This window comes from Sphaerospermopsis sp. LEGE 08334 (assembly GCF_015207205.1).
Classification (GTDB): domain Bacteria; phylum Cyanobacteriota; class Cyanobacteriia; order Cyanobacteriales; family Nostocaceae; genus Sphaerospermopsis.
Window position 1 is genome coordinate 1 of record NZ_JADEXH010000044.1, and the last position, 45,764, is coordinate 45,764.

Annotated in this window: 60 protein-coding genes and 3 pseudogenes; 28 read left to right on the forward strand and 35 right to left on the reverse strand. The window is 37.5% G+C overall.

Annotation, left to right across the window (positions count from 1 at the left end; all coding sequences use genetic code 11):
- Positions 1–121 (forward strand): annotated as a pseudogene (locus tag IQ237_RS20725) (photosystem II q(b) protein); the annotation flags it as partial.
- Positions 122–512: 391 nt separating this feature from the next.
- Here IQ237_RS20725 and IQ237_RS20730 read toward each other — a convergent pair.
- Positions 513–854 carry a hypothetical protein gene (locus tag IQ237_RS20730; RefSeq protein ID WP_194058621.1) on the reverse strand — a complete coding sequence of 114 codons (342 nt, stop codon included), beginning with the start codon at positions 852–854 and terminating at the stop codon, positions 513–515.
- A 138-nt stretch (positions 855–992) separates the two neighbouring features.
- On the opposite strand from IQ237_RS20730, the gene IQ237_RS20735 reads away from it, so the two are divergent.
- From IQ237_RS20735 to IQ237_RS20765, 7 genes are all read left to right on the forward strand, one after another.
- On the forward strand, positions 993–1,454 hold the full coding sequence (locus tag IQ237_RS20735; protein WP_194058623.1) for a hypothetical protein: 462 nt from the start codon (positions 993–995) through the stop codon (positions 1,452–1,454).
- Between the two features lie 21 nt (positions 1,455–1,475).
- Positions 1,476–1,616, forward strand: coding sequence for a type II toxin-antitoxin system HicB family antitoxin (locus IQ237_RS20740; protein WP_228020542.1), 141 nt, complete (start codon positions 1,476–1,478; stop codon positions 1,614–1,616).
- A 23-nt stretch (positions 1,617–1,639) separates the two neighbouring features.
- Positions 1,640–2,023, forward strand: a complete 384-nt coding sequence (locus IQ237_RS20745) for a transposase family protein (protein ID WP_228020543.1) — start codon at positions 1,640–1,642, stop codon at positions 2,021–2,023.
- A gap of 219 nt (positions 2,024–2,242) precedes the next feature.
- Positions 2,243–2,461, forward strand: coding sequence for a type II toxin-antitoxin system HicB family antitoxin (locus IQ237_RS20750; RefSeq protein WP_194058625.1), 219 nt, complete (start codon positions 2,243–2,245; stop codon positions 2,459–2,461).
- Positions 2,458–2,679, forward strand: coding sequence for a type II toxin-antitoxin system HicA family toxin (locus IQ237_RS20755; RefSeq protein ID WP_194058627.1), 222 nt, complete (start codon positions 2,458–2,460; stop codon positions 2,677–2,679). Before IQ237_RS20750 ends, IQ237_RS20755 begins: the two co-directional genes overlap by 4 nt.
- Positions 2,680–2,753: 74 nt before the next feature.
- Positions 2,754–3,842 (forward strand): chorismate synthase, encoded by a 1,089-nt coding sequence (aroC, locus tag IQ237_RS20760; protein ID WP_194058636.1) that lies wholly within the window; start codon positions 2,754–2,756, stop codon positions 3,840–3,842.
- A 158-nt stretch (positions 3,843–4,000) separates the two neighbouring features.
- The gene (locus IQ237_RS20765) at positions 4,001–4,903 is read left to right on the forward strand and encodes an LD-carboxypeptidase (protein ID WP_194058637.1); all 903 of its coding nucleotides are present in this window, start codon (positions 4,001–4,003) and stop codon (positions 4,901–4,903) included.
- 13 nt (positions 4,904–4,916) lie between these two features.
- Here IQ237_RS20765 and IQ237_RS20770 read toward each other — a convergent pair whose 3' ends face one another.
- On the reverse strand, positions 4,917–5,660 hold the full coding sequence (locus IQ237_RS20770; RefSeq protein ID WP_194058639.1) for a bifunctional 2-polyprenyl-6-hydroxyphenol methylase/3-demethylubiquinol 3-O-methyltransferase UbiG: 744 nt from the start codon (positions 5,658–5,660) through the stop codon (positions 4,917–4,919).
- Between the two features lie 134 nt (positions 5,661–5,794).
- Between IQ237_RS20770 and IQ237_RS20775 the strand changes: the two genes are divergently transcribed.
- The 6 genes from IQ237_RS20775 to IQ237_RS20800 all read left to right on the forward strand — a co-directional run bounded on the left by IQ237_RS20775 (position 5,795) and on the right by IQ237_RS20800 (position 12,014).
- Positions 5,795–6,598: an FkbM family methyltransferase gene (locus tag IQ237_RS20775; protein WP_194058641.1), complete on the forward strand. Its 804-nt coding sequence runs from the start codon at positions 5,795–5,797 to the stop codon at positions 6,596–6,598.
- Between the two features lie 75 nt (positions 6,599–6,673).
- Positions 6,674–7,324 (forward strand): glycosyltransferase family A protein, encoded by a 651-nt coding sequence (locus tag IQ237_RS20780; protein ID WP_194058643.1) that lies wholly within the window; start codon positions 6,674–6,676, stop codon positions 7,322–7,324.
- An 88-nt stretch (positions 7,325–7,412) separates the two neighbouring features.
- Complete coding sequence (locus IQ237_RS20785) at positions 7,413–8,600, forward strand: glycosyltransferase (protein ID WP_194058645.1); 1,188 nt, start codon at positions 7,413–7,415, stop codon at positions 8,598–8,600.
- Positions 8,601–8,672: 72 nt separating this feature from the next.
- Positions 8,673–9,980 (forward strand): ABC transporter substrate-binding protein, encoded by a 1,308-nt coding sequence (locus IQ237_RS20790; RefSeq protein ID WP_194058647.1) that lies wholly within the window; start codon positions 8,673–8,675, stop codon positions 9,978–9,980.
- Between the two features lie 512 nt (positions 9,981–10,492).
- Positions 10,493–11,545: a uroporphyrinogen decarboxylase gene (gene hemE, locus IQ237_RS20795; RefSeq protein WP_194058649.1), complete on the forward strand. Its 1,053-nt coding sequence runs from the start codon at positions 10,493–10,495 to the stop codon at positions 11,543–11,545.
- A gap of 112 nt (positions 11,546–11,657) precedes the next feature.
- Positions 11,658–12,014, forward strand: coding sequence for a hypothetical protein (locus tag IQ237_RS20800; RefSeq protein WP_194058651.1), 357 nt, complete (start codon positions 11,658–11,660; stop codon positions 12,012–12,014).
- Between the two features lie 40 nt (positions 12,015–12,054).
- Here IQ237_RS20800 and IQ237_RS20805 read toward each other — a convergent pair whose 3' ends face one another.
- Together IQ237_RS20805 and IQ237_RS20810 are read right to left on the reverse strand one after the other, a co-directional pair.
- Positions 12,055–12,270: a hypothetical protein gene (locus IQ237_RS20805; RefSeq protein ID WP_193942532.1), complete on the reverse strand. Its 216-nt coding sequence runs from the start codon at positions 12,268–12,270 to the stop codon at positions 12,055–12,057.
- A 398-nt stretch (positions 12,271–12,668) separates the two neighbouring features.
- Positions 12,669–14,087, reverse strand: a pseudogene (locus IQ237_RS20810) (GUN4 domain-containing protein).
- A 168-nt stretch (positions 14,088–14,255) separates the two neighbouring features.
- On the opposite strand from IQ237_RS20810, the gene IQ237_RS20815 reads away from it, so the two are divergent.
- Positions 14,256–15,212 carry an NAD(P)-dependent oxidoreductase gene (locus IQ237_RS20815; RefSeq protein WP_194058653.1) on the forward strand — a complete coding sequence of 319 codons (957 nt, stop codon included), beginning with the start codon at positions 14,256–14,258 and terminating at the stop codon, positions 15,210–15,212.
- A gap of 232 nt (positions 15,213–15,444) precedes the next feature.
- On the opposite strand, the gene IQ237_RS20820 is transcribed toward IQ237_RS20815, so the two are convergent.
- The 7 genes from IQ237_RS20820 to IQ237_RS20850 form a co-directional block, all read right to left on the reverse strand.
- Positions 15,445–15,951, reverse strand: coding sequence for a DUF177 domain-containing protein (locus IQ237_RS20820; RefSeq protein WP_194058655.1), 507 nt, complete (start codon positions 15,949–15,951; stop codon positions 15,445–15,447).
- 249 nt (positions 15,952–16,200) lie between these two features.
- A complete protein-coding gene (locus IQ237_RS20825) occupies positions 16,201–16,734 on the reverse strand; it encodes a R3H domain-containing nucleic acid-binding protein (RefSeq protein WP_194058657.1) in 534 nt (177 codons plus the stop codon).
- A 2-nt stretch (positions 16,735–16,736) separates the two neighbouring features.
- Positions 16,737–17,888: a membrane protein insertase YidC gene (gene yidC / locus IQ237_RS20830; protein WP_194058659.1), complete on the reverse strand. Its 1,152-nt coding sequence runs from the start codon at positions 17,886–17,888 to the stop codon at positions 16,737–16,739.
- Positions 17,889–18,264: 376 nt separating this feature from the next.
- Positions 18,265–18,654 (reverse strand): PH domain-containing protein, encoded by a 390-nt coding sequence (locus tag IQ237_RS20835; protein ID WP_194058661.1) that lies wholly within the window; start codon positions 18,652–18,654, stop codon positions 18,265–18,267.
- On the reverse strand, positions 18,641–19,063 hold the full coding sequence (gene rnpA, locus IQ237_RS20840) for a ribonuclease P protein component (protein WP_194058663.1): 423 nt from the start codon (positions 19,061–19,063) through the stop codon (positions 18,641–18,643). The genes IQ237_RS20835 and rnpA overlap by 14 nt, the downstream gene beginning before the upstream one ends.
- Positions 19,064–19,085: 22 nt before the next feature.
- Positions 19,086–19,220 carry a 50S ribosomal protein L34 gene (gene rpmH, locus IQ237_RS20845; RefSeq protein WP_096569209.1) on the reverse strand — a complete coding sequence of 45 codons (135 nt, stop codon included), beginning with the start codon at positions 19,218–19,220 and terminating at the stop codon, positions 19,086–19,088.
- Positions 19,221–19,398: 178 nt separating this feature from the next.
- On the reverse strand, positions 19,399–19,905 hold the full coding sequence (locus tag IQ237_RS20850) for a DUF2808 domain-containing protein (RefSeq protein WP_194058665.1): 507 nt from the start codon (positions 19,903–19,905) through the stop codon (positions 19,399–19,401).
- 681 nt (positions 19,906–20,586) lie between these two features.
- On the opposite strand from IQ237_RS20850, the gene IQ237_RS20855 reads away from it, so the two are divergent.
- From IQ237_RS20855 to IQ237_RS20865, 3 genes are all read left to right on the forward strand, one after another.
- Positions 20,587–21,741, forward strand: coding sequence for a Re/Si-specific NAD(P)(+) transhydrogenase subunit alpha (locus IQ237_RS20855; protein WP_194058667.1), 1,155 nt, complete (start codon positions 20,587–20,589; stop codon positions 21,739–21,741).
- Between the two features lie 148 nt (positions 21,742–21,889).
- Complete coding sequence (locus IQ237_RS20860; RefSeq protein WP_096569218.1) at positions 21,890–22,183, forward strand: NAD(P) transhydrogenase subunit alpha; 294 nt, start codon at positions 21,890–21,892, stop codon at positions 22,181–22,183.
- Positions 22,180–23,583, forward strand: coding sequence for an NAD(P)(+) transhydrogenase (Re/Si-specific) subunit beta (locus IQ237_RS20865; protein ID WP_194058669.1), 1,404 nt, complete (start codon positions 22,180–22,182; stop codon positions 23,581–23,583). Before IQ237_RS20860 ends, IQ237_RS20865 begins: the two co-directional genes overlap by 4 nt.
- Before the next feature lie 109 nt (positions 23,584–23,692).
- Here the strand turns inward: IQ237_RS20865 and IQ237_RS20870 are convergent, their stop codons facing one another.
- Positions 23,693–24,700, reverse strand: a complete 1,008-nt coding sequence (locus IQ237_RS20870) for an HNH endonuclease (protein WP_194058671.1) — start codon at positions 24,698–24,700, stop codon at positions 23,693–23,695.
- A gap of 470 nt (positions 24,701–25,170) precedes the next feature.
- Between IQ237_RS20870 and IQ237_RS20875 the strand changes: the two genes are divergently transcribed.
- Both IQ237_RS20875 and IQ237_RS26745 read left to right on the forward strand, forming a co-directional pair.
- Positions 25,171–25,314 (forward strand): hypothetical protein, encoded by a 144-nt coding sequence (locus IQ237_RS20875; protein WP_194058673.1) that lies wholly within the window; start codon positions 25,171–25,173, stop codon positions 25,312–25,314.
- Between the two features lie 33 nt (positions 25,315–25,347).
- A complete protein-coding gene (locus IQ237_RS26745) occupies positions 25,348–25,482 on the forward strand; it encodes a hypothetical protein (protein ID WP_255512695.1) in 135 nt (44 codons plus the stop codon).
- A 119-nt stretch (positions 25,483–25,601) separates the two neighbouring features.
- Here IQ237_RS26745 and IQ237_RS20880 read toward each other — a convergent pair whose 3' ends face one another.
- The 3 genes from IQ237_RS20880 to IQ237_RS20890 form a co-directional block, all read right to left on the reverse strand.
- A complete protein-coding gene (locus IQ237_RS20880; RefSeq protein WP_194058675.1) occupies positions 25,602–26,411 on the reverse strand; it encodes a DUF3800 domain-containing protein in 810 nt (269 codons plus the stop codon).
- A 267-nt stretch (positions 26,412–26,678) separates the two neighbouring features.
- Complete coding sequence (locus tag IQ237_RS20885; RefSeq protein ID WP_194058685.1) at positions 26,679–27,119, reverse strand: PIN domain-containing protein; 441 nt, start codon at positions 27,117–27,119, stop codon at positions 26,679–26,681.
- Positions 27,116–27,406, reverse strand: coding sequence for a hypothetical protein (locus IQ237_RS20890; RefSeq protein WP_194058687.1), 291 nt, complete (start codon positions 27,404–27,406; stop codon positions 27,116–27,118). Before IQ237_RS20890 ends, IQ237_RS20885 begins: the two co-directional genes overlap by 4 nt.
- 402 nt (positions 27,407–27,808) lie before the next feature.
- Here IQ237_RS20890 and IQ237_RS20895 point away from each other — a divergent pair, with 402 nt between their 5' ends.
- Both IQ237_RS20895 and IQ237_RS20900 read left to right on the forward strand, forming a co-directional pair.
- Complete coding sequence (locus tag IQ237_RS20895; RefSeq protein WP_194058688.1) at positions 27,809–28,225, forward strand: XisH family protein; 417 nt, start codon at positions 27,809–27,811, stop codon at positions 28,223–28,225.
- Positions 28,213–28,554 (forward strand): XisI protein, encoded by a 342-nt coding sequence (locus IQ237_RS20900; RefSeq protein WP_194058690.1) that lies wholly within the window; start codon positions 28,213–28,215, stop codon positions 28,552–28,554. Before IQ237_RS20895 ends, IQ237_RS20900 begins: the two co-directional genes overlap by 13 nt.
- 143 nt (positions 28,555–28,697) lie before the next feature.
- Here IQ237_RS20900 and IQ237_RS20905 read toward each other — a convergent pair whose 3' ends face one another.
- The 5 genes from IQ237_RS20905 to IQ237_RS20925 form a co-directional block, all read right to left on the reverse strand.
- Positions 28,698–29,084: a type II toxin-antitoxin system VapC family toxin gene (locus IQ237_RS20905; protein WP_194058692.1), complete on the reverse strand. Its 387-nt coding sequence runs from the start codon at positions 29,082–29,084 to the stop codon at positions 28,698–28,700.
- Positions 29,085–29,090: 6 nt separating this feature from the next.
- Positions 29,091–29,414, reverse strand: coding sequence for a hypothetical protein (locus IQ237_RS20910; RefSeq protein WP_194058694.1), 324 nt, complete (start codon positions 29,412–29,414; stop codon positions 29,091–29,093).
- A 147-nt stretch (positions 29,415–29,561) separates the two neighbouring features.
- On the reverse strand, positions 29,562–29,912 hold the full coding sequence (locus IQ237_RS20915) for a type II toxin-antitoxin system PemK/MazF family toxin (RefSeq protein ID WP_194058696.1): 351 nt from the start codon (positions 29,910–29,912) through the stop codon (positions 29,562–29,564).
- Between the two features lie 17 nt (positions 29,913–29,929).
- Positions 29,930–30,172 carry a hypothetical protein gene (locus IQ237_RS20920; RefSeq protein ID WP_194058698.1) on the reverse strand — a complete coding sequence of 81 codons (243 nt, stop codon included), beginning with the start codon at positions 30,170–30,172 and terminating at the stop codon, positions 29,930–29,932.
- Positions 30,173–30,220: 48 nt separating this feature from the next.
- On the reverse strand, positions 30,221–30,409 hold the full coding sequence (locus IQ237_RS20925) for a type II toxin-antitoxin system HicB family antitoxin (RefSeq protein WP_194058700.1): 189 nt from the start codon (positions 30,407–30,409) through the stop codon (positions 30,221–30,223).
- A gap of 197 nt (positions 30,410–30,606) precedes the next feature.
- Here IQ237_RS20925 and IQ237_RS26415 point away from each other — a divergent pair, with 197 nt between their 5' ends.
- Both IQ237_RS26415 and IQ237_RS26930 read left to right on the forward strand, forming a co-directional pair.
- Positions 30,607–30,849: a type II toxin-antitoxin system Phd/YefM family antitoxin gene (locus IQ237_RS26415; RefSeq protein ID WP_228020544.1), complete on the forward strand. Its 243-nt coding sequence runs from the start codon at positions 30,607–30,609 to the stop codon at positions 30,847–30,849.
- Positions 30,842–31,012: pseudogene (locus tag IQ237_RS26930) on the forward strand (type II toxin-antitoxin system RelE/ParE family toxin); the annotation flags it as partial. The gene IQ237_RS26415 and the pseudogene IQ237_RS26930, both read left to right, overlap by 8 nt.
- A gap of 37 nt (positions 31,013–31,049) precedes the next feature.
- Here IQ237_RS26930 and IQ237_RS20935 read toward each other — a convergent pair.
- The 12 genes from IQ237_RS20935 to IQ237_RS20985 all read right to left on the reverse strand — a co-directional run bounded on the left by IQ237_RS20935 (position 31,050) and on the right by IQ237_RS20985 (position 39,793).
- Positions 31,050–31,454, reverse strand: coding sequence for a type II toxin-antitoxin system VapC family toxin (locus tag IQ237_RS20935; RefSeq protein ID WP_194058702.1), 405 nt, complete (start codon positions 31,452–31,454; stop codon positions 31,050–31,052).
- A 12-nt stretch (positions 31,455–31,466) separates the two neighbouring features.
- Positions 31,467–31,787 carry a hypothetical protein gene (locus IQ237_RS20940; RefSeq protein WP_194058704.1) on the reverse strand — a complete coding sequence of 107 codons (321 nt, stop codon included), beginning with the start codon at positions 31,785–31,787 and terminating at the stop codon, positions 31,467–31,469.
- Between the two features lie 350 nt (positions 31,788–32,137).
- Positions 32,138–32,593 carry a DUF29 domain-containing protein gene (locus IQ237_RS20945; protein WP_194058706.1) on the reverse strand — a complete coding sequence of 152 codons (456 nt, stop codon included), beginning with the start codon at positions 32,591–32,593 and terminating at the stop codon, positions 32,138–32,140.
- A gap of 112 nt (positions 32,594–32,705) precedes the next feature.
- Entirely contained in the window at positions 32,706–33,404 is a 699-nt protein-coding gene (gene urtE / locus IQ237_RS20950) for an urea ABC transporter ATP-binding subunit UrtE (RefSeq protein ID WP_096569244.1), read from the reverse strand.
- A 277-nt stretch (positions 33,405–33,681) separates the two neighbouring features.
- Positions 33,682–34,428, reverse strand: coding sequence for an urea ABC transporter ATP-binding protein UrtD (urtD, locus tag IQ237_RS20955; protein ID WP_194058708.1), 747 nt, complete (start codon positions 34,426–34,428; stop codon positions 33,682–33,684).
- A complete protein-coding gene (urtC, locus tag IQ237_RS20960; RefSeq protein WP_194058710.1) occupies positions 34,403–35,524 on the reverse strand; it encodes an urea ABC transporter permease subunit UrtC in 1,122 nt (373 codons plus the stop codon). Before urtC ends, urtD begins: the two co-directional genes overlap by 26 nt.
- A gap of 19 nt (positions 35,525–35,543) precedes the next feature.
- On the reverse strand, positions 35,544–36,698 hold the full coding sequence (locus IQ237_RS20965) for a branched-chain amino acid ABC transporter permease (RefSeq protein ID WP_194058711.1): 1,155 nt from the start codon (positions 36,696–36,698) through the stop codon (positions 35,544–35,546).
- A gap of 56 nt (positions 36,699–36,754) precedes the next feature.
- Positions 36,755–38,041: an urea ABC transporter substrate-binding protein gene (urtA, locus tag IQ237_RS20970; RefSeq protein WP_194058713.1), complete on the reverse strand. Its 1,287-nt coding sequence runs from the start codon at positions 38,039–38,041 to the stop codon at positions 36,755–36,757.
- Between the two features lie 46 nt (positions 38,042–38,087).
- The gene (locus IQ237_RS26425; RefSeq protein WP_228020545.1) at positions 38,088–38,207 is read right to left on the reverse strand and encodes a DUF29 domain-containing protein; all 120 of its coding nucleotides are present in this window, start codon (positions 38,205–38,207) and stop codon (positions 38,088–38,090) included.
- 26 nt (positions 38,208–38,233) lie between these two features.
- Positions 38,234–38,593, reverse strand: a complete 360-nt coding sequence (locus IQ237_RS20975) for a type II toxin-antitoxin system PemK/MazF family toxin (RefSeq protein ID WP_194058715.1) — start codon at positions 38,591–38,593, stop codon at positions 38,234–38,236.
- On the reverse strand, positions 38,580–38,810 hold the full coding sequence (locus tag IQ237_RS20980) for a CopG family transcriptional regulator (RefSeq protein WP_194058717.1): 231 nt from the start codon (positions 38,808–38,810) through the stop codon (positions 38,580–38,582). The genes IQ237_RS20975 and IQ237_RS20980 overlap by 14 nt, the downstream gene beginning before the upstream one ends.
- Before the next feature lie 668 nt (positions 38,811–39,478).
- On the reverse strand, positions 39,479–39,793 hold the full coding sequence (locus IQ237_RS20985) for a YkvA family protein (RefSeq protein ID WP_194058719.1): 315 nt from the start codon (positions 39,791–39,793) through the stop codon (positions 39,479–39,481).
- Positions 39,794–40,019: 226 nt separating this feature from the next.
- Between IQ237_RS20985 and IQ237_RS20990 the strand changes: the two genes are divergently transcribed.
- The 3 genes from IQ237_RS20990 to IQ237_RS21000 all read left to right on the forward strand — a co-directional run bounded on the left by IQ237_RS20990 (position 40,020) and on the right by IQ237_RS21000 (position 42,397).
- On the forward strand, positions 40,020–40,826 hold the full coding sequence (locus IQ237_RS20990; RefSeq protein ID WP_194058721.1) for a MotA/TolQ/ExbB proton channel family protein: 807 nt from the start codon (positions 40,020–40,022) through the stop codon (positions 40,824–40,826).
- Positions 40,816–41,478, forward strand: coding sequence for a biopolymer transporter ExbD (locus tag IQ237_RS20995; RefSeq protein WP_194058722.1), 663 nt, complete (start codon positions 40,816–40,818; stop codon positions 41,476–41,478). Before IQ237_RS20990 ends, IQ237_RS20995 begins: the two co-directional genes overlap by 11 nt.
- Positions 41,479–42,034: 556 nt before the next feature.
- On the forward strand, positions 42,035–42,397 hold the full coding sequence (locus IQ237_RS21000; RefSeq protein ID WP_194058724.1) for a phage holin family protein: 363 nt from the start codon (positions 42,035–42,037) through the stop codon (positions 42,395–42,397).
- A gap of 285 nt (positions 42,398–42,682) precedes the next feature.
- Here the strand turns inward: IQ237_RS21000 and psb29 are convergent, their stop codons facing one another.
- The 3 genes from psb29 to hemF all read right to left on the reverse strand — a co-directional run bounded on the left by psb29 (position 42,683) and on the right by hemF (position 45,356).
- Positions 42,683–43,387, reverse strand: coding sequence for a photosystem II biogenesis protein Psp29 (gene psb29, locus IQ237_RS21005; RefSeq protein ID WP_194058726.1), 705 nt, complete (start codon positions 43,385–43,387; stop codon positions 42,683–42,685).
- A 135-nt stretch (positions 43,388–43,522) separates the two neighbouring features.
- Entirely contained in the window at positions 43,523–43,897 is a 375-nt protein-coding gene (locus IQ237_RS21010; protein WP_194058728.1) for an STAS domain-containing protein, read from the reverse strand.
- A 412-nt stretch (positions 43,898–44,309) separates the two neighbouring features.
- Positions 44,310–45,356 carry an oxygen-dependent coproporphyrinogen oxidase gene (gene hemF, locus IQ237_RS21015; RefSeq protein ID WP_194058731.1) on the reverse strand — a complete coding sequence of 349 codons (1,047 nt, stop codon included), beginning with the start codon at positions 45,354–45,356 and terminating at the stop codon, positions 44,310–44,312.
- 245 nt (positions 45,357–45,601) lie between these two features.
- On the opposite strand from hemF, the gene IQ237_RS21020 reads away from it, so the two are divergent.
- Positions 45,602–45,764: helix-turn-helix domain-containing protein (locus tag IQ237_RS21020; protein WP_194058733.1), on the forward strand; the 163-nt coding region annotated here is incomplete at its 3' end.

Genomic DNA, 45,764 nt, shown 5'->3' on the forward strand with positions numbered 1-45,764 from the left:
CAACCGCGCTAACTTAGGTATGGAAGTAATGCACGAGCGTAACGCTCACAACTTCCCCTTAGACTTAGCTGCTGGTGAAGTTGCTCCCGTTGCTTTGACTGCTCCTGCAATCAACGGTTAATTTGAATAAAACTCTGGGCTAGATAAAGAAACGCTCTCCAGAAATGGGGGGCGTTTTTTTTGTGTTTAATTTGTCAGAATCAGGATATCCAGGATTTAAGGATTTACAGGATGATGATATTTGTGATGGTTTACAACGATTTTCAGGTAAATAAACCATATTTTTAAATCTCACGCCAAGACGCAATCTCCGTCAGGAGATCCCGCAGGGTAGACGCAAAGGAAGAAAAGAAGAAAACAAGAAGGGTGTGGTACAAATACATAAAAACTGCTGTAGGTAAAATCTCTCAAACTTCTTGCCTTTGTGTCCTTTGCGTACTTTGCGGTTAGGTAAAAAAATTGAGATACTCTAACGATGAAATAGAAGTAATTTATTTTTGGGTAATATTTTGTTATACAGGTAAACGTCCGGTGATGAACATTTTATAACCTCCTGACATGAGAATTAATGATAGAAAAAATTGCCAGAGGCTTGTAGGATTAAGGATAGCTCGACTACTCATAAATACAAGAATAATTCCAGTAACTATGGGTATCCAGCCGAGATTTTTCATACTTCTGGGGAAGAATATTAAAATCATTACTCCTATCGTGAGTGCAAGTACGGAAGTATCTGCTGCTATTCCCCGCCACCAGTATGGATAAGCGTTTGTCGTAAAAATGATGTTTTGCCCAACTAGGTAGATACCTAATATCAGCAAACCAAAGCCGATAATTCTGAGTAAAAAGCCCATGATTATTTTAGTTAGCAAGTGTGGTTATAATTTAGCACACAGTATATTGATATATTCAGTATTGTTACATTAGTACAACAAGTTGTTTTGTCTGAATCAGGATTTCCAGGATTTCAGGATGTACAGGATGGGGATTTTATGAATAACAATGTAATTATTGATAGTAATTCAAGTTCTGAGATAGATTGGAAGTATCTGGAAGCATCCCAACAGTTGCAACTAGATAAACAAAATTATGGTGCTGATTATATTCATCTTTATATTGATGATATAGAAGGTGATTGGCTGGAAAATTGGGATTGGGAAGATGATTTAGCAGATTATATTGATGCTTTTTATCATCATTGTGAACAGGGAAATTATCAATTTGCTTTTGATACTTTAAATGCTTGTGATGATTTATTGAATCAGCCGGTAAATTATGAACAGGGTTTAGAGGTTTATGGTTATTTGGTGGAAAGGTTAGAGTTAGAATGTGCAAAACAGGCTGATATAAATAATCAAGAGATTTTTAAAGAAGCAAAAAAGCGTATTTTCATATTACAAAATAATGGACAAGGTGAAAATATGCCAGATTATGATATAATATCCAATTATTAGTAAACAAGGAAAAGTTATTTTATGTCCTATAAAGTTAGTATTGTGATTGAAAAAGATGAAGATGGATATTATGCTTATTGTCCTGAACTTCCTGGGTGTCAATCTGAAGGTGATTCATTAGACATATCCGAAAAAGAATCAAATTATGGTATAACAGGATAAAATCGTGTACCTACCCTGAGATTATGAGCAACATAGTTGAGTACATTCATAACAATCCTGAAGAATCACAACGGTTATTAGGGCTGCATTATGAACAGCTAAAACAACTGATAGAGAAAGCAATAGAGCTACATAATAATAAAAAAGAATTAGCAGAATCTAAAAAAGTCAGACTCATTCTGGGAGGAGGTGGACGCAAGCCAAAATTAACCCCAGAGTCGCAAATAATTTTAACATTAACATATTTACGTCATTTGACAACATTTCAGTTACTAGGTATTCAATTTGGCGTAAGTGAGACAACGGCAAATGACACATTTAACTATTGGTTTCCACTACTGGGAGAATTATTACCACCAAGTTTAATATCACAGGTAAAAAAAACTCCAACGACCACGAAATTGTGAAAGAACTGTTAACGGAGTTTGAGTTAATCGTGGATAGCTATTTTATATCACGGTTTGTAATTTGCATAATCAACATAGCCTTAACAATGCCAATCTCAATTTAAAATACATTTGGCAACCTGACAACTAATGTTATATTATATAAATGATTTACAACCATAAAATATATTAAAATATGTCTGTCATTGTATGTCATTCCATCAAGAAACTACTTGAACTATGGTAAAAATGAAATCTCAAAGAAAAGTGCTGTTATCTCATGGTGAAGATGGGTATTTTGTTGTCGAAGTACCCAGTTTACCCGGTTGTATTAGTCAGGGTAAAACTCGTGAGGAAGCTTTAGCTAATATTGAAGAAGCAATATCTCTCTATATTGAAGTTTTGCAAGATAGAGGTGAACCTGTTCCAGAAGATACGGTTGAGGTAGTATTAGTGTGAGTAAATTACCTATTATCTCAGGTTTAGAATGTGTGAAAGCATTACAAAAAATCGGCTTTGTTGTAGATAGACAAAGAGGAAGTCACATTATATTGGTTCGTGAAGAACCGAGAACTACAATATCTGTACCAGATCATAAAGAATTAGATAGGGGTACTTTGCGGGGAATTATTCGACAAGCGGGTTTAAGTGTAGATGAATTTATTGAATTATTGTGACACAGCAACAAAGGCATGATCTCTGGTGCAACTCCATGTAAAATACATAATTCAGACTGTATTTCCTCAACAACATGGGTAGCACATTTGGTCATCTTTTCCGAATCACGACATTTGGCGAATCTCACGGCGGCGGTGTGGGTGTTATCATTGATGGTTGTCCCCCACGACTGGAAATTTCCCCCGAAGAAATTCAATTTGAACTAGACAGAAGACGGCCAGGACAAAGTAAAATCACTACACCCCGCAAAGAAGCGGACACCTGTGAGATATTATCAGGAGTCTTTGAAGGTAAAACCCTGGGAACACCTATTTCTATCTTAGTCAGAAATAAAGATACCCGTTCCCAAGATTACGATGAAATGGCGCAAAAATACCGTCCTTCCCATGCAGATGCTACTTATGATGCAAAATATGGGTTTAGAAATTGGCAAGGTGGCGGCAGATCCTCAGCACGTGAGACAATAGGTAGGGTAGCTGCTGGTGCGATCGCCAAAAAAATTCTCCGTCAAGTTGCAGGTGTGGAAATTATCGCTTACGTTAAACGCATCAAAGACTTAGAAGGAACTGTTGATACAAACACTGTAACTTTAGAAGATGTAGAAAGTAACATCGTCCGTTGTCCCGATGGGGAAATTGCCAACCAAATGATAGAATTAATCGAAAAAACTGGTAGAGATGGTAACTCTATTGGTGGTATAGTTGAATGTGTAGTGAGAAACGTTCCCAAAGGATTAGGAGAACCGGTTTTTGATAAATTAGAAGCAGACTTAGCAAAAGCAGTCATGTCACTTCCTGCAAGTAAAGGTTTTGAAATAGGTTCAGGTTTTGACGGAACTTTGTTAACAGGTTTTGAACATAACGACGAATTTTATATTGATGAAAACGGAGAAATTAGAACAGTAACCAACCGTTCTGGAGGTATTCAAGGGGGAATTTCTAACGGCGAAAATATTATTATCAGAGTTGCTTTCAAACCAACTGCAACTATTAGAAAAGAACAAAAAACCGTCACCAAAGAAGGAGAAGAAACCTTATTAGCAGGAAAGGGAAGACATGATCCTTGTGTTTTACCCCGCGCTGTTCCTATGGTTGATGCGATGGTAGCTTTGGTTTTATGCGATCATCTATTAAGAAATCATGGACAGTGTAAATTATTATAAAATTTGAACGCAGATGAACGCGGATTAACGCTGATAAAATTGTCTATTTGTAGACTAAAAAATCCTACATATCTATTACTTATTATCCTGATTTATCTGCGTTTATCTGCGTTTATCTGCGTTTAATATTTACTGGAAAAATTTTCTATTAATAATTTATGCCCCACACTATCTTACCTCCTCCTTTAAAACCAGGTGATTTATTGCGCGTTATTGCTCCTAGTGGTGCGTTACGGGAGTTTGCAGCTTTTGAACAAAGTTTGGAAATTTGGCGATCGCATGGCTACAATATCCAAGTGAGCGACAATATAGAAAGTAGACATGGTTATCTTGCTGGTACTGATGATCACCGTCGTCAACAGTTAGCCACAGCATGGCATGATCCAGACTGTCGCGGTATTATCTGTGCTAGGGGTGGTTTTGGGAGTACCCGCATTTTGGAAAATTGGTCTTGGGAACAAAAAACAGCAGATCCGAAATGGTTGATCGGTTTTTCTGATATCACAGCCCTGCTTTGGAGTCTCTATAAGGCTGGTATTTCCGGTTTACATGGTCCCGTACTCACTACCTTGGTAAATGAGCCAGAATGGTCAATAAAACGACTATTTGATATTTTAGCAGGTGGGGCGATCGCACCTTTAAAGGGTAAGGGTTGGGGTGGTGGTACGGTGACGGGTGTGTTACTTCCTGGTAATCTGACAGTAGCTACCCATCTTTTGGGTACACCGCTTTTACCTAACCTTGATGGTGTAATTTTGGCGTTGGAGGATGTGACAGAACCACCCTATCGTATTGATAGGATGTTAACTCAATGGCGGTTAAGTGGTATGCTGTCTAAGGTTCGGGGTATTGCTTTGGGAGGGTTTACCAAGTGTGAAGCACCACCTAATATACCTAGTTTGACTATAGAGGAAGTTTTGCGCGATCGCCTCTCAAGCCTAAATATACCCATTGTTTCCGACTTACCCTTTGGTCATGATAGCCCTAATGCAGCTTTACCCGTTGGGGTACAAGCAACATTAGATGGAGAACAAGGAATATTAGATATTCATCTTAACTAACAAAAAATTTCCTTTATATCCACTTACGATAACAACGAGCCGTGGTATAGTAAGGATGGAAAACTTCCAAAAACTTACTCTGAATTGTTTTGAAAAAAGATTCTACTACTTGTGGATCATCCAAATGAAAAGGATATTCTTGATTAAAGCCTTTGAAAAAATGCCAATTAAGAATCGTCTTACCTTCAGGTTTCAAAACTCGATAAAATGAAAGTAATTGTTCGCAGGGATCTGACAAATGCTCTAAAACATCAAAAGAAATAATGGTATCAAAAGTCTCGTTTGACGGCATTTTTGAACAAAAAGATATTTTGTGACTCAGCCCCAACTGTTCGGCTCGATGACTAACAAAATCAAGGTTTATCGGGTTAATATCACAATATATCACTTGCTCAACTTGAGGACAAAGAGCCGCACAAATTGTATGAGTGCCAATACCACCACCAAAATCTAACAATCGTCCTTTGGCATTATCTGCAATTAGAAACAAGGTATTTTCAATATTTAGAGAACATTCTAAATGCCAAGCTCCCAATTCAAATAAATACATCTCTCCTACTTTGTCACGATAGAAATTAGTTGCTGTTTCCCAATCAAAATCTCTATGTCCTAACTCAGCTAATTTCTGCTGACCTGCGCTTAAATTTTTCTCAAGCGTTTCTGAATCTAAATGCAAAAATTCCTGTAAATGCTGTTTTAAGTTAAATGAATTCTGGTAATAATCACTTAAAAAATCAGGGAGTGCAACCTTAACCATAATTTAATATCTGACAGAGAATTAATTTGGATTGTAAGCACTTAACTGATATCATAATTTAGGCTAAAATGTAAAGTGAAAATAATGATAGATTCTTCATTCTATTTATATTTGATTCAAGGATTAAACAAATTATGGATAGTAACTTAATAATTGATGTTGGTGTTCACACAGGTCAGGATACAGAGTTTTACTTAAAAAAAGGCTTTCGAGTTATTGGTATTGAGGCTCATCCAGAAATTTATGAAACTGCAAAAAACCGACTCAAGTCATATATAGAAAGTGGTCAACTTACTCTTTTAAATATTGCCATATCACCCAAGGATGAGCCTATTACTTTTTATGCTAACTTAGACAGAAGTTTTTGGGGTACGATTTCACCTGATAGAGTTAAGGAGAGCGATCGCTCTTTTGGTACTCGTTCAGTGGAGATGACAGTCACAGGACGCAGATTTGAAAGCATTTTAGCAGAGTTTGGAGTTCCCTACTATTTGAAAATAGACATCGAAGGTTCTGATTTATTATGCGTCAAAGCATTACAGCAATTTGACACTAAACCACAGTTTATATCTATAGAATCCACCAAAGCTTCTTGGAGTGCTTTACTGGAAGAAATAGAGTTATTGAAGGAACTTGGTTATCAGAAATTTAAAGCTGTCAACCAAGCAAAAGTAACTCAACAAGTTGCTCCCTCACCACCACGAGAAGGTAAATATATTCCATATCAATTTGAATATGGTGCTAGTGGACTTTTTGGAGAAGAAACACCTGGTAATTGGCTATCAGAAAGTGAAGTAATCAAAGCATATAAAGGCATTTTTAGGAACTATAAAATATTTGGAGTTAATGGTATAATTTACCAATTTTATGCAGGCAAAATGCTTTTAGAATCACTAAACATCAAAGAACCTTGGTATGATACTCATGCTAGTTTGTAACTTTAGTGATTACCCTAATTACCTGATTTTCAATTGTTGAATTTATTGAATTTACCAAGCAAATATTAGTTTCCTATGACTCCTATCAACTTTGACCCTATTCCTGAAGTCTCTGTCGTCATCTGTACATACAATAGAGATACATATTTAGAAAATACTATTAATAGCGTGATCAATCAAACCTTCAAAGATTGGGAACTGATTATAGCTGATGATGGCAGTCAAGACCATACCTTTGATGTGGTTAATCATTATGTACAGAAATTTAATAATATTCGTTACTTAAAACATCAAAATAAAAAACAAAGTTATGCTAAAAATGCCGGAATTCAGGCATCATTTGGCAAATACATCACATTGTTAGATAGCGACGATTCCTATAAACCTAACCATTTAGAATCTCGCTTTGAATATATGAAAGCAAATCCAGAAATTGATTTAATTGAAGGTGGTTTTTTCAGTGAAGAGGAAATTATTGTTGCTGACTATTACCAACCAGGTAAATTAATTAATCTTAGAGAATGTGTGTTAGGTCCGACATTTTTTGGTAAAAGAAAAGTCTTTTTTGAACTGGGTGGTTTCAAGCATATTTCCTATGGTGAAGATACAGATTTTTGGGAAAGAGCAGAAAAAATATTTAAAACTCAAAAAATCACTAAACCAGAAACTTATGTTTACACACGAGCAGAAATCAGTGTGACTAAAAGTTTTTTAGCGACTCAGTAATGCTCCAGATTGATTGAGTTCAAATTAATTAATTAATTATTTTTACACTATCCAATCTTCCAGTGTTTACCCTAAATACCCCAGTAAAATGGTGAAATCTAATCAGCATATTTGTCATCTAGTTTTAAGTAATATTGGTGGAGTGCCTAGAACTGCAAATTCTCTAATTGATACTCAGTCTCAAGCTGGTTATAAAGTCTCGACAATAGTATTGACTGATTTAGATTCACAATGGATAGTTGATTTTAAAGCTGCTGAAAAAATCATAATTATGAAAGTTGCCGGCAGTTTATTTTATATTGGTGGAGCAATACATCAAATATGGATAGCTATAAAATTAAGTCAAGTAATTGCTGAATTAAAACCAGATATTATTGTTTGCCATACGGCATTTATCACCAAACTTTTTTATCTTTCTCAACTGATTCCAGGCAGTGTAAAAACTCCCTATATCAGCTATCTTCATACTGATTTTATCTCTGAATTACAGGCTGAAAGCAAAAACAAATCACTGATAGGAATATTGCAAAACTTATCTATACGTGTTGATAATTGGATTAGTTTGAGTAGTCTTCAACAAGCGAGTGGATTAGTATTTGTTTGTAAAAGTCTCTATGAAAGATTCTTGCATCTGGGATTAAATCCTCGTCACATGGCAATATGCTATAATCCCGCTATGCCCGATTCAAATAATCAGCCATTAAATTCTACCGCTGAGTCATGGTTAAAAAACCATAAATTAATTACTTTTGTATCTGCTGCTCGATTTCATCATCAAAAAGATCATCCAACTTTACTCAAAGCATTTGCTCAAGCTAGTCAGCATCATTCCAACATCCGATTAATTTTACTAGGAGATGGTAGTTTAGAAACAGAAATGCAAGAATTGGCAAATTATTTAAACATTAGTGATATTGTTCTGTTTGCAGGGACTGTTACTAATCCTAGAGCTTACTTTTTATTATGTAGAGCAGTAATCCTTGCTTCTCATTATGAAGGATTTGGTATGGTGCTTGTAGAAGCTGTAGCTAGTGGAGTAACCTTTATTGCTAGTGATTGTCCAGTTGGACCACGTGAAATTTCTGAAGTATTGAAATGTGGAACTTTAGTACCTCCAAATGATGTGGATGCTCTAGCAAAAGCAATTATTAATCATGTGGAAACTCCTAAAGAGATAATAGACCGTTCTGAGCAAATAGAAAGACTATTTAGTGAGTCTAGTTGTGCCAATAATTTAGAGATGTTAATCCAGAAAGCTTTTCAGAAAAAAATCTGATATAATCCTAAATATCTAGACATTACAATGCAATCTTAGTCCTATTTTGTAGTCAAAAAATGAATAAACAAAATGAAAAATAGATTATTATTTTTGGCAGTTAATTTTCTGCGAGATATTAATAAATTTGCGTTTTTAGGAATTATAATATTTTTTTGCCTGATTTGCTTATCGAGTTGTCAACCACTAGAAACTCAAAAAAATCAAGTCATTCACCTAACCCTATGGCAGTCAATAAATCCTCCTCAAAACCGGGAGTTATTTCAAAAACTTGTTAATAAATTTAATCAAACGCATCCAAATATTTACGTTGAATCCATCTTTCAACCTGAACCTCAATTACCGAAAATATTAACAGCATTTGTTGGTAATGCTTTGCCTGATATTTTATTTTTTTACCCAGAATATACAGGACAATTTGTAGAATTGGGAGCAATTAAACCTTTAGATGATTGGTTGGATAAATTTTCAATTAAGTCAGACATTAAGCCGAATCTAATCAAAGGAATGGAGATAAATGGTCATATTTGGTCTGTGCCAATGCACACCAGTAATATTGGGATTTTTTACAGACCCAAATTATTTGAATCTGCGGGAATTACAGAAATACCTAAAACTTGGGAAGAGTTAAGAGAAATTGCTAAAAAATTGACGATAGATAAAAATGGAGATCATCGTCCAGAACAGTATGGAATTTTACTTCCTTTAGGTAAAGGAGGATGGACGGTTTTTAGTTGGTTGCCGTTTTTGTTTGCTGCCCAAGGAGAAATTGTCACGGATAATTATCCAAGTTTAACTCATCCAGGTGCGATCGCTGCTTTAAAATTTTGGCAAGATATGATCGCAGATGGTTCAGTTATGCTTTCTGCTCCCGAACGAGGTTATGAAGAAGATGCTTTTCTTCAGGGTCGGGTAGCCATGCAAATTACTGGACCTTGGACATTAATCATGAAGTCTCAAGTAGATCATCAAGTCTTTCCTGTACCTGCTGGAATCATACCTGCAACAGTCACAGGTACTGCTAGTTTGTTTGTGATGAAAACTGCACCAGAAAGGGAAAAAGCCGCACTCACATTTTTAGAGTATGTCTTAAGTGAAGAATTCCAAACAGAATGGACTATAAAAACGGGTTTTTTACCAGTTACTTTTTCTGCTGCTCGTAGTCAAACTTACCAGCAATTTATTAATAAAAACCCATTACTGAAAGTATTTTTTGAACAGTTATCTGTAGCGCAGTCTGTACCTTCTATAGCTGGTTATAGTCGCATTGCTGATAGTTTAGGTAGAGCAATTGAAGCAACATTATTAGGAAAATCCTCCCCTGAAGTTGCTTTAAAACAAGCTCAGGAACGTTTAGAAGTAATTTGGGGTGAAAAATAGGTGCCTGGTGATTGGTGACTGGTGACTGGTGACTGGGGTGTTATCTGCTATATAAAACCTAGACAAAGCTAGACTTTACTTTCTACTTCAACGGGAGCATGGGAGCGGTTATCCCTCTGTAGACCTTCACGCTGTAGCCCAACGCGATTGTGTTCCAATTAAGTTTCTGAAAAAGACTACCACCATCATTGCTTGGTTTTCGCGTCGGCAATAGTCTCAATTCAATACTTGATATCACCGTATTATATATCAAGTAGTTGATTTTTTCCGGAAAATATATTGATTTTTGTCAATATAAGTATAGTTTTGTCTATGAAATTGTCAACTTAGGACAAGCTCCCCTACTTCCCCTACTTCGTCCTGAACTTCTGACTCCTGAACTCCTAAATTTTAACGTTTTATTAAGTTAAGTAAAGCAACTGTTAGACCTTTTAGGGTACGAGACTCAACCGCAATCCAGTGATGATAAGCTAAACAGTGAAATATAAAAGTGACTTAGGATGTAGTGTTAAATGGGTGTTTCCTCAACAGTTCCTCTCCTCCTTCGGGCTGCACGCGGTGAAAAAGTAGATCGTCCCCCTGTATGGATGATGCGACAAGCGGGGCGCTATATGAAAGCGTATCGGGACTTGCGGGAGAAATATCCTTCTTTTCGGGAACGCTCAGAAATTCCTGAAGTTGCGATCGAAGTTTCCCTGCAACCTTGGAAAGCTTTTCAACCCGATGGAGTAATTTTGTTTTCCGATATTGTCACCCCCTTACCTGGTATGGGGATCGACATGGATATTGCGGAAGGGAAGGGACCGATTATTTTTTCGCCCATTCGCACTCAAGCACAAATCGAAAAACTGCGTCCCCTAGATCCTGAAGCTGCTTTACCGTTTATTAAGACGATTTTGGGATCGTTACGCCAAGAAGTCGGCGATAAGTCAACGGTTTTGGGTTTTGTGGGCGCTCCTTGGACTTTGGCGGCCTATGCGGTGGAAGGTAAGGGTTCTAAAACCTATTCCATCATTAAAAACATGGCTTTCTCAGATCCCAAAATTCTGCATCAGCTATTAACTAAGTTAGCTGAATCCATTGCTGAATATGTGCGCTATCAAATTAATTGTGGCGCTCAAGTGGTGCAGATGTTTGATTCTTGGGCGGGACAGTTAAGCCCCCAAGATTATGATACCTTTGCTTTACCTTACCAAAAAATGGTGTTTGATTTGGTGAAAAAGACTCATCCTGACACACCGTTAATTTTGTTAGTGACAGGTAGTGCTGGACTTTTAGAAAGAATGGCTACCTCTGGTGCAGATATCCTCACCATTGACTGGACTGTGGATATGGCAGATGCACGCAGAAGACTGGGTAAGGACGTGAAAGTACAGGGTAATCTTGATCCGGGTGTGTTGTTTGGTTCTAAGGAATTTATCCGCGATCGCATTTTGGACACTGTTCGCAAAGCCGGCGACTGGGGACATATTCTTAATTTGGGACATGGTGTATTACCAGAAACACCAGAAGAAAATGTCGCTCATTTCTTTGAAACTGCCAAAAATCTCAACGCTTTGGTTTAGTTTCTGGTTTATTGGGTGGGTTTTTTACCCACCTAATTTTTAGGGAACGCAGATTAACGCGGATGAACGCGGATGAGGAAATTCAACAACAGTTAAATTTAAAGGAAAAGCTATGCAAGTTACTTTAGATATTCCTGAAGAGTTAGCCAATAAATTACAATTATTTGAAAATCAATTACCCCAGATTTTAGAATTAGGAATTAGAGAATTAAATGCTGCTTCTCAACCAGGTTTTTCAGGTATGGCAGAAGTATTAGAATTTTTGGCACAGTTACCAACATCCTCAGAAATTATTGCTTTACGTCCTTCGGAAGAATTACAAAACCAAATTACTAATTTATTAGAAAAAAATCGGAATCAAGGTTTAACTGCTGCTGAAGAAATGATTTGGGAACAATATCAATATTTAGAGCATTTAGTTAGGATAGCAAAAGCCAAAGCTTTATTGAAATTACAAGCAGGGGAATAAATAATCTGAATAAAAAAGTGGAATAGAACAATTTGACCTGCTATTGCCATTTTTCTATTAAATCGGATTCGGTGTATTCAGGAAGATGATCATTTTCTAAGTCTCTCATAGCTTGTTCTAAGGAAAACTCATTCCATTCTTCATTTTCTTTGTTGGTCAAAATCGGGATTAAGATTTTTTGAATTGTCCATTTTTCTTCTTCTATCAGTTCTAAAATAGTTTCTTTGATCAGGGCTTTTAGTTGTTGGGTTTCCATTTTTCACCTTTGGTTGATCATTCTTTCATTTTACCTTGTTTTTCATCTGTGGATCTGTTAGTGGGAGAGTGAGAACGAACCACAGAGACACAGAGAACACAGAGAGCAATTTCTGTTATTTTTTAGTAGGTTGACATTAATATCCTTTACATCTTTTAATCCTGGTTATCCTGATTCTGACTTTTTCGGTTTTGTGTACAAGTTTACGAGGGAACGAACCACGTTCTGCGAAGCAGTTCCCGAAGGGTAGACACGAAGAACACGAAGCAAGAGTAAAGAGAGAATTTTCTGTTATTTTTTAGTAGGTTAACAGTAATATCCTGTACATCCTTTAATCCTGGTTATCCTGATTCTGATTTAATATTTTTCTGTGAATCTTTAGATTTTACAGTTGACTGTTATGAACGCAAGATCAGAACTATGACAACTGCTTTCCAGTAATCATCTTGAGAATACAAACTAATAACTACTTTCCACCACCATATCGAACCTACGGAAAAAAAAGGAAGATGCGCTTTTGGTGCTTTTATGTCAAAGGTAATCTCGTTATCAGATAGTAAATTTTCTCCTTTTCTCCATCCTACCTTATCTATAAATTTATTCCAAATTTTGTGGTCGTAATTTGTTGTTCACCCCACACTTTCATAAATCTGCTTTTGTACAGAAAATCCAAAGCGCCCATTACTATTCTTTACCCATAAATTGTCTATAATGCTGATGTCTTCACTTGGAATATCAAGAACATTGTCTATGGTTAAATAACCCGGTATTCCCCGGTTAGCAAGCTTCAATATTATCCGTCTTGTTTCCTCATCTGCTTCTTTCCATTTCCCATCTGCTAATAATTTTTCTAGTTTTTTATACTGACTGGGTACAGTAACAGATGGTAAAGTAACAGATGGTTGAGGAATTTTCACAGTTGGTTGTAAATTAGAAATTTGATTTACAGGACTTAAATCATTAATCACTTCCTTAACAGATTGATAACGATGTTTAGCAATAGGACTTGCTAATTTTTCCAAAATCTTTCCTAATTTATTACTTACCACATTCCCATTTAAAAAATCTCTCCATACCCATTCCCCTTCCATTGGACTATATAAATCAAAGGGACTAACTCCCGTTAATAAATGCAAACAAGTTACCCCTAAACTATATAAATCACTAATAAATAAAGGTTTACCCATAGACTGTTCTGGGGCGCAATATTCAGCAGTTCCAATAATTGTTCCTGTAGCTGTGCGTTGGTGTGATTTAACTATTTTCGCTGCCCCAAAATCGACTAAAAATAACTTATTATCACTACTTAAAATAATATTTTCTGGTTTAATATCTCGGTGAATCACCTGTTTACTATGAACAAATTCCAATATTTGCAAAACTTCTATTAATAACTGTTTAACTTGCTGTTCCGAGAAAACACCATTATTATCTAACTCAGCTTGTAAAGTTTCACCTTTCACAAATTCCTGTACTAAATATTGACGATTATCATAAGTAAAATAAGCCATCAACTCAGGTATTTGCGGATGTTTACCCAACTCCTCTAAACGTTGTGCTTCCTGTGCAAATAACTGAGATGCTTTTTCAATACTATCCGTTCCCTGTGCTTGGGGTAAAAACTGTTTAATCACACAATAAGGTTTTGATGGTTTATCTTCATCAATAGCTAAAAAAGTTCTGCCAAAACCACCTTGACCTAAAATTGATAGAGGTATATATCTTTCCTTTAGCAGTAACTTATTACCGCACTTCTGACAAAATTGAAAACTATCAGGATTAGAAAAAAGACAGTCAGGATTAAGACATTGACGCATAGACTCAAAACCAACACACTGTTATAATTTTACCCTAATTAATCAAACCCCACGCAAAATCTCTCAAAACCTCAGATTCCCAACTTCTTGAAGAAGTCGGGGATCTATCTGCTCAAATCATGCTATAATTATACACCGTTATCAAAAATACCCAAAAACCCAACATCAATGACTAAACAAAGAATATTAATCACAGGTGCAAGCGGCTGTATCGGTCATTATATCAGCGAAACATTAATCAAAAACACAGAACACGAATTATATTTATTAGTTAGAAACCCCAACAAACTACAAATTAACACCACAGCACGTCCAGGAGTCACAATTTTACAAGGTGATATGCTGGAAATTAACAAATTTTCCAACTTATTAAAAACCATAGACACCGCAGTTTTAACCGCCACTTCTTGGGGTGGAGATAACATTTTTGATATTAATGTCAACAAAACCATAGAATTAATGAACCTGTTAAACCCGGAAAGATGTCAACAGGTAATTTATTTTTCAACTGCTAGTGTTTTAAATCACGAAAATCAACCATTAAAAGAAGCAGGAGAAATAGGAACAGATTATATTAGTTCTAAATATGATTGTTTACATAAAATTGAACATTTAGAGATTTTCCCGAAAATTACTACCGTTTTTCCTACTTTGGTTTTAGGTGGAGATAATCAAAAACCCTATTCTCATTTAACATCAGGTATTCCTGAAGTTACCAAATATATTAATATCATTCGTTTTTTACAAGCTGATGGTAGTTTTCATTTTATTCATGGTCAAGATATTGCTACAGTTATCCAGTATTTAATTGATTTTCCACCACAAACAGGAGATCCGAGAAGATTTGTTTTAGGTCAATCTGGGTTAACAGTAAATCAAGCAATTGAAGAAGTTTGTCAATATTTAAATAAAAAGATTTATTTCCGCATTCCTTTATCTTTGGGTTTAGCGAATGTGATTATTAAAATATTTAGGATTCAAATGGCAGCTTGGGATAGATTTTGTATGAATTATCGGCATTTTACCTATTCTAATGCTATCAATCCCGCGAGTTTTGATTTATCAAATTACTGTGCAACTATGAAGGATGTTTTAAGAATTAGTGGGGTGAAAGGTGGGAAATAAATATGTGAGAAGTTATGAGGATGAAATAGGGCGATCGCCTGGTAATTTACAGCAGTTTTCATATCTTTAGACCACAGTAAGGGCGAAGCATTCGGATGATAGTCTTAGGTAAAAACCGATAATTAATTGTCCGAATGCTTCACCCCTACATTGTTGACGCGAAACCTAAATCAAAATGTGGTTTATTTACCTGAAAATAGCTGTAAAAGGCAAGGCAAAAGTATATGGACAATTATTCAGGAAGTTGTTTTTTCAAACTTTCCAAAGCAGACCAACGTCTATCAACCTGCTTTTCACCACCAGCAGCAGTATTATCTAGAATACCCGGACAATTGCGATCGCACAACTGACGCTGAGGAATAGCTAAACACATTTGCTCATACAGCCATTCACTAGGATAAAAATAACCATCAGGTGAAAGCGTTTCCACTAAATCTTCTATAGCAACTTCCCTTTCTAATGGTAAATCTTCAACTTGATTAGCATTAGCATCTAACCAAATAATTTCTTTAGTATTAACAGCCAAACGTTGATTATATTGCTGCAAACAGCGGTTACAGGTACAAGTAATAATTGATTCTGCCTGCCCAGAAACTTCTAAATAATTACCCTGATGCTGGATGCGGATAGTTCCACGCACAGGGGTTAAAGTTTCCAGTCCAGGCAGAGACTCGTTAACTTGAATTTCCTCTGTCCGCTCCAGGGCTTTGGTTAGCTGCGGAATAAAAATAGCGTCCATTATGATTAGTGAGATATCCTCACGAAAAATTATGGTTAATGATCAGCAAAATTGCTGATAGCTGATATAAGAATTCAGGAGTCAGGAGGAGGCAGTGCGGTGGACGGGTTCCCCGGCATAAAGCAACTGCCGTTCAGGAGTAAGAATGTTTGATAAATTGCTAAATTATCAAATAGCGAGTTTAGGCGCAAGCTTTAAAAAGCTGACTGCTGACTGCTGATAGCTGAATACTTATCTTTGATTTTAGCTTTAATAGCCGGGATCTGTGGGTGGTTCAGTGGCAGGACGAACTACTAAATTACGATGGGGTTCTTTACCACGGCTAAAGGTTTCCAAATCAGGAAATTCCTTTAAAAAGCTGTGAACTTGTCGCCTTTCCGCTGAACTGAGGGATCTAATTTCTACCTCACGTCCAGAAAAACGCACTTCTTGAGCCGCAGTTCTAGCTAAAGCAGTTATTTCCGCTTGTCGTCTGACACGGTAGCCATTCAACTCAATGGTATAAGATGTCTGCTCATGTTCTGGCTGATGTAAATTTAGTACCGAATTAGCTAGATACTGCATAGCATCTAACACAGAACCACCAGCACCAATCAAAACTTTGATTTGTTCTGGCATCAAATTCGATTCATCAATAGTCAACCAATAGCTATCAGGTTCTTGAGAAACTGCCCCCAGAGTAGGAGCAGCCTCTAAATTACCCTTAACATTAGTAGAGATTCCAGTAAGTTGCAGCAATTGTGTTAACCATTCTTCACCACGCTGCATAGAAATTTCACTCATAATTAGCCTGTAGCCTTTTTCTTGGAACTTTTTGGTTCAAAGGGCAAAGCTTTAACCTCTACAGTTGCCGCTTGTTGTTCCTTTTCCTGGATAGCTACAATTTTTTGCAGTTCCTCTGGTAGAGGTTCGCGGGAAAGAATGTAGGTTTGCAAAGTTTGGAAAACGTTACCAATTACCATGTACATGAGTACACCAGCGGGTAGCGGGAAGAACAAAAACATTCCCGAAAAAATCACAGGTGTAATTTTATTAACTGTATCCTGTTGTGGATTACCACCACTGGAATTTTGCCCAGAAAGCATTTGGCTAAAGTACAAGCTGATGCCAAAGAAGACTATCATGCCGACAATATCCCAGTGAACTACACCATCTGGATCTATTGCCCCTACCCTACCTAAAGCATCAATAAACAGAAATCCTTTATCTGCTGCCAGTCCGGGAATTGTGCCTTGAATTGTCACATCTCCAGGTTGTAAGGCTTCTATGTTGCCTTCGGCATCAATTTTAACTCTATCTTCTCCTTTGGTTATTTTCCATTCAGGAGTTAATTTAGTTTCTGGATGTTCTGCTAGGAGTGCATCAAAGGGTTTGCCCTCCATTGTTTGATATTGAATCTTTGTCTTTTCTCCCACCGCTAACTTATTACCACCGGGAAGAATAGCGGTAATTTTGGTGTGATCCCCATCAGCAATGTAGATGTTTTGGGGAGGAGTTGCAAAGGCTTGGGGTTGAATGCGTTCTATTTGTTCGGATGGAAAGATTTGCAAGTTAAGGGAGTAGTTCACACCTGCAAATGGTGAACCCCGCAAAGTGGCAAACAGTGCTAGTAAAACTGGCATCTGTAACAGCAGGGGCAAACATCCAGCTAAGGGGTTGCCAAACTCTTTCTGAACATTCACCATTTCCTCTTGCTGCTTTTGCGGATCGTCTTTATAGCGTTCTTTAACTTCCGCCATCCGCTTTTGCATGAGAGGTTGCACTATTCGCATTCGGCGCATACTGCGAATAGAACCTGCACTCAGGGGATAGAGTGCAAACCTAATGATTAATGTTAAGGCAACGATCGCCAATCCATAGCTAGGAAAAAAACCATAGAAAAAGTCTATGATTGGCAGCATTACGTTGTTCGAGAGAAACCCGATACCAAAATCCATTATTCTAAATCCAACCCAAGGTACTTTGACATACTCCCTGCCCTAAAAGGGCAAGGATTCTGGGTTTAAACAACAGTTGCGGATTAAGTCCGTCTTACACTATCTCGCCCAACAGACAATGCCTTGCCTGTTTCCAGTATTGTATCAAAAAGCCGTCCTGGAAGGACGGAGAACCTCAAACCCAGGTTTTCGGTAAACTGAACTAAATCTAATTTATCTAAATCGTGATTTATTAGCGACTATCATTGACTACGGATAGCCGCACAATGGTGATTGGGGATTCTATTTTGGATTTTGGATTTTGGATTTTGGATTATTTTTCTTAACTTCAATCTCAAATCTAAAATCTAAAATCTAAAATTTCCCTGCCTCCTGCCTACTTTTGAGCAGCAGTATATTGGGGATTTTTAGCGGCGACTTTCTCACTTATATAATCATAAGTTTCCCGAAAATTGGGAATAGCCCGTATTTCTAACCGACTACCGTTTTTCAGGGTTAGTACCATATCTCCCCATAAACCTATGCCACGGGGAACTTTTACTACTTTGACTATTTCTGAGTAAATTACGTCGGTGCGATCGCGTCCTAGCCAACCACCCATGACAGCAACTCGCCGATCAGTGATTTTAAAACGTAACCATAACGCTCTAACTATCGCTCCAATAGTTAATGGTAAACCCACAACTGTTATCCCAATCAATAAATTGAGAATCAAATCCCCAATATGGGGACCACCTTCATAATAAACTTCTTCACGAATACCCATTTATTACCTCTGCTTTTACCAACAACTGCTCTAATTCTTGCAGAAATTGTTGGCTTACGCACTCAGATTCTGCTGTCTTTGGCTTGACAATCACTACCAATCGCCATCCAGGTGATAACTTAGGCAATATTTGAGACAATGCGGCTGTAATTTGCCGTTTAATCCGATTGCGAACTACTGCTCTTTTACTGACTTTGGTGCTAATGGAAACGCCAATTTTTGTACTAGCTAAATCTTGACATTTAGTTAATTTTATGGTAACAGCGTCATTATCACTAGAAGATTTTTGTGGACGTGACGGTTTTAAAGCTCTCAAAGTGAAATGAGAGCTATGACACCGAATTCCTTCCCGGAAAACCGCCTGGAAATCCTTGCGGGATTTTAATCTATATGCTTTGGGCAAAGCCACAGCTTCTCTATTTGCTGGATGCCTAAACGCTTAAACGATGACGACCTTTTTTTCTTCTGGCTCGGATTACTCTTCTGCCAGTTGGGCTTTGCATTCTAGCACGAAAACCAGAGGTTCTCTTTCTCTTCCGACAAGTTCCACCCAATGTTCTTTGCATTTCTTTCTCCTTTTAGGCGATTTTTATAAAAAGTCACAATCTGTTATCTTACCACTTTACAGGCAATAAGAGTATATTTCTGGATACAGTTTCTAGTGATTGGTGATTGGTGACTGGTGATTGGGAAAATACAAATAATTTGCTACCTGTTCCCTGTTCCCTGTTCCCTATTCCCTTGTTAATTGATGCTGATGAGCCAAGTACCTAAGTAGCGCAACATGGGTACATCTCCAGGGGAGAGGACTTGACAGTTAAAATAGAACATTCCCCCAAAGGCAGGATTTTGTACGTTGGATAGCACTAACTCAACGTTACTACCTGCTGGTACTGGTTCTTCGGGAAATATCTCTATTATCCGTCCTTCTTTATTCCATTTAACTTCACTTAAAGGAACACTTTTTCCTTTGACTCTGACTTCAACTGCTTTTGGATCAAAACTGCCTTTGTAATAATTAGGGTAGGTAATCGCAAATTGAGCAACTGCCAATTTCATTCTTTTGGCGGGTAGTCTGAGTATATATCTATCCGTGGCGTTGGTTTGTCCACCAAAATCTAAACGGAAGGGTAGTTGATTTTCTCCCTTAATACCGCTAAATAGTGTAAAACCTTGTTGTGCCAAACTGACAGCCGGAAAAGTCGTTAATAAACAACCAGTTACAGCTAAAGCAGAAAGTAAACGTCGCATAGTTAGGCTTCCTCTAAATAAATATTATTTCTGAATTCTCTGTAATCTTCAGTAACAGTCTTGTTAGTATTCTTAACTAAACTTTACTACTTTATACTTAATCATAGACGAAAAATGAAAATAAAAGTGCCAAAAGTACATTTTTACTCTGAAGATGTGACAATCAGGCAAAAATAAGGCTTAATCCTATGGTGTGGGATGTGGGGTGTAAAGTTTTTCTTTGTTTGTGTTGCAGATTGTATACAGATGTTGAGTAAACTAACATTTTTTTGATAAAAGTTGAAAAAAGTTTTTGCCGATCGCTCATTAAATTACAATCAATCAATTGTTGAGACTCAACCTTTGTATATTCTGAATCCTGACAAAATCGTGCAGTTAAGTAGAAAATATCAAACTTACCCAATTTAAGTATGGCAGAAAGTAGAAATTAAATTGCACAATCCCGAAAATAATCTGAAGACATAGATATAACATCAAAAAATGCACATAAGATGTGCAGTAACCACAACAGTTGAGAACCATCTGGATCATATTTGCCAATAGCAAAAATGCTTTACACAAGGGTTTAAGACAAAGTTCATGGTTCATGTTGCATTAGCTGTATCAGTTTATTAAAGACGTACATCAATAAATAGCTAAAAATAGCTAACAAATATTAAGTATTTATCTCTAGGAGATTGCATGAAAATAGCAGTAGCTAAAGAAATAGAAGTTTGTGAACGTCGGGTATCATTAATTCCTGACATTGTAGCCAAATTAATCAAACAAGGATTAGAAATTTATGTAGAAACTGGTGCGGGAGAAAAAGCATTTTTTACTGACGCTGACTATGAAGCAGCAGGAGCTAAAATTATCAGTGATCCTGCCACATTATGGGGTGAAGCGGACATAATGTTAAAAGTCAGTCCACCCCAAGAAAGAGAAGATGGACGCTCAGAAATAGACTTACTCAAATCAGGATCAGTATTAATCAGCTTTCTCAATCCATTAGGAAATCCCCAAATAGCGCAAAAATTAGCACAACGGCAAATTACAGCTTTAAGTATGGAATTAATCCCCCGTACTACCAGAGCGCAAAGCATGGATGCCTTATCTTCCCAAGCATCTTTGGCAGGGTATAAAACTGTACTTTTGGCGGCAGCGGCTTTACCAAAATATTTTCCGATGTTAACCACTGCTGCGGGTACTATTGCCCCTGCTAAAGTATTTATTATGGGTGCGGGAGTTGCGGGTTTACAGGCGATCGCCACAGCCCGTAGACTAGGAGCAGTAGTAGAGGCTTTTGATATTCGTCCAGCAGTCAAAGAAGAAGTACAAAGCTTAGGGGCGAAATTCGTCGAAGTTAAACTCGAAGAAGAAACCGTTGCAGCAGGTGGTTACGCAAAGGAAATATCAGAAGACAGCAAAAAACGCACCCAAGAATTAGTTGCTACCCACGTCAAAAATTCCGATGTAGTCATTACCACCGCCCAAGTACCAGGAAGAAAAGCACCCATCCTAGTTACAGAAGAGATGGTAAAAGCAATGAAACCCGGTTCAGTCATTGTAGACTTAGCCGCAGAACAGGGTGGAAACTGTGCTTGTACCGCACCGGGTAAAGATATTGTTTGGAACGGTGTAACGATTATTGGACCAATTAATTTACCTTCATCCATGCCAGTACACGCTAGTCAACTTTATTCTAAAAATATTACTGCTTTGATGCAGTTGTTGATTAAAGATAAGGCGTTACAGGTTAATTTTGCGGATGATATTGTTGATGCGGCTTGTGTTACTTATGGTGGTGAAATTAGGAATCAACGAGTTAAGGATGCTTTGCAAGCTGTTGTGGTTTAGTTTTGAGAATTTTTTGGAGAAACGAACCACGAAGGCACGAAGAACACGAAGAGAAGAAAGTTAAAGAGAGATTTTCCGTTTGTTCTCTAAATTCTCTCTGCGCCTCTGCGTCTCTGCGTGAGCTAACAATTTAACATCTTAAATTAACATGAATGAAACTTTACTAGCGGCTTTATTTGTGCTTGTTTTGGCTTCTTTTATCGGCTTTGAAGTCATTAACAAAGTTCCCCCGACTCTTCACACTCCTTTGATGTCGGGTTCTAATGCTATCTCTGGCATTTCGGTAATAGGTGCAATTCTCGCTGCGGGTGAGAGAAACACCAATTTATCAGTAATTTTGGGTTTAATTGCGGTGATATTGGCAATGGTTAACGTTGTCGGTGGTTTTTTGGTGACAGACAGAATGCTGCAAATGTTTAAAAAGAAGGATGTTAAAGCATGAATACTTTTATCCCTACTGGGATTCAGCTAACTTATTTATTAGCTGCATCATTATTTATCTTTGGTTTAAAAAAGCTCGGTTCTCCGGCAACTGCACGCAATGGTAATGTTATTGCTGCGGTGGGAATGTTGTTAGCTGTGGTTGCCACTTTATTAGATCAGCACGTATTAAATTACGAGATGATTTTAATAGGTTTGGTAATTGGTTCAGTTATTGGGGCTGTGGCAGCTTACAAAGTGCAAATGACCCAAATGCCCCAAATGGTAGGTTTACTCAATGGTTTGGGTGGTGCATCTTCCGCACTGATCGCTGTAGCTGAGTTTTGGCGTTTATTGGGAAGTTCTCAACCTATCCCCCTCGCTGTCAACATCTCTATGTTATTGGATGTGTTGATCGGTGGTGTGACGTTAACCGGTAGTTTTCTTGCTTTTGCTAAGTTGCAAGGTTTGGTTAGTGGTACTCCTATTACCTTTCCTTTGCAGCAACCTTTTAACCTCTTGCTGTTGGGTTCTTATTTAGCCGGAAGTGCTTATTTAATCATCTCACCGGATAGTTTACCGATATTTTTAGCAGTGGTAGCGGTTTCCTTGGTGTTGGGGGTGATGTTTGTATTACCCATTGGTGGCGGTGATATGCCAGTGGTGATTTCGCTGTTAAACTCCTTATCAGGAGTTGCTGCGGCGGCTGCGGGTTTTGTGGTGATGAACAATATGTTAATCATCGCTGGCGCTTTGGTGGGTGCTTCTGGTTTAATCCTTACTGAAATTATGTGTAAGGCAATGAACCGTTCTTTGTTCAGTGTGTTATTTAGTGCTTTTGGTTCTGTGACTACTGCTAGTGGTGGAGGTGCTGCGGGTACAAGTAATCAAACTGTTCGCAGTATTGACGCTGAAGAAGGGGCGATGATGTTAGGTTATGCTCGTTCTGTGGTGATTGTACCAGGTTATGGGATGGCAGTTGCTCAAGCACAGCATAGCGTCCGCGAGTTGGCGGATCAGTTAGAGCGTATGGGTGTAGATGTGAAATATGCGATACATCCGGTTGCGGGGAGAATGCCGGGACACATGAATGTATTATTGGCGGAGGCTAATGTGGCTTATACGCAGTTGTATGATATGGAGGACATTAATCCCCAGTTTGAACAGGCTGATGTAGCGTTAGTAATTGGTGCTAATGATGTGGTCAATCCGGCGGCGCGTAGTGATGCGAATAGTCCGATTTATGGAATGCCGATTTTAGAGGTTGATCGGGCGAAGCAAACTATTGTGATTAAGCGGGGGATGAGTGCTGGTTTTGCTGGTGTTGATAATGAGTTGTTTTATAAGGATAAGACGACTATGTTGTTTGGTAGTGCTAAGGATATGGTGGCTAAGTTGGTTAGTGAAGTGAAGCAGCTTTAGGTTAATTGTAGGGGTGTAGTTTGTGAACTATGCCCTTTTTTTTCTCACGCAGAGACGCAGAGGCGCAAAGAAGAAGTAAGATAAGAGTTTTATGAGAAAGTTATCAATTTTAATAATCTTCATCAAGACGGTTTAAAAATTCTTTCCATCTATATTGAAGTGCTGACTGACTAGGTTTATATTGAGAGCATCTTAGTTTTATACCTTCTAATGTCTGATAACCAGTTTTTAGAACTTTTGGATGAAACTTTACTTCTAGAGATTCTGGATTAATACCTAATAAATTCAAATCAAATAAAGTATGTAAGTCTGCACGTAATAGAAGTCCATTATCTGGATGATTATCATCAGTACCACGATAGGGTGATATATGAGCAGCTTCTAAAACATCTAGTAATTTTAATCCTGTAATCATACATTGATTGCCATAGCGTTGACGTAATAAGTCTCTAAATTGAGATTGTCCACGACGTTCTTTAATTTGACGAAATACCTTTTCACGTCTATCTTCCGGTAAAATTATATATTCAGAACTTTCATCACCTTTAATATATTCAGAATCATTGTTGTCATTAATTAATTTAGCAACCGTAGGAGCATTTTTAAGTAAGATTGATTGAATTTCCTGGAAATTAATTTCTGCAATAGAAAATTGTACATTGTCCATGATAGACTTTTTTAATATATCTATACTAATAGCCCCTTCTGTTACTATGAATGTATTACCAAAATAAGCATTAAATCTTTTGACGGGTTTATTTTCAGTTATAGGTTTATCAAAAGTATAACGACAATTGTTGCAATAAAAAGTAGGTCGTTTTTTGATTCTTCTCTTTATTGAAGTATTTTTGCATGAAGGACAACGTGATAGTTCTTTCGATCCGTCATAACTTGTAATTGATTCAATTCTAGCAATACCAAGAAGTTGCTCTTTATCTTGCAATAAAGCTAAATCACCTTCAGCGACTTGTTTACAATTAGGTACTTCATTATCATACTGATATATCTTGGAAATTTCATCTTTATAACCAAGATTGCCAGCGTGTTGTCGCTCATCACCAAAACTTTTAAGTAACCACACTTTAGGTTTTCTGTCTTTAGAAATTAATTTGCTCATTTGGAAACTCTTGATAGCGGTTATTATTAGTGTTCCCAAAATCAGACAAAATCTAACATTATTAAATAAATTTGCATCTTCTTAGGCTATAAATGAAATTACTTAAAGTGTTGTCCTCTTCTCTTCTTCCTTCGTGTTCTTCGCTTCTTCGTGGTTCGTTAAAAAAGGATGCTGGGGAAAATGAGCGATCCTTTGTGTCTTTGCTCCTTTGCGACTTTGCGCGAAACTCTCCGCGTTCTCTGCGTCTCTGCGTGAGATAAAAAAAGGATGTTGGGAAGTGGAGGGAGTGCGTTAGCGAAGCTTACCGAAGGTATCGCTTTTTGGGAGGTTGAGGAGATGCGTTAGCGAAGCTTACCGAAGGTATCGCTTTTTGGGAGGTTGAGGAGATGCGTTAGCGAAGCTTACCGAAGGTATCGCTTTTTGGGAGGTTGAGGAGATGCGATCGCTCTTAGCTTTGCGTCTTTGCGTCTTTGCGTGAGATAAAAAAAGATGTTGGGAACTTGGAGAGAGTGCGATCGCTGTTGGGGGAAGTTGAAAGAATGCGATCGCTTTTTGGGAAGTTGAGGAGGTGCGTTAGCGAAGCTTACCGAAGGTATCGCTGTTTGGGGAGTTGAAGGGGTGCGATCGCTGTTTGGGAGGTTGGAGGGGTGCGATCGCTGTTTGGAAAGTTGAGGGGGTGCGATCGCTTTTTAGGGAAGTTGAAGAGGTGCGATCGCTGTTTAGGAGGTTTAGGGGGTGCGTTAGCGAAGCGCACCGAAGGTATCGCTCTACCAAAACAATAAAAACCTCAATCAGATATTGACAATTAACAAATCAGAAGATAATATGAAGGTAGGCATAGCCTGGGGGTAGTCGTATGACTGCCGCATCATAAACCGCTCACGTAGCGGTTTTGTTGTTTTTATGGGCTATCAAAGCAATAATACTTAATTCCTAAAGTAGTAACTTGATCCTGTTGTAACCTACAATCCACAAGTAAATTAGCATTTTTAAGGGCTAAAAACGCTTGATTATCAGGACTATCTTTACTACGCACAACTGGATACAAACATAAATCAGCAATTTGCATAACAGAACTAGCTTTTGTTTTGCTGTCTATTCCTCTTAATAATTTTGATAAATCATCAGCAGATAAAGGTGAATATTTATCAGATGTTGTAACATTAAAAGGTTGACCTTTAGCTCTTAAATCGTAAAAATATTGTTTTAGTAGATTATCTTCATTTTTACCTGCTGCTTCAAAATAAACCATTAAACTACCATTATTAATAGCTGCATATTTAGCACTACGTTCTATTAAAATAGAAAAGGCACTTTTCATCATTTCCCAAGTATTTTCACCATACTTTTCTAAATACCGATTGAGATATCCTTGACGAGAGATAACACAAGCATGAACAACCATAGGAAAACTAACTATCGTTTGTGTTAAATCTTCCAAAAATTGCTGCTGTTCAACCTTAGATAATTTACCTAACCAAGCAAATCCTTTTTTCTTAGAGCGTATTTCGTTACCATGTAAAGGTTGTTCTTGACTAATATTCCAACGATTTTTAAAATCTAGTACCAATTGATTAATAATTTGTTCATCACTTCTTTTAATTAAAACTCCGCCCATTGCAAAAACAGGACATTCATCTTTAGGATTTGGTTTTGCACTACCAGATTCATCAATATATATAGCAAATTCAATATTATCTTGTTGATTCATTTTCTAATTCTGTTACATTTAATAAATTGCCTAATAGTATTACATATTTCATGACAAAAAGGGATACTTGACTGGAAAATGTAAAATTCGCTCTCTCTTCTTCCTTCGTGTCTTCGTGGTTCGTTAAAAAAGGATGTTGGGAAGTTGAAGGGATGCGTTAGCGAAGCTTACCGAAGGTATCGCTGTTTGGGAAGTTGAGGAAGTGCGTTAGCGAAGCTTACCGAAGGTATCGCTTTTTGGGAAGTTGAAGAGGTGCGATCGCTATGATTAAACAACACTACGTGGATCAACAACTACAATATCCGAAAAACGCTTAAAATCATCAATATTAAATGTTAATAAATGGGTGATATTATGAGCTAACATAGCTGCTACTAAACGAGCATCATGTACCTGTTTTCCCATCACTTGATATTGAATAACCAGAGATTCCCACTCAGTAAAAGTTTGTGGTGTATCCAATTCCAATATAAATATCTTTTTCAGTTTTTCGCTTTCTTCTTCAGCTTGATTGATAGATAAACCTAACCCATTTTTATCAAGAGGTCTTGTAGAAACAGCCCAAAATTCAATTATATTTTGTGGAATAATACATAAAAATTCACCTTGTTTTTTGAGCGTTAAAATTGCCCTTTGAGTATCAAGGTGCATAGGACTATTTTTTTGTACTAAACGCAGTAAAATATTAGTATCTACCAGATATTTCATAACATTTCATCTTCTCTGGTATAAATACTATCTCTACTAATAGCTGCATCTGAAAGTGGTGGTGCTACAGCAAAAGCAGGACTATTGATTAAATTCATAAGTGCTGTTTCCCAATCTTCCTCAGTTGTGACTTGAGAAAAAGATTTTTCTTCTTGATTTTTCAAACTATCTTCAATTAAAGATTCAAGATAAGATTCAATTGATAAACCTTGTTTAGTAGCTTGGGTAATCAGACGAGCTTCTATTTCTGGTTTCAATTGTAGTTGTATAGTTTTATATTGTTTCATATTCGTAGATTCTAGTTAATTAATATCAAGTAAAGCTGATGATTAACTTGATATATTAAAATTATATCAGATTTAAACACCGAAGGTATCACTTTTTGGGAGGTTGAGGAGGTGCGTTAGCGTTCGCGCAGCGTCTCGAAGAGATAGCTTACCGAAGGTATCGCTGTTTGGGAGTTGAGAGGGTGCGTTAGCGTTCGCGCAGCGTCTCGAAGAGATAGCTTACCGAAGGTATCGCTTTTGGGGAAGTTGAGGAGGGGCGATCGCTCTTTCTCTGTGTTCTCTGTGTCTCTGTGGTTCGTTAAAAAAAGAATGTTTGGGGAGTTGAAGGGAGTGCGTTAGCGAAGCTTACCGAAGGTATCGCTATATAGTGATAAACTATGATAATTGATCTATACTTAAAGTATGCCCAAACTAGACATTATTCATAACGTTGTTAAAAATGCACTAATCAAAGATGGTTGGATAATTACAGATGATCCTTACTTAATTCAATATAGAACAACAACACTATATGCTGATCTTGATGCTGAACGTCCCATAGCAATTGAAAAATCAGGACAAAAACTGGTAGTTGAAGTCAAAAGTTTTATTGGTACATCAAAGATACAAGATTTAAAAGAAGCTCTCGGCCAATATGATATCTATCTTTACCTATTAGAAGCAACCGCACCAGACCGTAAACTCTATATTGCCATTAGTGAAACTGCATATAAAAGTTTTTTCACACAGGATATTATTCAACTAATTCTTAACCGACATCAACTTCCATTAATTGTTGTAGATATAGAAACAGAGGAAATTAAACAATGGATAAATTAACAGATTACCCCAAAATCATCAAACAAATTTTAAAGGGATATGTAGAATTATCTCAGAGTCATCCCCAAAAAGATATAGAAACATTCTTAATTAGCGATGACGAAAAAGGTCATTATATTTGGATGAATCTTGGTTGGCAAAATGGTGAAAGAATTACAGGAATAACTGTTTATGTTCGCCTACATAATGGTAAATTTTGGATAGAAGAAGATTGGACAGAAGAAGGTATTGCTACTGATTTAGTTCGCGTTGGTGTTCCTAAAGAAGATATTGTTTTAGCTTTTCATGAACCGAAAATGCGGGAATATACAAATTTTGCAGTTGCTTAGTTTAGTTATTTCTTACTTTGCTTGAAACAAAAACAAAACAGCAATATTTGGGAAGATGTGCGATTCCTACGTAACATTTTGCGATAGCGAAGCGCGACATAGGAATCGCTCTCACATTTTAAATTTCTCTCCATTCCCTAGCATCAATAAAAAATAGAAAGATGCTTTTTATTACTCGTGGCAATAATTACTTCATGACCATAATTAGCTACTAAAATAGATTGAGCAGCTAAAATAACATCACCATCTAAAGCTTTATTATCTGCTGTAGATTTACCTTTATTTCTCGCTTCAGCCCATAACTCTGCTGCTTTTAACATCACTTCCGTTGTCATAGGAAGATAAATAATTTCAGCTTTTAGTTGATTCAGTTTTCTAATTTCATAATCTATAATTTCCGGTAAAATGACTTCATAACTTCTTTCAAAAAGACTATAAAACCATTCTTGACATTGCACAGCTAGAGGATTCGCTTTAGGATTAGTAATTAATCCCACAGGTGTAGAATCTAAAACAATAACCTTACTCATTTTATCTTAAATTGAAATACCATTCATAGATTCAATAATTTCTAAAGTTTCCTGTTGTTCTTGTTGATCATCTGATTCATTCCATGATTCAAACAATTTTTTAATATTATTTTTTCTATCTTCTTTTTTAATTGCATCACTGTCATTAATTTCATTAATAGCATTTTTCCAGTTCTTTACAGATGTCTGTTTCATCGTCACACTTTGACGAAACAAGCGAATCATTTGCAATAGTTCTGGTATATATTCTTCGGGTGTTTGGTCAATTTCTAATAACACATCATCGCGTGGTGTAGTTGATATTTCTGTCATAGATTGATGATTATTCATAAGTATATTTTCAGGAGATGATGCAATTTTATTTGTATTCTATAATATCATAAATTTATGGAAATAATCAAAATGCGATGCTTACTGTATCCCTTACGGGATCTGAAGGCGTAGGTATCGCTGCTTGGGAGTTGAGGGAGTGCGATCTCAATTTAAAAGAGAAAGACTTAACACCACAGCTAATGCTTCAGAAATCATCTGCATTTCCGATTCAGAAAGCTGACCTAATTTTCTCATTAATCTTGTTTCCGAAACCGAACGAATTTGAAAAGTATCAACACTAGAAACTTTTGCCAAACTATTCTCAGTTGATGGTTCTAATTTTACCATCCAAGGTCTAATAGAATATCTTTCTTTCCAATCTGTAACCGGAACAATAACCTTTAAAGGTAAAATACCAATAGCATCATCATTAACTATAACACAAGGACGTTTTTTACTAATTTCCGTTCCTAAAGTTGGATCTAAATTAACTAACCAGACTTCACCTCTATACATAAATTTAACAACTTTTTTTAATCTTCATCTGGATATTCATAAAAATCTTCTCCATCTAAATCAGAGAAAACAATTAATTCACCATCACTTGCATAATCTTCACTAGCTGTAATTGCTGCTAATGCTAATTGATGTTTTTGTTGTTCCTTTGTTAAAAATTCTCGTTGTTGACTAACTAATTGTAAAGCCAATTCAGCAATTTGTAATCTTTCATTGATGCTGAGGTGTGGTAAAGATTGAAGAATTGCTTGTGTTTCCATATTAATTCATCCTCTTAATGTCATTTAACACATATTTCAAAAAAATAACTAAATTAACTGTTTTTCTGGTTCAATTTCTTCTTGTTGACTAGCAACTTCTAACCAACCTTGAACAGCATCTTTCAACATTTCTAATAAATGTTCATAACTTTCACCCCAGGTATGACATCCTGGTAAAGCTGGTACAGAACCACACCATACACCGTCTTCTTCCCAAATAATTGCTTTTATTTTCATAGCCAATTCCTTGAACTAGGGATATTTTACCGCAGAGGCAGTCAGATGTACCAGTTTAATAAAGATGAATAATCGCTTTTGGGAAAGTTGAAGGGGTGCGATCGCTCAAAAACTTAAATTTTGTACAAATTGCAAAAAACAGACAAATAGTCTATAGTCATATTTAACCCTATAAATTTTAAATTTTGTGAGGCGCTATGTCTGTCATCAGTGCAAGTGAAGCGCGTGCTAACTTTCCCGATATTATTAACCGTGCAGAATATCGTGGAGAAAGAATATTAATACAACGTCATGGTAAACCTGCGGTAGCAATAATTAGTATTGAAGATTTAAAACTACTAGAAGCAATAGAAGACGCAATAGATTCTGCTAAACTGCGACGTGCAATAGAAGAAAACACAGGATTTACCACCATAGAAGAAATAATAGCAAAAGGGTAATCCTCGTCCTCAAGATTATGCAGCATTAAAAGGTTATCAAGGTGGATATCGTCTAGATCAAGGTGAATATAGAATTTTGTACACCATTGATGATGATAATAAATTAGTGGATGTTTTTCGAGTTGGAAAACGCAATGACGACGAAGTTTATAAAAACTTGTAACTTGATCGCTTTTGGGGAAGTTGACGAGGTGCGATATTTATTCAATTTCCCAATCTTCCAATTTCAGAGTATCAACCCTACTAAATTCTCTAATATTATGAGTAACAAGAGTTAAATTATTAGCCATTGCAATAGCAGCAATATGTAAATCATTATTACCTATAGGAGTACCTTTAGCAGCTAACTTACTATGAATTTTGCCATAAATTAAAGCACATTGGTCATCAAAATATAAAGAAACAAACCTCCCTAAAAATTCCTGCTGCTTTTGCAGAGTTTTAGCAGGGTTATTAGTTCTCATTGCACCATAAAATAATTCAGCTTTGACCATAGAACAAACTACTATATCTATATCAGACAAATCTTGAAAACACTGAATAATTTTTTCTGATCGTTGATTAAGATATTGAATACAAACATTAGTATCTAATAAATATTTCATCAGTTTGTATTCCTAACTAATAATCATATCTTCTAACCTATCATCCAAGCTATCATCAATACCCAAATCATCTATAAAAATAGGGTCATCAGCACAACTACCTGCGGTTTTATTAATAAATTCTTGCCAGGATAATTCATGATTTTCTGCTATTTCAATATTTTTATCAACATCTATAGATGTCTGATTTTTGATTACGTTCTCACGAAATAACCGGACTATTTGCAGAAATTCCGGTATATATTCTTCAGGAATTTGGGCAATTTCTAACAATAGATTATAACTAGGAGTAGTTGAGGATGTTTCTGTAATTGATTGCTGATGATTAATCATAAAATCCTAGATTTGATTATTTTGCCATATTATCAGTATATCAAAAACTTAGGAAAATATCAGATTGAAGCAGATATGTTAGGAAAAATTGCGTTAAATTTTGCGGTAGCGTCTCGTAGAGATAGCTTGACGTTTTTGTTGTTCCTTTGTCAAAAATTCTCGTTGTTGCCAAACCAATTGTAAAGCAAATTCAGCAATTTGTAACCTCTGGTGAACGTGGTTCGTTAAAAAAGAATATTGGGGAAAAATGAGCGATCCTTCCTCTCTCTGCGTTCTCTGCGTCTCTGCGTGAGATAAAAAAGATGTTGAGAAGTTGGAGGAGTGCGATCGCTTAACAACAACAAATATAATTAAACTGGAAAAAAATCAGCATCTAAAATTTCATCAGAGGAAAAAGGATTATCTTCAGGAAAAATAGATAAAGGAAGTCCAGTTTCAATCGCTGCTTCTTTACGAGCGTGGTGATAACAATTATCCAAAACTTCTAAATAATAACCTTTTAAACTAGGACTATCTAAAAACGTATCTTGTAATCTTTGACGATGTTCATAGATTGTATACAACCAACTATTTGACCTGTTTTGAGGTTGAAACTTGTATTTAAGCAAGTGCATAATTAAAACTCGTAAATTACTTTTTAAAGCATTTTTTTCACTTCTTCCCATACTTTCAATTTCTTCAATTAAATTTTCTAATTCTAATTCTGAAAACTGCTTATTCTTTAATAAAGAAGCGGTTTTTTCAATCCATAAATTATAATCTTTTGCATAAAAATTATTACTTAATATCATAGATTGATGTGTCATAGTTTTCTCCTGAATTTCTGTAGTTTTTGTCTATTACAAAACGAAGTGCGGAATGTGGGTTAGTAGTGAAGATTTAACTTTACGGTAAAATACCCAATCAAAATTAAACAAATTAAACAGCCAAAAACTTTTGAATCACATCCTGACTCAGTTCTGTGGTGAAACCAGAGGCGACAATACCACCTTTTTGCATGGCGTAATAGTAATCAGCTTGACGGACAAAGTGTAAGTGTTGTTCTACTAATAACACAGAAATCCCTTTGGTTTCTACGATGCGACGTACTGCGGCTTCAATTTCCAGGATGATTGAGGGTTGTATACCTTCGGTGGGTTCATCTAAGACGAGTAACTGTGGTTCTCCCATTAAAGCACGGGCGATCGCTAACTGTTGTTGTTGTCCACCGCTCAAGTCACCACCCATCCGGGATAACATGGTTTTCAACACAGGAAATAAGCTAAAAACTTCTTCAGAAATTTCGGCTTTTCTTGATTGTTTCTGTCTAGCTTCTAACCCTAAAAGTAAATTTTCTCTGACTGTTAACCGGGGAATAATTTCTCGTCCTTGAGGAACATAACCAATTCCCATTTTTGCCCTTTGGTCTGGAGATTTGGAGTTGATTAATTCTCCATTTAAGTTAATTGTACCGCTGCGGGGTGAGAGTAACCCCATAATTGTTTTGAGTAGGGTGGTTTTACCTACGCCATTACGTCCAATTAAGCAGATCATTTGTCCTGGTGGTACGCTCAAATCTACGTTGCGTAAAATATGGCTTTCACCGTAGTAAACGTTAAGTTGAGAAATTTTTAGCATCAGTTTTTTGATTCTCAATAGCAGTTATGATTTATTCACCCTCCAGACCTCGGGGTTAAGAGGTTGTTTGTCAAGTCATGATTAGTGTATCAACTATTGTTTAACCCCACCCTAACCCTCCCCTTGTAAGGGGAGGGGACTGGATTTTATTGTTTTTTGTGTGTTCCCCAATCCTTCCCTGTTCCCTGTTCCCTGTTCCCTGTTCCCTGTTCCCTGTTCCCTAAGATAACAATTACCTGTTGAAAACTTATCAAACAACCTCTAAAAAACAGCAGTTTTATTCTGGCTGTTCTCCTAGATATACTTCGATTACACGGGGGTCATTTTGGACTTGTTCAAAATTCCCCTGACATAGTACGGAACCTTCATGTAATACTGTTACCGTCTTGGCAATTTGGCGGACAAATTCCATATCGTGTTCAATGACTAGAATTGAATGGCTTTGGGCGAGTGTTAATAGTAGTTGTCCGATGTTGTAGGTTTCTTCGTCCGTTAACCCTGCAACTGGTTCATCAACTAGTAATAAGTCGGGGGACTGTGCTACTAACATCCCAATTTCTAAACGTTGCTTTTCTCCGTGGGACAGTAAACCGGCAGGAATGTCTGCTTTAGGGGTTAAACCAACTGTTTCTAATAAGCCTTTAATACTATTATTTTCCGTGGGATGAGAGGGATGAAATAGGGTAGAAAATACATTTTTGTGGCGGTTAATAGTAATTTCTATGTTTTCACGGGGGGTTAAGTTGAGGTAAATTCGCGGTGTTTGGAATTTTCGCCCAATTCCTAAGCGGGCGATTTCATGTTCAGGTAAAGAACGCAGATTTTTACCTTTGAATAAAACTCTCCCAACTGTTGGTTGTACTTTCCCGGTAATTACATCCAGAAAGGTGGTTTTTCCCGCACCGTTGGGACCAATTACTACTCGCAATTCTCCCGCATCCATACTAAAGTTGAGTTGATTGATAGCTTTAAAACCATCAAAACTGACGGTGACATTTTCAGTTTCCAAGATTTTCGCGTTCATGTTGCACTTCTGGGTCTGCTTCTAAGGTGGGATATGTGGCGATTTCGCGGGGGCGATGGAAAAAAGAAATCTGTTGCTTTTTTAACCATCCCATGAGACCGTCAGGTAAGACTGTGACGACTATTAAAAATAGTGCGCCTTGAAAAAATAGCCAAATTTCCGCAAATTGTTCACTTAAAAAAGTGCGCGCATAATTGACTAATAAAGTACCGACTATCGCCCCGGTTAAGGTAGCGCGTCCCCCCACCGCCACCCAAATCACCATTTCAATAGAAAACCCAATATCCATGGTTCGGGGTGATACTGACCCGCTTTGAAGTGTATAAAACGCTCCTGCTATCCCGGCGATCGCACCGGAAACCGCAAACACTAAAACTTTAAATTCTGTGGGGTTATAGCCAGAAAATCGCACCCGACTTTCATCATCTCGAATAGCGATTAATAATCGCCCAAAGCGTCCACTTGTCAACCAGCGACAAATACCATAGGTGAGGGCCAGAACAATTACCGTCAGGGTATAGAAAATGAATTGGGTTTGGGAGTCGCTGACATTCACCCCAAACAAGGTTCTAAAACCTGTGAGTCCGTTAGTACCGTTAAACAGTTGTTGTTGACCATTAAAGAAGTTGAAAAATATAATCACTGCGGCTTGGGTTAATATGGAAAAATAAACCCCCTTGAGGCGATTACGAAATACTAAGTATCCTAATAATCCCGCTAGTAGGCTGGGAATCAACACCACCGCCACGGTAGCGACGGGAAAAGAGTAGAAAGGATACCAAAACCAAGGAAGTTCTTTCACGCCATACAACCCCATAAAGTCAGGTAATTCATCGGGGGGAACTTGGAGTTTTAGGTACATAGCGATCGCATATCCCCCCAAACCGAAGAAAATCCCATGTCCCAAACTCAGCAACCCGGTATAACCCCAGATTAAATCCAGACCCAAAGCCACAATGGCCAGGGACAAAAACCGCCCCAGTAAATTTAACCGGAACCCCGACAGTATTGCTGGTATAATTAAAATCAGGATCAGTGCGATCGCCACCACCACCCCAATCTCAATTAAAATTAACCGTCCTCCCTTCCGACTCATGCTCTGCGTCCTTTCTGGTTTAAACATCAACAGTACGACCTTTCTGGGGAAAAATTCCCCCAGGCTTCCACTGTAAAAACGCGATAATCAGTGCAAACACTAACACCTTGGCCATACTTGTGGTCGCAAAGAAATTCAACACATCAGCTAAAGGTTGAATAGGAGATAACACCAAAGCTAGAGTCCCAGAACCAATTAAAAAATTAGCCGTACCAATTCCCAAAGCCGCCATAATAGTTCCTGCTAAATTCCCCACACCACCGACCACTACCACCATAAAGGTATCAATAATATAATTTTGTCCGGTGTTTGGTCCTACAGAACCCAGTAAACTAATAGCACAACCAGCCACACCTGCCAAACCCGACCCCAAAGCGAAGGTGATAGCATCAACTTTTTGAGTAGGGATACCCAAACAAGCACTCATACTGCGATTTTGGGTGACAGCACGAATCCTTAATCCCCAGTTAGAACGCTGTAAAAATAGATAAATTCCGGCTACACAAATTATTGTCAAACCCATAATAAACAAGCGAGCAAATGGTAATTGGAGACCACCTACAGACATTCCCCCTTGCAACCAACCAGGAGCCGTCACATCTACATTTTGAGCGCCAAACCAAGGTTGAGTCAATACTTGTTGCTGACTCAATAAATTTCCCATGGTTATTGTTATACCCAGAGATAGTAACAACAACAATCCTACAAACCAGTTACGTACTTTCCCCCCATTACTCCGAGCATTTAAAATCCTTAAACCTCCAAAAAACAACACACAAAATAGGAATATGCCAATTACTAATAACCAATTCACACTCCGAACCAACTGTTGAAAAATTAAACTCACCCCCCAAGTTGCTAGGAGAGTTTCTAAAGGTCGTCCATAGAGATAACGAATCACGCCCCGTTCTAACACTAACCCCACAACAGCAGTGAATAGAAAAGCAGTTATCAAAGCCAAAAATATATAAGAATCAAACCACACTCCCCCCAACTGTTTGCAGCCATTTTGTACTACAAAAGTTGTATAAGCTCCCAACATCATCAATTCACCATGGGCCATATTAATCACGCCCATCAAACCAAATATAATGGCTAGTCCCAAAGCAGCAATTAATAATACTGCCCCAATACTAATACCATTAAATAAAGCTTCCAAAAAACCTATTAACACTTATTTATCCTCAAGAAATATCAATAGTCAATGACGATTGACTATTGACTATTAACTTAAACTTGCTTGTACTTACCACCTTTAGCTGGGTCTGACCAATCACAGCCAAATCCTTTAGTTTCTGGAACAAATTGATTCCAAGGAATTGGTTCTACTGGTGCTGGGGTAGCATAAACAATATTGAATAAACCATCTTGTCTCACTTGACCAATGCGGACAATTTTCGACAAGTGATGATTGGCGTTCATGGTCACTTTACCTTCTGGTGCATCTAAAGTTTGACCATAGGCCGCAGCGCGCACCTTATTTAAGTCAGTTGTTCCAGCTTTTTCTACCGCTTGTTTCCATAAATAAACGGCGACGTATGCTGCTTCCATTGGGTCGTTAATTACCCGGTCTGTACCATACTCTTTTTTAAAAGCTTCTACAAACTTTTTATTTGCAGGTGTGTCTACTGTTTGAAAGTAATTCCAAGCTGCATAGTGACCTTGGAGATATTCAACACCAATGGCTTTAACTTCCTCTTCTGCAATACTTACAGACATAGAGGGATATTTATCTGCTGTTAATCCAGCCCCTTTTAATTGTTTGAAAAATGCCACATTGCTGTCACCATTGAGGGTGTTATAAATTACGCCACCATTGGGTAAAGCTTGCCTAATTTTAGAGATGATAGGTGTAACTTCTACGTTACCTAGTGGTAAATAATCTTCACCAACAGTTTTTCCGCCTAAAGCCTCCAATTGAGCCTTAATGATGGTGTTTGCAGTCCGGGGAAAAACGTAGTCAGAACCAACTAAAAAGAATTCTTTGCCTTTATTTTTTAACATCCAATCAACAGATGGTTCAATTTGTTGATTGGGAGCCGCACCAGTATAGAAAATGTTTTTAGAACATTCTTGACCTTCATACTGTACCGGATACCAGAGCATATGGTCTTTACTCTCAAACACTGGCTTAACATTCTTGCGACTAGCAGAGGTCCAACAACCAAAAATGACAACAGTTTGATCTTGATCAATTAGTTTGGTAGCTTTTTCTCTAAAGGTATCCCAGTTAGAAGCGCCATCTTCAGTAATCGCTTCAATTTGTTTACCTAAGACACCACCCGCAGCATTAATTTCTTTAATTGCTAATCTTTCAGCATCAACAACGCTTCTTTCACTGATGGCCATTGTCCCGCTCAGGGAGTGTAAAATACCTACCTTGATGGTGTCATTGCTATTAGTAGCAGTGGGTGATTCATTGGGTGAATCATTCCCGCAAGCCTTGAGCAAAAGGCTAGTACCGATAGTTGCAGAACTATAAAGTAAAAACTTCCTTCGGTTAAATTGTTTACCCATATTTTGGTGATTTTGTTACACTATTATATTTGATGATAGTTCGACACTATACCATGAAAAAGTTATCTAATATACAAAATTTTAATAAAGAAGCGGTTTTTTCAATCCATAAATTATAATCTTCTGCATAAACATTATTAGTTAATATCATAGATTGATGTGTCATAGTCTTCTCCTTGGTAAAGATTTAAATTAAACCCGAAAACCCAAAACCACATCCAAAGCACTACGAATTTCTTCCCAATATTCAGTTTCTAAAATACCCACCAACCCCAAAACCCGACGATAATCAACAGAACGAATTTGAGCAACATCAATAAAACGATCCTGATCTAATCCATTAGTTGCTGTTGCTTTGACATTGACAATATAGGGAGCTTGCTTACTTCCTGGTCGAAATGGCATCACAATTGTTAATAATCCATATTGATTCATAATATCATTTTGAACTATCAAACAAGCACGGATTTTTTGTGCTTCTGCTCCCACAGTTGGATCAAGATTTACCCAGCAAATTTCACCCCGTTTATAAGTTAAATTACCCTCTGGCATTAATACCATCTCCAGCTACATTATCCCAAGCAGAAATCTCATTTTGATATTCTAAATCTTTTGCATCTTCTTGGAGTGCCGCAATTATTTCTGCTTCTAAAATTTTACGTCTTTGTTCTGCCAATATTGCATTAATATAAGCACTACGATTACCTTTTGCTTGTTGATCAATAAATTTCAATATATCTTCTTCTAAAGTAATTGTGACTTTCATCATTTTGTATGACTCATTCATCTTACCCATCCACCATACCACTTTTTTGACAATTTGCAAATACTCTGCGTTCTCTGTGTCTCTGCGTGAAATAAAAAAAAGATGTTGGGAAGTGGCGGGAGTGCGATCGCGTAGCTTACCAAAAGTATCGATCCTTTGCGTCTTTGCGTGAGATAAAAAAGGATTTTACGAAGTTAAAGAAGTGAATTATAAATTATCCAGCAATAGGACTTTCCATTATAAAAAAAGCGATTAACTACAAAACATTTTCCAGTTAATCGCTTAATAAATAGAGATAAATTATCATCAAATACCTATCTTTTTTTCTATTTTCTCTATTGCTCTCTCTGTCCTTTCATAAGGTTTTATCTTAGGTTCAAGTATTCCGTCGTCAGCTATAGTGATCCGATTTGATTCATGAATTGTTCGTGGAGGCAGGGAACAGGAAAGAAGGCTTTCAGTATGTACTGAGTTCTGTTCAAAAATCAAATAGGAGTCCTATATCAGCTATCAGCTATCAGCAAAAATCACAAAAATCAGCCTGTGAATTTATCTGCTCAAAGACTGGTAATCTAGTAAAATTCTGATTTGATTAACAACCAGTCTACTTACATCTAAAAGCTGATTACTGATTACTGATAGCTGAATGCTCACGTGTTTTGTCGCTAAAACTACTTCACAGAAACAGCATCAACATCAACCGTATTATCTACAGTATTATCTGTAGATGTAGAGTCATTGACGCTAGTTTCTACTTCACCCTTACGAGCTTTCCAACCGTCAATTACCAATCCAGAAACTTCTGAAACCAGCAAAGTTAACAAAACAAGGTCATCAATTTGACCAACAACAGGGATAAAATCAGGAGCAATATCAATAGGACTAACAAGATAAGCTATTGTACCGATAATTACCCACCAACGATATTTAGGGTTACGCAGTACATTGCGATACCAAGTGTAAAGCGATTGAATAGAGAAGCTCATATTTTTAACCTCTATTACCTGCAATTAACTTTTATTTTGGCAAATTATTCTCTAAACTCCCGGTGGGAATAACCGCCCTTTGGAGTATAGAAGATGGGTAATAGTCATGCTTTGTTAACTACTTACCTAGCGATAGAGTAGGTGAGTGTGGTAATGGTGCATTAATCTTTAAAATTAAAATGCCCTAGCATAGTTGCTCTACTAATGGAGAGAGGAAACCTACAAAGTGGATATTTTAGATTTGTTTAACAAGGGCGGTCCAGCCATGTGGCCTTTGCTGGTGCTGTCAGTCCTATCTTTGAGTGTGATTTTTGAGCGTCTTTGGTTCTGGTTGCGAATTTTGACCCAGGAAAAAGAAATAGTAGAGCGCGTTTTAGATGCTGCTACTGATAACTGGGAAATAGCTACGGAAATCGCCCAAAAAGCCACTGATAAGCCCATAGGACGTTTTCTCTATGCACCCCTACGCTTACAAAAAAGTGATGCGGAAACCTTCCGACTAGCGTTAGAGTCCACAGCAGCAGAAGAAGTAGCAGGGATGCGGAGAGGAGAAAAACTCTTAGAATCTGTAATTGCCCTCTCCCCACTGTTAGGATTATTGGGTACGGTTTTAGGTTTGATTCAGTCTTTGCGAGCAATTAGAATAGGTGACTTGGGTACTGAATCTACAGCAGGGGTAACTACAGGGATTGGCGAATCTTTGATTAGTACGGCCGCTGGGTTAATAGTTGCGATCGTGACTTTGGTATTTTATCGCCTGTTTCAAGGTTTTGTTGTCAACCAAGTTAAAGTTTTTAATAAAGCTGGCAATGATTTAGAGTTGCTTTACCGTCAGTCTCCACCAGATCCCAACAAAAGTACATTAGGAATAGTACAGAAACCCACACAGGAAAGTTTTACTTCACCCCGTAAGCGACGCAAAAATAATTCTACTCCAACCCCAGAACCTGCTTCAGATACAACAGATACAACAGATAAAACAGACCAAAATCCCCTTCCTGACTCCCCACCAGAGCTAGAAAATGAAAGTTAACTTACATACTCCCGTCGAAGAAGTTCAAATTCAAATCATTCCTTTAATTGATGTTGTTTTTTGTATCCTGACTTTCTTTTTGTTAGCAGCTTTGCAATTTACCAGACAACAGGCAATTAATGTGGATTTACCCAAAGCCAGCACAGGCACAACTTCCGCTGCTAGTTCACAGCTACGAAGTGACATTTTACCTGTAACTATTGATGCTGTTGGTCAAATTTACCTTGAAAAAGAAGCTGTGAGACGGGAAGAGTTGCAAGCACGATTACAGCAGTATATCCAAGCAAATCCTAATGGGATATTAGTGCTAAATGCCTCTCGTACAGCAACTTATAATGATGTGATTCAAACATTAGATTTGCTTCGACAAGTGGGAGGTAGTCGTGTTTCTTTGGGAATTATTCCTGGAGCATCTCAACCACTGACTAATTCACCAAACTTTTCTACTACCCCGGTTGTACCAATACCTAACACAGTACCAATACCGGGAATTGACCCCCAAAACAATTTTAACCCTTCTCTGCCCTCTGCACCCAATCCATTTCCAGCACCAGAGCAAGGGATTAATCCAGGAATTTCGCCCATAGTTCCCAACAACACCACACCCCAAGTACCTGTACCGCAAAATAGCGATTCTGCACCACAACGGTGATACAATTTTACCCAAATTTTCTCAGTCTAAATTCCCTCAAACCTGTTTGCATAATATGGGCTAGGGGGAATTTTATTTTTAGCAATATCAAGAAATATTAGATAAACCTAAAGATATTTAAAACAAATCGCCTGTAGAGAAAAACCTCTGCTAATTTATAAATAATTGGTTAAGCTACAAAAATTTTCCCATCAATAGACCAAGTATTTTATCGCGTAAATTCCGCTATCAGCACTCAGTGGGCGATTAGAAATCGCGGCTACATAGGCAAAACCCACCTGCGTGGGTTTAAAAGCCTTGATTTTTTATTAGTCCACAGAGGTGGATTTTGTTTGTGTATTAGCGAATTACAGCAATTTCCCATGTAATGAGGTACACTATGGGCGGGCAAGACTTGTACTGAGCTTGTCGAAGTATGCCCACCCCACAAGAGTTTTATGATGATGATTTGTACCTCATAGCAATGAAATCTGCTATATATTCGCCGATAGGGAAGCTTTTAAAACATTCTCTGACTTGATCGCCAATCACCATTTACGTTTCAAGGGTTGCGGCAATGAATATTACGACTCTGTTAATTGTTTGGATCGTCACGTCTATCAGTTTGTGGTTTATTAGTAAGTTGCCTGTGGGTGTGGAAATTGATTCTCCACAAAAAGCAGTTTTTTCCGCAGCAGTTCTTGGTATTATTACCGCATTAGTTAGACCCATTTTAGGTGTTATATTTACGATACCAAATTTAGCCACCTTTGACTTATTATCTGGTATCTTTACATTCATGATTGCTGTTGTTTGTTTTAGTATTGCTGCTTGGTTAGTAGAGGGTTTTCGCTTACGTTATGGGATTTGGAGTGCTGTTTTAGGGGCTTTTGCACTCACCATTATTAACAATATAATTTACAAATTACTGGGTGTGTAAATAGTTCATGATTCGTAATTCGTAATTCGTAATTGTCAGCATTCAGCTATTGGCTTTCAGTAGTCAGATTTTTAATGCTTACAGAAAAATCACTATTTGATAATTAACAAATTTATCAAATATTCTGACTCCTGACCCCTAAGTTCTGAATTCTTACTTGTAATTAGAATTGACAGCTTTGTACATTTTTCTCGTTGTCAATTAGGTTGCTTAGCATAAATAATCAATAATGTAATTTGATGCTCTGCAACTTTTAATTACGAATTACGAATCACGAATTACAGATTATTCGTTACTGGGAGGAGCTACCGGAGCAGTGGATTTTTGCTGACGTTGATCGCGTTTTTTCCGATCCGCAGCCAGCATATCTGCCATTACTATCAGTGCTTGTGCCATCTTATCGAGATTAGAACGATATAGCTCTAAATCCTTGGTAATTTTATCTTCAGATAGGTGTAAACCTTGAGCGATCGCTTTTAGCGCCTCATTACGTTGCTGGTCATCTTTGACAAATTCAGCATCTGCCAATTCCAATAATGAGAATAAACCAATGGCAAACAAGCGGCTGTATTTAAAATGAGGATTTTGAGCAATAGCTTGTAGTTGTGCTTGCAAATCAGCATCTTGATAGAATTGAGTGGTTTGGCTCAACCAAGCAATTAAATCCTTAACTGGCAAACTATGTGCTACAGCTTGCAATCTAGCCGCATCTTGTCGATACCGTTGCGGATCTTGCTCTACAGCCTGAATCATGGCGTTAAAAATAGATGCTAAGTCCTGTTCCGGTTGATAGCCTTGCATGAAGCGGTCAAAAGTGGTGACAACCCCCAAGGCATAAATTGGATTGTAGCTAAAATCAACATTTACTGACAGCAGATGCATTTCTACCATCAACTCTTCCACTACCCGACGGTAAATAGTGTTGATGGGACGGGTATGAAGATTATAGAAAGTTCGCTTTGTATCAGAGACAGTACGGACGTTATTCACAAAGAAAATGTTAAGGGCGACGTATTTTTATTTTCTCGTTTAAAGGCTACTTTGCCAAGTTATGCAGGATATGAGGTTAACAGCTGGTTTCGCAAAAATTCTCTTTTTCCCCTTCTGACTCCTGACTCCTGACTCCTATTCGTTATTAACCAAGTTGAGGAATAATCTTTCCAAAGCTTCTGCTTCAGTTTCAAAAATTTCAAAGACTGTATCCATCATTGTCACCTCAAAGACAAGTTTGGCCTCTGGATGGATATTGCAGATGCAAAAACTGCCCTTGGCTTTATCAGCATCACGCATTCCCGCTACTAAGGAAGTAAGACCAGAACTATCAATAAAATTTACCTGCTCCAGATTGACAACTACATGACGACTGAGTTTAGAAATACACTCTTGTAACTTCAGGCGAAATTGCCAAGCAGTAGTGATGTCTAAACGATGATCAGTTGGTTTCAAGACAATTACAGTATTCCCGTCTAGGTTAGTATAGGTTTTTTGGTCTATATTCACTGTTGTCTCCGTGATACTGTCCTGAAAATAAACTTCACCATCAACCGTATATTTTCCAGAATCCTAAATCAGCTAATTAAATCAAATATTACAGGATTCTCTCTGTTTGATCTTGAACATGAGCCAGCTATCTAGATTCACGAGATTCCCAATTAATCTATTGAGGCTGGGTTTGGGGAATTTTCGGTTTCTTGGTGAATGGAAAGCAGAGGTGTCTAGAGATAAAGTGTATCTTTTTCAGACAAACGCGACTATTTGCCTAAATATCCTTTACTAAGACCAGATCACAAATATCTTCTTTCATCCTATTTCCTCAAACCAGCCCAAACCCTTGATTGTTCATCGACCAGCCTCAGTCCTGTTTCCTGGAGCTAGATAAATGTGTGGAATTTTACTGTGTTACAAACACTTGTTACTGTTGATTTAGTTTCCAGTTTATCCAATCTTGTGGTTTCAGAAAAGTTTCATAAAGTTCAGCTTCGGGAGAATTGGGTTCTGGTTGGTAGCCATATTCCCAACGAACTAAAGGTGGTAGAGACATGAGAATTGATTCTGTGCGTCCATTGGTTTGCAGACCGAAAATTGTGCCTCGGTCATAAACCAAGTTAAATTCTACATATCTTCCCCGACGGTATAACTGGAAATTCCGTTGGCGATCGCCATATTCCATGCCATGTCTTTTCTTGACAATTGGTACATAAGCTGGTAAGAAAGCTCCACCGCAATCTTGCACCAAAGAAAATAACTGTTCCCAAGTGCGTGGAGGTAATGTTCCCACTTGATTACTATAATTTGCGGCTTCTCCTTTGGGATCAGGTCCGCGATAAATAGCACCTTGGCCATCTTGGTAATCTAAAAACATACCACCAACACCTCTAGTTTCACCCCGATGCTTGAGGTAGAAATATTCATCACACCAGCGTTTAAACACAGGATAATATTCTGGGTGATGTTGATCGCAAGCTTGTTTCAAAGTTTGATGGAAATGAGCAGCATCTTCAGCAAAGGGGTAATAAGGTGTTAAATCCGCACCACCACCAAACCACCAAACTGGACCTGCTTCAAAATAACGGTAATTTAAATGGACTGTAGGTACATAAGGATTACGGGGGTGTAACACCAAAGAAGTACCAGTAGCATAGAATCCGTGTCCTGTTGCTTCTGGGCGCTGGGCTAAAATTGACGGGGGGAGATGGGAACCCCAAACTTCAGAAAAATTTACACCAGCTTGTTCAAAAATAGCGCCATCACGCAAGACACGCGATCGCCCACCACCCCCTTCTGGACGCTCCCAACTGTCTTCCATAAACTTACCAACACCATCCAATGCTTCCAAAGCTTGGGTGATTTCGTCTTGTAATTGTTTCATAAACTGACTAACTCTAGCCTGAGCGTCAGGTGCAGGAAGAAACTTAGATGATTCTGTTGTGAGAGTGGGGGTTTGCGAGTTGGTCAACATAGATTCCCGAACCTAAAATTACAATTTTTGTGCAAGCTACAAATTTCCATTTTAAAAATTTCTTGACAATTAGAGCTTGTCCTAAGTTGACAATTTACTAGACAAACCTATACAAGTACATACAAAACTACAAGTATTTGAAGTATACATGGAATAAGTTGACTAAAAAATTAAGCAAAATGTGTCAGAATTAAATAATAAAGTATAGTGTTGAAAATGGCTATCGCCACGCAAGCTATCAGCAAATGCTTTTATCCATCAAAACAAAACTCAAGTTAAATAAAACCCAGGAAATATTAATGGCTAAACACGCTGGTATAGCAAGGTTTACCTATAATTGGGGTTTAGCTACTTGGCAGGATTTGTATAAAGATGGATTAAAGCCAAACAAATATATCCTCAAAAAAT

Excerpts from the sequence above, each read along its gene's own strand:
- IQ237_RS20800 (WP_194058651.1), top strand. The coding sequence starts at position 11,658 with ATGCAAGTTACTTTAGATATTCCTGAAGAGTTAGCCAATAAATTACAA.
- IQ237_RS20895 (WP_194058688.1), top strand. The coding sequence starts at position 27,809 with ATGCCCAAACTAGACATTATTCATAACGTTGTTAAAAATGCACTAATC.
- IQ237_RS20805 (WP_193942532.1), bottom strand. The coding sequence starts at position 12,270 with ATGGAAACCCAACAACTAAAAGCCCTGATCAAAGAAACTATTTTAGAA.
- IQ237_RS20740 (WP_228020542.1), top strand. The coding sequence starts at position 1,476 with ATGTCCTATAAAGTTAGTATTGTGATTGAAAAAGATGAAGATGGATAT.
- hemF (WP_194058731.1), bottom strand. The coding sequence starts at position 45,356 with ATGTTGACCAACTCGCAAACCCCCACTCTCACAACAGAATCATCTAAG.
- IQ237_RS20885 (WP_194058685.1), bottom strand. The coding sequence starts at position 27,119 with ATGAAATATCTGGTAGATACTAATATTTTACTGCGTTTAGTACAAAAA.
- IQ237_RS20975 (WP_194058715.1), bottom strand. The coding sequence starts at position 38,593 with ATGCCAGAGGGTAATTTAACTTATAAACGGGGTGAAATTTGCTGGGTA.
- IQ237_RS20850 (WP_194058665.1), bottom strand. The coding sequence starts at position 19,905 with ATGCGACGTTTACTTTCTGCTTTAGCTGTAACTGGTTGTTTATTAACG.
- IQ237_RS20890 (WP_194058687.1), bottom strand. The coding sequence starts at position 27,406 with ATGAAACAATATAAAACTATACAACTACAATTGAAACCAGAAATAGAA.
- IQ237_RS20790 (WP_194058647.1), top strand. The coding sequence starts at position 8,673 with ATGAAAAATAGATTATTATTTTTGGCAGTTAATTTTCTGCGAGATATT.
- IQ237_RS20735 (WP_194058623.1), top strand. The coding sequence starts at position 993 with ATGAATAACAATGTAATTATTGATAGTAATTCAAGTTCTGAGATAGAT.
- IQ237_RS20770 (WP_194058639.1), bottom strand. The coding sequence starts at position 5,660 with ATGGTTAAGGTTGCACTCCCTGATTTTTTAAGTGATTATTACCAGAAT.
- IQ237_RS26425 (WP_228020545.1), bottom strand. The coding sequence starts at position 38,207 with ATGACACATCAATCTATGATATTAACTAATAATGTTTATGCAGAAGAT.
- urtC (WP_194058710.1), bottom strand. The coding sequence starts at position 35,524 with ATGAGTCGGAAGGGAGGACGGTTAATTTTAATTGAGATTGGGGTGGTG.
- IQ237_RS20915 (WP_194058696.1), bottom strand. The coding sequence starts at position 29,912 with ATGTATAGAGGTGAAGTCTGGTTAGTTAATTTAGATCCAACTTTAGGA.
- yidC (WP_194058659.1), bottom strand. The coding sequence starts at position 17,888 with ATGGATTTTGGTATCGGGTTTCTCTCGAACAACGTAATGCTGCCAATC.
- IQ237_RS20865 (WP_194058669.1), top strand. The coding sequence starts at position 22,180 with ATGAATACTTTTATCCCTACTGGGATTCAGCTAACTTATTTATTAGCT.
- IQ237_RS20945 (WP_194058706.1), bottom strand. The coding sequence starts at position 32,593 with ATGACACATCAATCTATGATATTAAGTAATAATTTTTATGCAAAAGAT.
- IQ237_RS26415 (WP_228020544.1), top strand. The coding sequence starts at position 30,607 with ATGTCTGTCATCAGTGCAAGTGAAGCGCGTGCTAACTTTCCCGATATT.
- aroC (WP_194058636.1), top strand. The coding sequence starts at position 2,754 with ATGGGTAGCACATTTGGTCATCTTTTCCGAATCACGACATTTGGCGAA.
- IQ237_RS20935 (WP_194058702.1), bottom strand. The coding sequence starts at position 31,454 with ATGAAATATTTATTAGATACTAATGTTTGTATTCAATATCTTAATCAA.
- IQ237_RS20900 (WP_194058690.1), top strand. The coding sequence starts at position 28,213 with ATGGATAAATTAACAGATTACCCCAAAATCATCAAACAAATTTTAAAG.
- hemE (WP_194058649.1), top strand. The coding sequence starts at position 10,493 with ATGGGTGTTTCCTCAACAGTTCCTCTCCTCCTTCGGGCTGCACGCGGT.
- IQ237_RS20765 (WP_194058637.1), top strand. The coding sequence starts at position 4,001 with ATGCCCCACACTATCTTACCTCCTCCTTTAAAACCAGGTGATTTATTG.
- rpmH (WP_096569209.1), bottom strand. The coding sequence starts at position 19,220 with ATGCAAAGAACATTGGGTGGAACTTGTCGGAAGAGAAAGAGAACCTCT.
- IQ237_RS20785 (WP_194058645.1), top strand. The coding sequence starts at position 7,413 with ATGGTGAAATCTAATCAGCATATTTGTCATCTAGTTTTAAGTAATATT.
- IQ237_RS20880 (WP_194058675.1), bottom strand. The coding sequence starts at position 26,411 with ATGAATCAACAAGATAATATTGAATTTGCTATATATATTGATGAATCT.
- urtA (WP_194058713.1), bottom strand. The coding sequence starts at position 38,041 with ATGGGTAAACAATTTAACCGAAGGAAGTTTTTACTTTATAGTTCTGCA.
- urtE (WP_096569244.1), bottom strand. The coding sequence starts at position 33,404 with ATGCTAAAAATTTCTCAACTTAACGTTTACTACGGTGAAAGCCATATT.
- IQ237_RS21000 (WP_194058724.1), top strand. The coding sequence starts at position 42,035 with ATGAATATTACGACTCTGTTAATTGTTTGGATCGTCACGTCTATCAGT.
- IQ237_RS20985 (WP_194058719.1), bottom strand. The coding sequence starts at position 39,793 with ATGAGCTTCTCTATTCAATCGCTTTACACTTGGTATCGCAATGTACTG.
- IQ237_RS20905 (WP_194058692.1), bottom strand. The coding sequence starts at position 29,084 with ATGAGTAAGGTTATTGTTTTAGATTCTACACCTGTGGGATTAATTACT.
- IQ237_RS20870 (WP_194058671.1), bottom strand. The coding sequence starts at position 24,700 with ATGAGCAAATTAATTTCTAAAGACAGAAAACCTAAAGTGTGGTTACTT.
- IQ237_RS20775 (WP_194058641.1), top strand. The coding sequence starts at position 5,795 with ATGGATAGTAACTTAATAATTGATGTTGGTGTTCACACAGGTCAGGAT.
- IQ237_RS20920 (WP_194058698.1), bottom strand. The coding sequence starts at position 30,172 with ATGGAAACACAAGCAATTCTTCAATCTTTACCACACCTCAGCATCAAT.
- IQ237_RS20910 (WP_194058694.1), bottom strand. The coding sequence starts at position 29,414 with ATGAATAATCATCAATCTATGACAGAAATATCAACTACACCACGCGAT.
- IQ237_RS20730 (WP_194058621.1), bottom strand. The coding sequence starts at position 854 with ATGGGCTTTTTACTCAGAATTATCGGCTTTGGTTTGCTGATATTAGGT.
- IQ237_RS20940 (WP_194058704.1), bottom strand. The coding sequence starts at position 31,787 with ATGATTAATCATCAGCAATCAATTACAGAAACATCCTCAACTACTCCT.
- IQ237_RS20980 (WP_194058717.1), bottom strand. The coding sequence starts at position 38,810 with ATGATGAAAGTCACAATTACTTTAGAAGAAGATATATTGAAATTTATT.
- IQ237_RS20815 (WP_194058653.1), top strand. The coding sequence starts at position 14,256 with ATGACTAAACAAAGAATATTAATCACAGGTGCAAGCGGCTGTATCGGT.
- IQ237_RS20860 (WP_096569218.1), top strand. The coding sequence starts at position 21,890 with ATGAATGAAACTTTACTAGCGGCTTTATTTGTGCTTGTTTTGGCTTCT.
- IQ237_RS20995 (WP_194058722.1), top strand. The coding sequence starts at position 40,816 with ATGAAAGTTAACTTACATACTCCCGTCGAAGAAGTTCAAATTCAAATC.
- IQ237_RS20820 (WP_194058655.1), bottom strand. The coding sequence starts at position 15,951 with ATGGACGCTATTTTTATTCCGCAGCTAACCAAAGCCCTGGAGCGGACA.
- IQ237_RS20925 (WP_194058700.1), bottom strand. The coding sequence starts at position 30,409 with ATGAAAATAAAAGCAATTATTTGGGAAGAAGACGGTGTATGGTGTGGT.
- IQ237_RS20780 (WP_194058643.1), top strand. The coding sequence starts at position 6,674 with ATGACTCCTATCAACTTTGACCCTATTCCTGAAGTCTCTGTCGTCATC.
- urtD (WP_194058708.1), bottom strand. The coding sequence starts at position 34,428 with ATGAACGCGAAAATCTTGGAAACTGAAAATGTCACCGTCAGTTTTGAT.
- IQ237_RS20825 (WP_194058657.1), bottom strand. The coding sequence starts at position 16,734 with ATGAGTGAAATTTCTATGCAGCGTGGTGAAGAATGGTTAACACAATTG.
- IQ237_RS20835 (WP_194058661.1), bottom strand. The coding sequence starts at position 18,654 with ATGGGTATTCGTGAAGAAGTTTATTATGAAGGTGGTCCCCATATTGGG.
- IQ237_RS20745 (WP_228020543.1), top strand. The coding sequence starts at position 1,640 with ATGAGCAACATAGTTGAGTACATTCATAACAATCCTGAAGAATCACAA.
- IQ237_RS20750 (WP_194058625.1), top strand. The coding sequence starts at position 2,243 with ATGGTAAAAATGAAATCTCAAAGAAAAGTGCTGTTATCTCATGGTGAA.
- IQ237_RS20855 (WP_194058667.1), top strand. The coding sequence starts at position 20,587 with ATGAAAATAGCAGTAGCTAAAGAAATAGAAGTTTGTGAACGTCGGGTA.